Source organism: Aeromonas sp. 97A (genome assembly GCF_051919185.1).
In the GTDB taxonomy this organism is placed as follows: Bacteria; Pseudomonadota; Gammaproteobacteria; order Enterobacterales; family Aeromonadaceae; genus Aeromonas; species Aeromonas veronii.
The window spans coordinates 3,122,501-3,178,784 of the sequence record NZ_JBQBFF010000001.1 but is presented as its reverse complement, the minus strand read 5'-3'; the positions used below and the strand labels follow the sequence as shown (position 1 = coordinate 3,178,784).

Below are 56,284 nucleotides of genomic sequence, written 5' to 3'. Positions count from 1 at the left end.
TCGGCTCCGGGCGATCGCTCCAGTTCAGGTCGATAGGGTTCTGCTCGACGCGGATCAGCTCGATACCGCGGTCGGCCAGCACGGCCTTGGCGTTCTTGTACCAGGTCAGGCTGTGCAGACGGGCATCGAAGCCGACCCGGGAGCCTGACGGCAGCTGTTCGGCCAGCCACTGCACATGAGGATTTTCAATGAGGTGGAGGAATTCGAACAGTTCGGCGGGGGTTTGCATCCGCGCCTGCACCGTATAGCGACCATCGACAAAGAGGGCAGCCCGCTGGGCCATGATGATGGCAACGCCGGCAGAGCCGTTGAAACCGGTGATCCAGTCAAGCCGCTCGGCATAGGCGGGGATGTACTCGCCGAGGTGCTCATCATCGTGGGGGACGATAAAGGCGTCCAACTCCTGCATGGCCAGCTCGGCCCTGACTTGGGCGACGCGGGTTTCAATTATCTCGAAATTATTCATGTCGTTAGTGCCAGATGGTTGCTATATGAGTGTTCAGTTTTTATGGTCGCTGGCCAGGATCCGCTTGATCGACTGACCTGCTGCTTCGATATGCTGCCTGAGCAGCACCACCGCCTCGTGTTTGCGCCGGGCGCGACACAGTTCCAGCAATTGGGCGTGTTCACGCTCCGCCTTGTCCACCCCGTCGCTGGCAAAGAGCAGCTCGAAGCGGACATAGCGGTCACAGCTCAGATTGATCTGGGCGATCAGTTCAAGTGCCTGGGGGCGACCGGCTGCCTGATAGAGGGTGGCGTGAAAGCTGTGGTTCAACTCGGCCCAATGTTCGATCTGGGTGCCTGACTCCAGGGCGTGATCAAACTGGGCGAGGATCGCCTCCGCTTGTGCGAAGGTGGCTTCCGTCATCTTGTCGACGGCGTGAAACAGGGTATCGGCTTCCAGCAGCGCTCGCAAATAAAAGAGCTCTTCGATGGCCGAGGCGTCCAGCATGGTGACCACGGCGCCGCGATGGGCTTCGAACTTCACCAACCCCTGCGCTTCCAATTGCATCAGGGCTTCGCGTACCGGGATGCGGCTCACGGCCAGCTCCTTGGCGATGGCATCCTGACGCAAGGGGGCGCCAGCGGGGAACTCCCCACGGAGGATCCGGCCACGGAGGTTTTCCATCACCATCTGGGTTCGGGTCTTGTAGGGTGGGGTCATGGTCGGGTCACGATTGGGCGTTACAGAATTGTATATTGTATAAAGTTTGGCTGAATCTAACCTGTCACAATGGGCAAAGGCAAGGTTTTGCCCCCTTTAACGGGGCCGATGGCGGCGTTCGGGGCTCCACAAAAACAAAAATGCCGGTCAGCGTGGCTGACCGGCATGATGTCACTGATACGCAGCGAGCCTGTTACAGCTGCGGGCCTGCCGCAACCAGACGTTTGCCTTCGTCGTTATCGGTGAAGCGCTCGAAGTTCTTGATGAAACGGCCTGCCAGATCGACGGCCTTGGCATCCCACTCGGCTTTGTCGGCGTAAGTGTCGCGCGGGTCGAGGATCGCCGGGTTCACATCGTGCAGCGCGGTCGGGATCTCCAGATTGAAGATCGGCAGCACCTTGGTCTCGGCTTTCTCGATGGAGCCATCCAGGATGGCGTCGATGATGGCGCGGGTATCCTTGATGGAGATGCGCTTGCCGGTGCCGTTCCAGCCGGTGTTGACCAGATAGGCCTCTGCACCTGCCGCTTCCATCCGTTTTACCAGCTCCTGACCGTACTTGGTCGGGTGCAGGGAGAGGAAGGCTGCGCCGAAGCAGGAGGAGAAGGTCGGAGTCGGCTCTGTGATGCCGCGCTCGGTACCGGCCAGTTTGGCGGTGAAGCCAGACAGGAAGTGGTACTTGGTCTGCTCCTTGGTCAGTTTGGAGACCGGAGGCAGCACGCCGAAGGCGTCGGCAGTCAGGAAGATCACCTTGGTGGCGTGACCAGCCTTGGAGACCGGCTTGACGATGTTGTCGATGTGATAGATGGGGTAGGAGACGCGGGTGTTCTCGGTCTTGGAGCCATCATCGAAGTCGATGGTGCCATCGGCAGCAACGGTCACGTTCTCCAGCAGCGCATCGCGACGGATGGCGTGGTAGATGTCCGGCTCGGCCTCTTCGGAGAGCTTGATGGTCTTGGCGTAGCAGCCCCCTTCGAAGTTGAACACGCCGTGGTCATCCCAGCCGTGCTCGTCATCGCCGATCAGCTGACGCTTGGGATCGGTGGAGAGGGTGGTCTTGCCGGTGCCGGAGAGGCCGAAGAAGATGGCGACGTCGCCGTCCTGACCCACGTTGGCGGAGCAGTGCATGGAGGCAATGCCGCGCAGGGGCAGGAAGTAGTTCATCATGGAGAACATGCCCTTCTTCATCTCGCCACCGTACCAGGTGCCACCGATGAGCTGCATCTTCTCGGTCATGTTGAAGGCAACAAAGTTCTCGGAGTTGAGACCCTGCTCCTTCCAGTTCGGGTTGGTGCACTTGGCACCGTTCATCACCACGAAGTCAGGCTTGAAGGTTTTCAGCTCTTCATCGCTCGGACGGATGAACATGTTTTTCACGAAGTGTGCCTGCCAGGCCACCTCGGTGATGATGCGCACGGCCAGGCGGGTATCCGGGTTGGCACCGCAGAAACCGTCGACTACAAACAGGCGCTTGCCGGAGAGTTGTTTGGTGACCAGCCCTTTCAGATGTGACCACACTTCCGGGGTAATGGCTTTGTTATCGTTTTTACCCTGGTCAGACCACCACACAGTATCCTGGGTAGTGGCATCTTTGACGATATATTTATCTTTCGGGGAGCGACCGGTGAAGATACCGGTGTTTACGTTGACGGCGCCCAGCTCGGTCACCACACCGCGCTCGAATCCTTCCAGGTCAGGGCGTGTCTCTTCCGCGAAAAGCTGCTCGTAAGAGGGGTTGCGAACGATTTCTTGGCTGTTTTTGATGCCGTACTGGTCCAGTCCTAATTGTTGGGCCAGGGTGGGTTCTGCCACGATTGTCATTGTATTCTCCTGGGTTCAGAGGTTGGTAGGGTTCTATCTGACGGTCATCCTATCACTTAGGTGGTAGAGTTTAGCGATCGCCATCAAACTTTATAAAATAGGGTGTTTTTTTGTTATTAAAGTTAAAGGCGGGTTTTGCCCGCCTTTAATTAGTGTAACTGGTTTGCATCATTGCCGGGAGCCCTGCTGAACAGGGTTTCGACATCGATCCCATTAAATTGGTACTGGGCGCCGCAATAATCACAGTGCATGTCGATCTTGCCGAGCTCCTGCACCATCTCCATGACCTCTTCCTTTTCTATCTGCAACAGGGCTCCTTCGCAGCGCTCGCGGGAGCAGGTGCAACGGAACTCGACCGCCTGCGGATCGAACACCCGCACCTTGTCCTGATGGTAGAGACGGTAGAGGATCTCTTCTGCCTGCAGGCCGAACAGCTCTTCATCCTTGATGGTGCTGGTGAGCTGGGTCAGGTGATCGAAATCGTTGCTGTGATCCTCGCTCTGGGCGGGCAGCTCCTGCAGCATGATGCCAGCAGCGCGCGGCGCACCTTCGTGGTAGCCGGTGCGGATCCACAGCTTGGTGGCCAGCTGTTCGGAGCGGGCAAAGTAGTGCTCCAGGCAGCCCGCCAGGGTATCGGCGTCCAGCGCGATGATGCCCTGATAGCGCTCGCCCTGCTCCGGGGTGATGGTGATGATCAGTTGGCCGTTGCCAATCAGGCTCTGCAGCTTGCCATCGCTCGGCAGCTCGCCTTCATAGCGGGCCACGCCGCGCAGCTGCTGGTTGTTGTCACCGTTGATCACGGCCAGGCGCACCGGGCCATCGCCCTGCAGCTGTACGGTAATGGAGCCTTCAAACTTGAGGGTGGCGGTCAGCAGGCTGGTGGCGACCAGCAGCTCGCCCAGCAGTTTTTGCACCTGCACCGGGTAGTTCTGGGCTTCCACCACGTGGCGGTAGGTGTGATCCAGCTGGACCAGCTCGCCACGCACTTCGTACTCTTCAAACAGATAGCGATACAGCAGATCTTGGTTGCTCATCATGTATTCCTGGCTTTTCGGTGAGGTAAATCGGGCGGGCTGGGGTTGATGCCAGCCCGGTATCAAATCGGGGTCGGTCAGTACTGTTTGACCTTGAGCAACTGGCGTCGCTCCTGCTTGTCGGGGCGGCGCTCGGGGCTGGGGGCAAACTGGCTGTTAAAGCGGCGCGCCTCGTTGTTCTCGGCCCGTTTTTTCAGGCTCTCGGCGGTCTCTTCATAGAGCTGCTGGGCCAGCGGGGCCGATTTGCGCTGCTCGCTCAAGGCCAGCACCCGCACTTCGCGTTCATCCTGCCCCTGCCAGAAGCGGATCAGTGCACCCACTTCCACCTGTTTGCCCGGTTTGCTGCGCTGACCATTGTAGTGCACCTTGCCCCCGTCTATCTGATCCCGCGCAATGGAGCGGGTCTTGTAGAAACGGGCCGCCCACAACCACTTGTCGAGACGAACCTCGAGGGCACTTTCTGCATGATTGGGCATGAACAGGCTCCATAACGGGGAAAAGAGGTGGTCGATTATACCAGAGCACGGGGTCGGGATAGAAACCGGGCAGCCGCCGCGCGGGGCGCAAACCATGTCAAGGTGATGCAACATATGGGCAGTTTGCTGATTCACAAGGGAAAGCCGCTGCTTTATCGGGTATTCATGGGGCAGGGAGGGGCCTTCATACCGCGCATATAACACTGCCGCCCCGGTTGGGGGCGGCAGCGTTCACATCCGTTGACCACGGCTCAGTCAGAAGTGATCGTGCTGATCCGGCTTCTTCTGGTCGTGGGGGCCTTCGCTGTGGGCGATGGCGGTGCGGATGAGATCAACCCCGGCGCGGATAATCAGCACCCCCATGTTGACCAGCTTGACGCAGACCCACATGAAGGTGATGAGCAGGATCAGCTTGAGCACGGTCTGGAACGCTTCCAGGAAGTTCTGCTCCAACTGGGCGGTCAGGCCGTTGGCGCTGGTCATCAGCCAGGTGTAGACCTCGCGCACGAACGGGATGCGGCTTGGCATCTCCAGTACATCCAGTGCGGCAGGGAGCGCCTGGAAGATGACGATGCTGCCGAACAGGATCAAAATGACACCGATGGCGATGCCGAGGAAAAAGCCGAACTGTCTCATGGAGGGCTCCAGCGTTTGCTGCATGAAATTGAAGATAGCCGCCAATAGTAGGGAGTGCCCTGCTTCATCGCAATCTTCCGTGCACCGCCAGCGTGGCGGGAGCCGCGGCGATCCGGCCGCTACCGTTGCCCAACTATCTGATTTCTGGGAGGCTTGTCGCCATTGTGCATAGGGAAAGCAAATTGATGTCGAGAACCCTCTTTTTACTCTTGCTGGCACTGTTTGCCGCTTTGCCAGCCCTGAGCGCCGAACCGGCGGCACCGACGGCGGCAGTCTGCGCCATCCGCCATCAGGATCAACTGCTGCTGGTGCAGGATCGCATCTCCTCCCGCTACAGCCTGAGTGGCGGTTACATAGATGGCGACGAGCGCCCCGAGCAGGCGGCGCTGCGCGAGCTGTATGAAGAGACCGGCCTGCGGGGGGAGGTGGTGCAGGAGTTGGGCCGCTGGCAGCGGGCGCTTATCTTCGCTTGCCGCACGCTGGAACCGATTGTCGCGCAGCAAGGCGCCGCGTTTGTCTCCATCCTGAAGGCCCCCAATCTGGGGGGAGAGATCCTTAACGCCCGGCTGATCGCCATCGACCTGCTTCCCCGTGAGCAGCGCCGTTTCCCGGATCAGCTCGACTGGCTGCAATCCCGACTGGATAAGGTGCCCGAGAGCGAGGTGCGCTGGCAGGCCGATTTCGTGGCGCAGGGCAGTGCGCTGCATCAGGCCGAGATCCCGCTGATGCAGCGGCTGCAGCAGTGGCTAGGGCCCGATGTCTGGTGGCTGTCGGTCAGCAATCTGTTTGGTTCAGGCGGCTTTCAGCTTGCCCTGATACCTTTGCTGCTCCCGCTGCTGGGGTGGCCGCGGCTGCGCCAGCTGCTCTTTGCCATGCTCTGGCTCGGGTTGCTGGTGCAGGCAAGCAAGGAGGGGATCGGCTGGCCGCGTCCCTTCCATCTGCAACCTCTGCTCGCGATTCACAGCGCTCAGGGCTTTGGCATGCCGAGCGGCCACACCGCCTCGGCCCTGCTGTTCTGGGGGGCGCTGCTTGGCTGGCTCTGGCCTGCCCGGCGCGGGCTGGCCTACTCGCTGGCCTTGCTGCTGGCGCTCACCACCGGTCTGGCGCGGGTCTGGCTCGGGGTGCACTTTATCTCCGATGTGGCGGCGGGGCTGCTGATAGGCGCCTTGCTGCTGGCGGTTCGCCCCTACTGGCGGCTGGATCAGCGTTCATCCGTTTGGGGCTTGCTGATCGCTGCAGCACTGGTTTGCGCGGGCCTGAGCCAGTCGGCCCATCTGGCCGGGATCGGGCTGGCGGCCCTCGGGCTCTGGGTTGGCGGTTTGCTTACCCTGACCCGCGGCGGTTATCCCCCCATTGTGACCGGCGCGGTCACACTGGCGGGGGGCGCGGTGATAGGGGCTGGGCTCTGGGCGCTGCCGCTGCTGACCAGCAGTTCGCTGGCCATACTGCTTGGTCAGTTTGTGCTCTTTTTCGGGCTGGGGCTCTGGTTGAGCGCTGGCCTCTGGTGGATACTCTCTTTCTTGAAATGCGACACACGACCCAAGGGCAACGGCTCTGACAAGGGAACTCTATGAATGTGAAAAAAGTGGATTTGGCCAAGATAACCCTGGGGGTGCTGTTTCTCAGCATCCTGATTATCTCCTGTTTCTTGGTGTTGCAGCCCTTCCTGCCTGCGCTGGTGTGGGCCACCATGATCACCATCGCCACCTGGCCGCTGATGCTGATGGTGCAGCGCCTGTTGTGGGGCAAGCGCACCCTGGCGGCCCTCTTTATGACGCTGGTGCTGCTGTTGATGTTTGTCATCCCGCTCTTTATGACGCTGGCCAATGTGGCGGAGAAGGCGCCCATGCTGATCGAGCTGGGTACCCATATCAGCCAGTCACCGCCGCCGGAGCTGCTCTGGTTGCAACAGATCCCGCTGGTGGGCGACAAGCTCTATGACTTCTGGCAGCAAATTCTGGCGAGTGGTGGTCAGGTGCTGTTTGCCAAGCTGGCTCCCTACTTTGGCCAGACCGCCCGCTGGTTGGCCTCTCAGGCCGGTAATCTTGGCTTGCTGTTCGTCCACTTCCTGCTGACGGTCGGTATCTGCGGTGTGCTCTATCACTCCGGTGAAGTGGTGGCGACCGGCATTCGCCGCTTCGCCCACCGGCTGGCGGGTCAGCGTGGTGACAATGCCACCGTGCTCGCTTCACAGGCGATCCGTGCCGTGGCGATGGGGGTGGTGGTGACCGCGCTGGTGCAATCCTCGGTGGCCGGTGTCGGCCTGCTGATTGCCGGTATCCCTTATGCCATGGTGCTGGTGGTGGTGATGTTCCTGCTGATCGTCGCCCAGATCGGCCCCTTCCCGGTGCTGCTGGCCTGTATCGGCTACCTCTACTGGAGCGGCGACACCACCTGGGGCACCTTCCTGCTGGTGTGGTCACTGATTGCGGGCACCATGGACAACTTCCTGCGCCCCTTCCTGATCAAGCGGGGCGCCGACCTGCCGCTCATTCTCATTCTGGTGGGGGTAATCGGTGGCTTGCTGACCATGGGGATCATCGGTCTCTTTATCGGCCCCGTGGTGCTGGCGGTGGGCTACACCCTGCTGGATGCCTGGATCAAGGAAGATGACCAACCTGCGGCCGCCGCGGTGGAACCGCCCAAGGCCCAATAATGATTCAGTAAAAGACGATTCAGTAAAAGACGATTCGGTAACAAGATGAATCAGTCACCATCGCTGATGCCAGGAGCCGCCCATAAGGGCAGCTCTTTGCTTTATTACCGTATTACCGTCCCATGTAGGTTCGATTAGCGAAGCGTAATCGGACGATCGAGATGCCGCTGTTCCGGTATTTCCGTGAATCAGCGGCATCTGGCAGAGGGGAAATATGGATGGCCGTTATCGCGGGGGAATTGCTTTACGCGAATGTCCGATTACGCCTTACGGCTAATCGAACCTACGGGCTCATTGGGACTCGGAACATCATGTATTGACAATCTATTTTTAGGTGATTGTTATATTTTTATTCAACTTTTTTCTGAGACCCTACGTACCGATTAAGTCCAATCCCTTTGATTTTTGACCGTCCGCTATCTGAGCGGAAGAAAGGTCCTGCACCGAAGTCAAATATAAAGCCTTGGTTTTCTTTTATCTTTAACTCTCCAACGTTAGCTCGTTGCATTAGTCTGCGTAAAAGGCGTTTTTCTCTTGAAGTTGGCTCTTCTTGTATTTTACTATCGTATTTATTTACCCAGTCTTCTTCAAAAAACTTTTCTATTTCTGGATATATAAGAACAAAGGCAGGCCGTACGCCGTCAAACTCGCAAAAGGTATATGTGTATGATTGCATTACACAATCAAGAAGTTTCTTAACACTTTCCTTGCTTTGAGGGTCTTTAACTTCTACCCCAACAGCCTCTACATCAAAACCTAAATCTAACGCTTTTTGTTTGGGACGTAGTAATAAATCCAATCTCAAAGGACGGTCATCAAGGGGCCAGCTGCCTGAGACCTCTTCTTTGACTTCGAAGTATTCGCTTAAGAAGTTTTTTAAATATTTACGGGCCTTATCTTCTCTTTCTTGACTCATAATGCCTCAAAAGTATAGTGAGTTTGCCTCAGCGGTGCGCACCTTTGGAACGTCCGCTGGAGGCATTTGTTATGTGCTTTACTGTAAAATTGAGTACGGCCCTTATGTAGCCCGATAAAGTAGGTTTAGTTATTAACCAGTCGGCTATTGCTGGTGATACTTTGTAATAGACATTAACAAATATTCTACCAGCAACATTTTTTAATAATGAGTTATCTCGATATTTTCGCAGCTCTCTTACTTGGTAGCACGAAGGATCACCATAAACAGCTGTAGCAATAAAACACTTACTAAAAGTTTTTACTGTTGCAGCACAATAGGGGCAAACCGACTTTTCTGGGCTACCTCGATAAGTAATCAGTCTAGGAACAATTTTTTTACCACAACTTGGGCAGTTGATTCTGTCATCGGCAGGCCGAATGTTTTGCGAGGGTGCTTTCGCAGTAATTGTGATATTGATTGCTCTTGGGCCTTTATTACCGGACATTGACTCAAACTGAACCGAATCGCCATTTGATGGCAGCAATGCGCCATTGATGCTCTGAACATTGAAGTAATGATCTTCTCCGTCTTCAGACGTAATGAAGCCGTAACCCTTCTCTGAACTGAACCATTTTACAGTACCTTGCACGACATATCCTTTTTCATATTACACATAAAAATAACTAGATGGAGGGCGGTACTAATCCATTAATAGGCCTTCCATATAACACTGCTTCGTCCTGCTTTCCGCGAAAAAGTTATTTTAAATCACAACATCGCCGCCAATCTTAGGGGCTGAACGCATTCACACAACATTTCCCTTTGGCTCTTGTTTTTCGCTGCTGAGCAAAAATACACTTCTGGAGCGGCAATGGAAAGCGCCAGTCAGCTTCAACTTCTTGAATAGCTCGGGAATGTGATCGAGGTGACACCCATATGGCGTAGTGGGTCAAGATGCGGAATGGCGGCTGGTTCAGAGGCTTGTGGTCAACAGAAATGGATGGAAACAAATAACCCGGGGCGTGGCAACGCCCCGGGTTATCGGTGGGTAGGAGAGGGTCAGGCGGGCGGGTTGGTGAAGGGTGATGCAGTGAATGCCGCCACCACCGGTAGCCTTGTCGCCAGATTCGGGGGCGAACCCGACCAAGAGCAAGACGGGCTTTCCACCCTCTGAGGCAGGTCACTGAATCGGGGGCGCTGGCGTGGTTAAATGGTCGGCTCACATCTTGCCGGATATTGCTGTGACCATGCCATCTGACCTTCAGCAGCTGCTCGCTTGGCCTGACTATCTGCAGGCATCCTGGCTGCGCTGCGCCCACCAGACCAGTGCCACCCTCTGGCATCCGCCCCACAGCGCCAAGGGGCAGACCTTGCAGAGCCTGCGCCAGCGCAAGCGCGACCTGCTCACCACCGGCGAGATGGCCCTCGAAGATCTCTACGAATTTATGGAGGGGCGCCCCTGCGCCCTGCTGCTCACCGACGAGAGCGGCTGCCTGCTGGCCCAGACCGGCCACCCCGACACCCTGCGCGAGCTGGCGGCGCTGGGGTTTGGCCCCGGCGCCTTCTTCAGCGAGGGGCGCATCGGCACCAATGCCATCAATCTGGCGGCGCTGGAGGGCGTGCCGCTCTGCGTCAGCGGCCCCCAGCACTTCAACCAGACCCTCCACCCGTGGCACAGCTGCGCCAGCCCGGTCTACAACAGCAATGGCCGTCAGGTCGCCATCATTGCTTTGATCTGCAAGGTGGAGGAGGCGAGCGCCGGCGATCTGGCGCTCACCGTCAGCGCCGGGCGCGAGCTGGCCCATCTGCTGCAGATGGAGACACTGATGCAGGAGTCCCAGCACCACTTGAGCGAACTTTACGCCCTGCTCGATGGCATGGATGACGGTGTGCTGGCCTGGGATCCGCAGGGCCGACTGCGCTATCTCAACGCGCTGGCGGCACAACGGCTGCGGCTCGATCCCGCGCTCTGTCTCGGCCAACCGCTGGAGCAGCATCTGCTGTTGCCGCAGCGGTTGCAACTGGCCATCAGGGGGCAGACGCCACTGAGCCATGTGGAGGTAACGCTGGAGCGGCTCGGCGCTCAGGAGGGGGAGTTCATCAATGCGCTGGTGAGCCTCAAGCCGCTGCCGGGGCCGGAAGGAGTCAGCTTTATCGCCTTGCTGCACCCGGTCGATCGGCTGCGGGCCATTCACCAGCTGCGCCAGACGGTGCCCGAGTTGTCGGCACTGGTGGGGGAATCGAGCGCCATGCGCAAGCTGCTGCGCTACGCCCGGCAAGCGGCCCAGAGTCAGGGGCCGATCCTGCTGCGCGGCGAGGAGGAGGTGGGCAAGGCCCAGTTGGCGGAGGCGATCCACTTTGGCAGCGAGCGGGCCGCCGGGCCGCTTATTACCCTCAATTGCAAGGCGCTGCCGAGCGAGCGGATGGCGCTGGAGCTGATGGGCTCCGACGAGGCGGGGCAGGAGCGGGCGGGCAAGTTCGAGCTGGCCCACGGTGGCACCCTGGTGCTGGAGCAGGTGGAGTGCCTCTCTGCCCCCATGCAGGCGGCGCTGCTGCAACTGCTCAAGACCGGCCGCATCCAACGCTTCGATTCGGCCCGCATCCTGCCGCTCAAGGTGCGGATTATTGCCACCAGCAGCGCCCCTGGAACAACTGGTGCAGGAGGGGCTGTTTGGCCGCCAGCTGCTCTATGCCTTGCAGGCGTGCGAGCTGTGGCTGCCGGGGCTGCGGGAGCGCGCGGCCGATCTGCCGGGCCTGATCAGCCAGCAGCTAGGGGCGCAGGGGCGCGAGCCGGTACGCCAGTTCAGTCCGGCGGCCCTCGATTGTCTGCTCGCCTATCCTTGGCCCGGCAATCTGGGGGAGCTGCGCAGCGCCGTCGAGCATGCCCTGCTTCACGCCGGTCAGGGGCCGATCCCGCCGGAGGCGCTGCCTGCCGCCATTCGGCACGGCTATCAGCAGGTGGCGGACGAGGTGGTGGGGCAACCGCTGCTCACCCTGGCGGAGCTGGAGCGGCAAGCCATCTTGCGCTGCGCTCACGCCTGCAAGGGGCAGGTGAGCCAGATGGCCCAGCATCTGGGTATCAGCCGCACCACCCTGTGGCGACGACTCAAGCTGCTCGAGATCGATCCCGCCGACTATCATGGCTGATGGCTATTGAGGCCGTTGCAAACCGGCCCGTAGAAAACGAAAAGGCCCCGCAGTTGCGGGGCCGTGTTATATGGAAGGGTCAGTCGTAGCGCGGTTACAGCCCCAGCTGGTGGGCAGTGACGATGGCCGCCAGCACATCCTCGGCGGTGACCTTGAACGGCATATTGTGGATGGTTTCGCCCTCGGCGGTGGAGGCTTTGGCCACCTCCATCAGGCGCGCCATATCCAGCTCCTTGACCCCCATCATATGCAGGTTGGTCGGCAGGCCCACCGAGCGGCAGAAGGCCAGTACGGTTTCGATCTCCGCCATCGGCGCATTCTCCAGCACCAGCTGCACCAGGGTACCGAACGCCACTTTCTCACCGTGGTAGAGGTGGTGACACTCGGCCAGCTGGGTCAGGCCGTTGTGGATGGCGTGGGCGGCGGCCAGCCCGCTGCTCTCGAAGCCGATACCGCTCAGGTAGGTGTTGGCCTCGATGATGTTCTCCACCGCCTTGGTGCAGAGCCCCTGCTCCACCGACAGCTTGGCCTTGTAGCCATCGGCCAGCAGGGTCTTGTAGCAGAGCTCGGCGATGGCCTGCGCCGCCAGCGTGGAGGCGCCACCTGCCATGGTCTGGCAACCGGAGACCTTGTTGGCGCGCGCTTCGAAGTAGGTGGAGAGCGCATCCCCCATGCCGGAGACCAGCAGCCGCACCGGCGCGCGGGAGACCACGCCGGTATCCATGATGACCATGTTGGGGTTGGTCGGGATCATCAGGTATTCGCTGAACTGCCCTTCCGGGGTGTATATGACCGCCAGCGCGCTGGTGGGGGCATCGGTGGAGGCGATGGTGGGCACTATGACCACCGGCACCTTCTGGTAGAAGGCGACCGACTTGGCGGTATCCAGCGTTTTGCCGCCGCCGATGCCGATGATGACGTCAAACGGGGTCTGCTTGCAGCGGGCCAGCAGGCGGTCGATCTCGGGGCGGGAGCATTCGCCGTTGAAGCAGTCGAACTCCGGCTTGATCCCCGCGCCGTGGAAGCTGGTAGCCACGGTATCGCCCACCAGCTTGGTGACGAAGGCGTCAGCCAGAATAAGCGGCTTGCTGCCGAGCGCTTTCACGTAGTTGCCGATATTGGCGAGGGCCCCGTTGCCTTGTACGTATTTGCTGGGGCTGATGATGATGCGGTCCATATTTTATCCCTCTCTCTTTATGAATTAAGAATCGGGGCGAAGGGGCGGCAGTGCCGGGGACTCCTTCGTCTTGAATGAAGCTGCACAGGCTCAGCGAGCGAGTGCAGCCCCTTGAAAACAGTGGCGTGCGGCGTCAGTCGCCGAAACGCTCGTCGGCCAGCTGCTGAAAGCAGGCCAGTGCGGCGGTGGCATCCTCGCCGCGCGCCAGCAGGGTGAGCTGGTCGCCCTGACGCACGTTGAGCATGGCGAGCCGGGTCAGGCTGCGGGGGTTGGCCTCTTTGTCCCCCTTTTGCAGCTTGAGTTCAGCGGCAAAGGGCTTGAGGGCGGCCACCAGTCGGGCTGCGGGGCGCACATGCAGGCCGTGGGGGTTATCGACCACCACCTCGCAGCGCAGCCAGCCGTCGTCGGCAACGGGGGCTGTCTCAACGGCGGTCTGCGCCGCGCTGGCAGGCAGCATCGCCTGTTTCGGGCCCAGCGCGCCGAGCGCCTCGGCGGCTACCTCGTCCAGCGTCAGGCCGGAACCGGCCGCCACCACAGCGGCCAGAGTGCCCTCGACCAGCGGGGCGGGGCAGAGCCGCACCCGTGCGCTCAACTCCGGGGGCAGCAGTTCGAGGGCGGTCTCGGCGCTGAGCAGGGCGCTGCCCAAGTCCATCAGCACCAGAACGCCGCTGCCGTCGTCCGCTTCTTCAATCGCACTCATCACGGCGATGGCATCGGTGCCGATGGGGTGGTCGGGGTCATCGACCCCGGCCGCCAGCAGCAGGCGGGCCGGGCTGCCGAGCTGGTCGGCCAGCGCTTTCAAGCCGGCTGCCAGCATGGCGCTGTGAGAGACAACTACGATTCCGATCATGTCACAACCTCGCTCTGTCACGCAGGGCGGTCAGCAGCAGCAGGGTCGAGGTGGCCCCGGCATCCTGATGGCCGATGCTGCGTTCGCCAAGGTAGCTGGCGCGCCCCTTGCGGGCCTGCATCTGGATGGTGGCCTCGGTACCGGCCGCAGCGGCTGCCACCGCCTTGTCCAGCGCCTCGTTGAGGGGCAGCTCTTGTTGCTGCGCCTGTTGCAGGGCGGCCAGTGCCGGCCACCAGGCATCGCACATGGTCTTGTCGCCCGGCTCGGCACGGCCGCGGGAGACGATCCCCTCCACCCCGTCACTGAGCATTTTGCACAGCTGGCTGAGGCTCAGGCTCTGGCAGGCGTCACTGCTGGCCGCGGCCCGGATAAAAAAGGTGCCGTAGAGCGGGCCGCTGGCACCGCCGACCGAGGAGAGCAGGGTCATGCCGGTGGTTTTCAGTACCTGCCCGATATCCTTGTCTGCCACTGCGGGTAGCTTCTCGGCCACCTTGGCGAAGCCGCGCTGCATGTTGAGGCCGTGGTCGCCGTCGCCGATGTCGGTATCCAGCGCGGTGAGGTAGTCACGCTGCTCGGTAAAGATGTGTTCGCAGTCGAGCAGCCAGTTGACGATTTGGTGTTTGCTTAGCATGGCTATCGGCACTCCTTAGCAGCCGCGACGCAGGGCGGGGGTGTGAACGGGGGCATCCCACAGGGTCATCAGCTCATCATCCACCTTGAGCAAGGTGATGGAGATGCCAGTCATGTCGAGGGAGGTGCAGTAGGGGCCAATGAGGTTGCGCACCAGATGGATGCCCGCCTCTTCGCACAGGGTGGCAAGGCGACCATAGACGCCATAGAGCTCGGAGATGGGGGTGCCGCCCAGGCTGTTGACCAGTGCGATAACCCGATCGCCCGCATTCAGCGGTTCGATAAAGGTGTGCTCCTCCTGCCAGCTGCCGCTGGTGCGATCCCAGTGGCGCAGGGTACGGCCATAGGGGGTGTTGTCCGCCAGCTCGCTGAACATGTCGTCCACCAGGGTATTGAGGTCGGTGAAGGGGCGACGTTCGATGCCCGGTTCGCCGTGGATGCCGACGCCGAACTCCAGCTCGTTGTCCGCCAGAGTGAAGGAGGGCTTGCCAGCAGCAGGCACGGTGCAGGCATGCATGGCCACGCCTATGGTGCGGCTCTGGTTGTTGATGCGGCGGGCCAGCGCCTCGCAGCGCGCCAGATCGTAGCCCGCCTCGGCGGCGGCACCGACCAGCTTCTCGCACAGCACGGTAGTGGCAACCCCACGGCGACCGGCGGTGTAGAGGCTGTCTTTGACCGCCACGTCGTCATCGATCAGGGCGAAGCCCACTTTTACGCCGTCGCCGTGCAGCAGCTCGACCGCGGTCTCGAAGTTGAGCACGTCACCGGTGTAGTTCTTCACCAGAAACAGCACGCCCGCGCCGCCATCAACGGCCTGACCGCACTCGTACATCTGATCCGGGGTCGGGGAGGTAAAGATCTCGCCGGGGCAGGCGCCATCCAGCATCCCTTTGCCCACCAGACCACCGTGCATCGGCTCGTGGCCGCTGCCACCGCCGGAGACCAGCGCCACCTTGCCCATCACGGGGGAGTCGGCGCGGGTGATGTAGTGGGGTTCGATACGTACCTTGAGCTCCGGGTGGGCGGCTGCCATCCCCATCAGTTGTTCACGGACCACGGCATCGACGGCATTGATCAGTTTCTTCATGGCTCACTCCTTGGCTTGCCACCGCTCGGGTGGGCAAATGGTTGATGGAGCCAGTCTAACGACAGAAAGAGGGATAAAAATGACGGCCTGTTTGGTTCGGATTTGAAACAGCAGAAGGGGATTCGGTGTTTCAATCTGAAACGGCGCAGGGCAAGCGGGCGGGAAACTGTTAGCTGACTCACAGCCATGAAAAAAGGCCCCGCAGGGCCCTTGGCTATAACCGGAATATGTGGGCGGGTTAGATTGCCCAGCCACCGGCGTAGAAGATCACCAGCGCCAGGGCGATGATGACGGTGCCGACGTTCAGCTTCTTCCACTCGGCAGCGAAGATGCGGCCAACGACCAGCGCCACGAAGCCCAGCATGATGCCGGTCACGATGTTGCAGGTCAGCACGATAAAGACGGCGCACAGCATGCCGGAGAGGGCATCGACCGAGTCGCTGAAGTCCAGCTTGGTGACGTTGCCCAGCATCAGCAGACCGACGTACATCAGGGCCGGTGCGGTGGCATAAGCCGGTACCAGATAGCTCAGCGGGGAGAGGAAGATCATCAGCAGGAACAGCACGCCGACCAACGCGGCGGTCAGACCGGTTTTGCCACCTGCTGCGGTGCCTGCGGCAGATTCGATGTAGACGGCAGCCGGAGCACCGCCAACGGCGCCTGCCACCATGCTGCTGACGGAGTCGGCAGTCAGGGCCTTGCCGCCGCTGATGATGTGGCCACGTTCGTTGATGAGGCCCGCCTGACCGGCCACGGCACGGATGGTGCCGGTGGCGTCAAATACGGCTGTCATCACCAGCGCCAGCACGGTCGGAATCACCACCGGATTGAGGGCGCCCAGCAGATCCATGCTGCCTACCAGAGAGCCCTTCTCGCCAGTCAGGCTCGGCATGGCGAAGAAGCCCTGCCAGGTCACTTTCGGGTCGAAGATAAGGCCGAGGATGGAGATGGCGATAATCACCATCAGGATGCCGCCCGGCACCTTGCGACGCTCGAGACCGAAGATGGCGGCCAGACCCAGCACCGTCATGATGACCGGGAAGGCGGTCACTTCACCCAGTTGCACCGGCAGACCGGCCCCTTCGTTCTTGATCACCATGCCGACGCCGTTGGTGGCGATCAGCAGCAGGAACAGACCGATACCGATACCGGTACCGTGAGCGATACCGGAGGGGAGGTTATCCAGGATCCACTGGCGTACGCCGGTGACGCTGATCAGGGTGAACAGCACCCCCATCAGGAAGATGGCGCCCAGGGCAACCGGAATGCTCAGTCCCTGACCCAGTACCAGACTGAAGGCGGTAAAGGCGGTGAGGGAGATGGCGCAACCGATGGCCATCGGCAGCTTGGCCCACAGCCCCATCAGCAGGGAGCCGAAGGCGGCGATCAAACAGGTGGCGACAAACACCGGGCCCTGCTCAAAGCCGGCAGCACCCAGCATGTTCGGCACCACTATGATGCTGTAGACCATCGCCAGGAAGGTGGTCAGCCCCGCGACCAGCTCCTGACGCACGCTGCTGCCGCGCGCAGAAATGGAAAAATAAGAGTCCAGAAAGCCGCCAGTCCCTGTTTGAGCGGCCATATCTTGCTTTGCCATAACTAATCCTGAAAGTGTGAAGGAAATCGTTTGCGTTGGTGGCGCGCAAAATAGCAAGAATTCGCGGCAAATACAGCGGATAACCTGACTTTTTCGTCACTATTTTACATTTTGAGTCCATTCGGAGCTCATTCTAAGACTCAAGCGGTGAGAGCGTGTAAGGGAGGGATCAAGTGGTCGGGGGAGGGGAGATCAGTGAGGAAAAAGCGGGGAAAAACAAAAAACCCGCCGAAGCGGGTTTTTTTAAATTCTTGCAGAGCTGTCAGCAGTTGGCATGAGCCATCAGCAGCATGCTCCGGCTTGAATTACAGACCAACTACGTTGGCAGCAGCCGGGCCTTTCTGGCCTTGCTCGATGGTGAACTCAACGCGCTGACCTTCGTCCAGGGTTTTGAAGCTGGTGGACTGGATAGCGGAGAAGTGTACGAACACGTCTTTGCTGCCGTCAGCCGGGGAGATGAAACCAAAACCTTTCTCAGCGTTGAAGAACTTAACGGTACCAGTCATTTTGTTAGACATAATAATTTCCTTAAATAGTGTTGAATGCCACCTAAATGGCAATTTTTGATTTTTCGTCAGCAATACGTATGGGGAGCACTAAAGAAGGAGAATTATTTGATAAGAATTATCCTAGGATAACGCTTATGCTAATCACTGCTTTACTAAAATGACTGCCTAACATAATCAGGTCTGAACTGCCGAACCATCGAGAAAGATTAAAACACGCTCTCATTTTTAAAGCAAACTTTATCTCGATATTAATGTTTTGTAACAGCCAAAAATATCATTTTTTATAGTAAACATGATGCATTTCAACGGTATAGAAAAATCAGTGCAGACTCATATCACCCTGTGGCAAGCCAGATTCGGCTTTTTTGTCCTGACTATGTAGCCAGTTCTGGCAAAAGATATGAGAAAAAATGAAAAGGTGGCGATAGATGGGGATTGTCAGTTGTCGTTCTCTCTAACTCACAATGTAAATCACTTCTTTGCTGCTGCGATTAGCTTCTGGGCTGCAAATCAATGGCGGCGCCAAATCTGGCGCATCGAGCATCGCCCAGACATGCAAACGCCCGCTGGCACCAAGTGCCAGCGGGCGTTTTGCAAGAAGGGATCAGCGCTTGCTGCGAAACTTGTTGCTGACCGAATCAATCCAGCTGAAGGTTTCCGGCAGTACCTGGTTCTTGGCTCGCTCTTTGGCTTTCTCGCGAGCCAGCTTGGAGGCAGCCTTGGCCGCTTCGGCGCGGTCGGCCACAATTTTCAGGCGACCCTCTTCGCGGATCTTGTTCCGCTCTCCGTTGGTCAGCTGGTGGTCTGCATTGGCTTGTGCCTTTTGCAATAACAAGGCTATCTCGGCTTTTTCGGCCTCGGTCAGATCTTTCATTTCCAGCTTTTTCACGGCGCGCTCCTGCGGCAGGGTGGTTAGACACCCTAACACAGTTGTGCCGATCACTTCTTATGCAATCGGCTTTTCGGCAGTAAAAATGCGGGTTTGTGCCAACTTTCCGTTATTTCGCTGCCACTTTCCCGCCTGTTTGCCACATTTCAATTTATGGCGAGCGGTGAGGGCAGCTCTTGCTCCTCCGGCTCGACGTGGATCAGCACGATGGCGTGGGGCAACTGCGCCATGATGGCGTGCTCGATGCGATCACAGATATCGTGGGCTTCGCCGATGCTCATCTCCGGGGGCAGGGTGAGGTGGAAGTCGATATGGCGGCGGCGTCCGGCACGACGGCTGCGCAGATCGTGAAAACCGCTGGCGGCAGGGCAGCATTCGGTGATGATGCGGCTGGTCATCGCCAGCTCTTCCGGGCTCATGCTCTGGTCGATCAGCGGCTGGAAGGCCTCGTTGAGCATGCTGATCGCCTCTCTGACAATAAAGATGGCGACCGCAATGGCGACCAGCGGGTCGAGGATGGCGAGTGAATGGCCGAACAGACCGGCCAGCCAGATCCCGCCAAGACCAACTGCGACCCCGGCGGAGGTGAGCACGTCCGCCTTGAGATGGAGCGCATCTGCCGCCAATGCAACTGACTCTTCTTCCCGGGCCACCTTGTAGAGGTAGGCAGAGACGCCGCTGTTGACCAGCGCCGAGATCACCATCACCAGCACGCCCCAGCCTATGCTTTCAATCGGGCTGGGGGTGAGCAGCTTGTCGACGGCTTCGAAGATGATCCAGCCTGCGGCCAGCAAGATAAGCAGTGCTTCGATGACACCGGAGACATTTTCAATCTTGTCGTGACCATAGGGGTGGCTCTCATCGGGCGGGAGATCGGACTTTTTCACCGCGAACAGGGCGATCAGGGCCGCCACCAGATCCATGGCGGAGTGGATCGCCTCCGAGATGATACTGACCGAGCCGCTGGCGAACCCGGCTACCATTTTCATGATGATCAGACTGATATTGGAGCAGACCGACACCATGGCGGCTCTGGTTTTTCTGTTCATGTACAGCTTCCTGAATAAAAACGGATATTTCGGTGCGGCGCGCATTATATCCGGCTGACCGGAAATAACCTATTCGGTGTTGTAACCTGATGTTTCTGATGATATTGCGAATGCTTATTAAAATGGTGGCCGCTTGAACGGCAATAAATAATGAGAGGGATTTATATTTATCCGTGAAAATATCTAGGTAACGATGACTTAATATAAGCGTGACAACATTTAATAATGCGAATTACTCTTTTTTGGTCTTTCCTGTCGAGGTTGTTTGGCCTCTGCGCTCAGGGGACGGAGACCGGCATTTTTTGGACGAGAATGAGGCTGGATCCGGATGCCGCTGGAGGGTATGCTGGGTCTGGTGATGGTCTTGCACCATCCCACCAAGCGTACTGAAGTTGATGATTCGGATGGCATGCTGGCTCCCTCTGGGAACCAACTGTCTGGGTAACATTTTTGGAGTTTGATGATGAGTAACAAAGAACATCACAACGGCAAAGATGCCAAGAAAAAACCGCAGATGTCACTGAAAGAGAAACGCGAAGCCAAACGTCAGAAAGCAGAACTGAAAAACGGCAGCGCAATGAAGTAACGCTCCCCTACTGCTGTTCCTTCGGAGCCAGTACAAAGCCAGCCCTTACCGGCTGGCTTTTATGTTTGTGGCTCACGGCGTGGCGCCGTAAGCCGCGAAAATCTGGTGATAACGACCATCCTGACGCATCGCCTCAAGGCGCTTATCAAACAGATTGCGGGCATCGGCCGTTCGGAAGGCAAAGTGATAGACGGTGGGCGGGAAGAGGTCTGCTTGCCTGACCTGATTGCGCTCGTAGTGCTCGCCTGCCTGAGCGGTGGCAATCAGCTGGTCGAGGTAGTAGTAGAACACCCGCTCCTCCAGTACGACTGCATCTACCCTGCCGCGCATTAGCTGATGTACCTGCACCTGCTGCTTGGCTACCTCCTCATAGTGGGGATTCTGGTTGGCCATGGTGGCGAACGCGCCCCCCAGAATGATCCTTGCCCGTTGAAAAGCGGTGACCCGTTTTGAATGCAGGTCGTCCAGAGTACTGATGTGGGTGCTGCGCAGGGTGAAGATCCGGTTATGGAAGGTGATAACGGGCTGGGTCAGAACGTGAGGATCAACCATACCGGGTCTGACGTTGATGATGGCATCCAGCTTTCCTGACTCGAACAGGCGGAAGGTACGCTCCAGTGGCAGAAATTCAAAGCTGGGCTCATAGCCGCTGCCAGCGAACGCCTCTTTCAGCAGATCCAGCTCGATGCCGCGATTCTCGCCTTCGATGACATAAGGGGGGATGGCAAAGCTGACCCCGACCTTGAGTGGCTTTGCCTGCAACTGGCCGGAGAGCATGCTGGTCAGCATTAGCAATATAGGGGTGAGCAGTTTCATTGCACTTTTCACAAGGCGCTCCTGTGGAGAATATCCATCACTGTAGGGGAGGCAACCAAAAAGCGTCATATCCCTTTCGGGGCTGAGTGCATAAAAAAAGACCCTGAGTTATCAGGGCCTTTTCAATATTCTGTTCTTAGGATGGTAATACATGTAAAAAATCGCTGCTGAGTGAGTGACTGAGTGAGTGGCAATGAATTTTTTACTATATATTTCAATGCATAACACCTTTTCTTACACTTCTGGTTGCTCACCTTAAAATGACACTTTTTAAAGATATGTAAGAAAAGGTATGAAAATGCGTGTTCATACCTGTTTATTCTTACACTTTTTGGTTGTCCTCACCAGAACCCTCACCACATGAGCCTTACCAGCTCAAAAGAGAGAACCACGCACCGAGTTGCTGAGTGACCTTCTCGCAAAGCTGTTCGCACCCGTCCCGGTAAACAGACGAAGCTTTTGCTGAGCTGAGTGAGAGTTGGGCGGGTGACCTAGTGGCATATGGACGCCAGATCCGGGAGCGGGTACAGCAGTGGACAGGGCTGACGGTCGGTGTTGGTATCGGCCCCACTAAAACCCTAGCCAAACTCGCCAACTATGCCGCAAAAAAATGGCCCGCCACCGGAGGGGTGGTCGATCTGCGCGATGAAACACGCCGCGCCAAACTGATGGCGATCACCCCGGTAGACGAGGTCTGGGGAATTGGTCGCAAACTCACCACCAAGCTGTCAGCTCAGGGCATCAACACCGTGGCTGATCTGGTAGCGGCTGATGCTAAGAGTCTTCGGCACCGTTACGGGGTCGTTGTCGAGCGCACGGTGCAGGAGCTGTGCGGGATCCCCTGCGCCGAGCTGGAGCAACTGGCACAGGCCAAGCAACAGATAATTTGCAGCCGATCCTTTGGGGAGCGCATCACCGCCTTCGGCCCCATGCGGGAGGCTCTCGCTGGCTACATGGAGCGGGCAGCTGAGAAACTCAGGACAGAGGGCATGTGCTGCCGCCATGTCACAGTATTCATTCGTTCGAGCCCGTTTGCGGAGCGGGAAACACATTATGCCAACCAGATCTCCATGCTGTTGCCGATACCCACAGCCGACACCCGTGAGTTGCTAGCCCAGATCGAGCCGCTGCTGAGCAGGATCTGGTTGGATGATGTTCGCTATATGAAGGGCGGCGTCATGCTGGCGGACTTCTCCCCGAAAGGCATGCAGCAAGGGGGTCTATTCGGCAGCGAACAGCAGGATCCCCGTAGCGATGCACTCATGCAGGTGATCGATAGGATTAACCAGGGGCGGTTGGGAAAGGTCTACTTTGCATCCCGAGGCCGAGATACCAGCGAATGGATGATGAAACGCGAACAACTCAGCCCCCGCTATACCACCAGTATCAAAGGGATCCCGGTGGTGAAGGCATGAGCACAACCATGAAAGTTAACCTCCTCTCCTAGCTACAAACCACTATCAATGCGTTGCAAACTTCTGGTGGTCAATCCGCAACATGAGCAGGTATCTTACTTAGCGGTATCACCGTTTATTTTCACGTAGCTTAAAGAGAAGATCTAACTTTTCATCCTCATCAAGTTGCTCAAATAGACAAACCAATTCCGCACTAAGATCATCTTCGCAAAAAAAATAACTCAGCGGCTTTCCCAGTACATTGGCAAGTTTTCGCATTGTATCAATGTCTGGAACGTGGCGACCTCTCTCATAGTGATTCATGCGACCACTAGCAGAACTATCATCCATACCGGCCCTTACCCCAAGCTCCTTTTGGGATATACCTGCTTTTTTACGCGCCTGCTTGAGTCTCTCTGGGAATGGGTTTTTGTACAATGTTTGTTCATCACAAAGTTCTCATATGTATAGATTGTCTAAGTTTCACCTGTCTCTGTATACTTAGCAATCCTAAGTGTTGTGGTTGTGGAAATTTTATGCAGAATAAAAATGTTTACAAAATCAGTAACAAGTTTTATCAAGTTTTACTCAAAATGACTGGTCTAAAAATAAGCAGGAAAGAGCTGATACGATTGGCTATGGAGGTCAATGACTTGGCTGTGTATCAGGCATCAGGCTTGGTTGACCGCCATGTATATAGCTTGAAAAAACAGGATGCAGTGAAAGCTAATGGGCCAAAAAATAATCGGCATTATATTTTTTCAGATGATCTTCTGGGCAGTTTACAAGCATCAATCAAAGGCGATAATTATGATCTAGCAAGTGAGTTGAGGTCTCTGGAAGAAGAGCTTCTGTTGACTCGTTATGAGTTACAAGCCTACCGCGAGATACTTGAAAAACTACCTCAAGAGAAGCAAAAAATTACTTGTTTGCATAAAAATGCATCAGAAAAAATCTACCGGTTGAATGGGAAAATTAGAGCGGTAAGTCAATTGGTGATGATGTAATTAAAAGGTATAAATGAAAGAGGCGTTTTATCGAAAAGAAGCATACCTGAGTCGGCCATAGCGCAAGAAGCGATGCCGCCAACGGAAGGCGGTGGCCAATAGATACTGTGTTCCTAGGCGGCTTATTGATTTGAACAAATTATGTGCATTTTGTGCTGAGCTACTAATGAAAATACCTGCTGTTACGGCTCAACGATAAGGATGACCCGATGCAGAATCTTGTATTGAGGAAAGCAACGCATGAAGATATGGACGACATACTGCGTTTGCAAATTCCCGTGTTCAAGGGAGAGCAGGGGATCCCTGACGAATTGATCCCTATTCCAGCTGAAAAATCGCCACAATGGTGGTGTGCAATTATGAACTCCACAATTGTTGGTGCCGTTGCAGCCTGGAAATAATGCGATGAAACTCATTGGGGGCGATTTGCAACAATGCAAAATTTCAGAGGGTATCAAATAGGTTCTAGCTTGGCTCGGTTTTCACTGCACGAACTTTTCGCACAATCTGTAGATGAAATCCATATGGATGCAAGAGATATCATCGTTAAGACCTTAAACCGAATGGGTGGCTTAGTTGTGGGAGACTCAATGCCATTTTATCGAGGGACGGTGACACCCATGATATTAACCAGAAGTGGTTTAATATTTAATAGATAAAATACTGACGATACATGTATATATTTGAAAACACTATCCATAACTATAAATTAGAGTTGACACATAGATAGCATCATTTATTACCATCCTCAATGGGTGTATGCTTTTTTTCATCTAACTGTGCAGAAAATCCAAATATTAATGATTTCAGCCCGAAATGGAAGGCCATTTCAGCAGAGGTTCTCGCCTGAATATTAAATGCCTCTTGTAATAATGGTGGTGCAGCGTCTATCACATGATTATTTTCTATCTGGTTTGTTGCTTGCTCCTCTAATACTGCACCCAACGTAAAATGGCTGATAGATTGCAGAATGAAAAGAGCCTCCTCGACCGAAAACCCTGCATCGCATAGACAGCGTAGTTGCGCCTCTGCTTGTTCAAACTGGGGGGGCGTAGGAGAGGTCCCTATATGCAATCGGGCTCCATCACGATGGACCAGTAATGCTTTACGGAAACTCAGAGCATTTTCCTGGAGAAACTGCTGCCAACTCTCAGTCGGTAACGGTGCTGAACGGGTGTGATGCTTCGCCAGTATTGCCTCTGAAAGCATGTTCATAAGAGTCTGCTTGTTGCGCACGTGCCAATACAGAGTCGGTTGCTCAATTTTTAGGGACTGCGCCAGCTTACGCGTAGTCAAGCCCTCTAGCCCTTCGCTGTCCAGCAGGGTGAGCGCCATTGAAATTACGTCGTCCAAGCTTAGTCGTGCCATCACTATCTCCTTTTGCTGTTGACAATCTATCACTGATAGAGTTATTTTTCAAACCCTATCATCGATAGAGAACGTTAACTATGAACCGCACTGTGATGATGGCACTGGTCATCATTTTTTTAGATGCTATGGGGATTGGCATAATTATGCCTGTCTTGCCGGCGTTATTACGGGAGTTTGTTGGAAAGGCTAATGTTGCAGAGAACTACGGTGTTTTATTGGCGCTGTATGCAATGATGCAAGTGATTTTTGCCCCTCTTCTCGGCCGCTGGTCAGATCGCATAGGTCGTCGCCCTGTATTGTTACTTTCACTTTTAGGTGCAACACTGGACTACGCATTAATGGCAACAGCCAGCGTAGTGTGGGTGTTGTATTTGGGACGCTTAATTGCTGGTATTACCGGTGCGACTGGAGCTGTTGCAGCCTCAACAATTGCCGATGTCACACCTGAGGAATCCAGGACACATTGGTTTGGTATGATGGGTGCCTGTTTTGGTGGCGGTATGATTGCTGGACCAGTCATTGGTGGTTTTGCCGGTCAACTTTCGGTACAGGCACCGTTTATGTTCGCTGCTGCTATTAACGGGCTGGCATTTCTGGTCTCCCTATTCATTTTACATGAGACCCATAATGCTAATCAGGTTAGTGACGAGTTAAAGAATGAAACAATCAATGAAACCACATCCTCCATACGCGAGATGATCTCCCCATTATCGGGATTGTTAGTTGTCTTTTTCATCATTCAATTGATTGGCCAAATCCCCGCAACATTATGGGTTTTATTCGGAGAAGAGCGCTTCGCATGGGATGGCGTAATGGTCGGTGTTTCATTGGCTGTGTTCGGGCTGACACACGCACTGTTTCAAGGACTTGCTGCTGGTTTTATCGCTAAACATTTGGGAGAACGGAAAGCTATAGCGGTTGGCATTTTGGCTGACGGTTGTGGCCTATTTTTATTGGCGGTCATTACACAAAGCTGGATGGTTTGGCCGGTTTTGCTGTTACTAGCTTGTGGTGGCATCACACTTCCCGCCTTGCAGGGAATTATATCTGTTCGTGTCGGTCAGGTAGCACAGGGACAATTACAAGGGGTGCTGACCAGTTTGACCCACCTGACAGGTGTAATCGGTCCACTTGTTTTTGCATTTTTGTATAGTGCAACCCGCGAAACGTGGAATGGATGGGTATGGATAATTGGCTGCGGATTATATGTAGTTGCATTGATTATACTGAGGTTTTTCCATCCAGGTAGGGTAATCCACCCGATAAATAAGAGCGATGTACAGCAGAGAATTTGAGCAACAATGCTGTACAGCACCGTAAATTCTGGCGCCCTACTCGGTGGATAGAGGTGAGCTGGTAGGTGGGTCTGGGATTGCGATCCATTAATCATCCTTTGGCAGCAACCGAGATAGGCCCACTTGAGCCGGTAGTTCCCCGATGACCTCAATCTTCCAACCCGTCATATTGGCCCGACACATGTGATAATGGTGCGCGATGTTGGCCTGCGCTTGCAAGGCGTGACGGGCTTTATCTAGTGCCTCAGTTGCATTGATGCCAATGCGGTTTAGCAGGAGTTCAACGCGGGTCTCCAGTTGCCTGCGTTCATGGGGGGAGAGTACCCCGGCCATTACCTTTGGCGCTACGTAAAGGCGGGCGTCGTCTTGCGAAATAGTCTTCAAGACACCGCGAGCGTACTCATTGGCGAGAGTGACCTCCTGGGCCATGTATTTGTGCATGAGGTGACCCTCTTCGAGGCGCATGATCACCTCGTTGACGTTGTAGTGACTGTGTTCCTCCAGATAGTCACGGACAAGGAGCTTATGGGCCAGCGCGATGACATCAGCCCGCTCGATATCGTTAGTGAGCCGAAGGCGTAATTCGGTTGCGCTGGCTAATTTGCCCATCGCGGCAGAAAGCAGACGACCACGTTGCGCCTGACCGGGGGACTCATCGCGACCGATAACTCCGGTTGGCAGGAATTTATCGGCTATCTCGCGGCTGACGGTGACGCGAATGCGGCTATTTTCCACGGTGAGGGTTTGATGCTTCATGTTACTGCTCCTGAGTCTGTCCGATGCCCGCGCCCACGGGGCCATGCCTATCATAATTGCGAGAGGCCTTTCGTGGGTAATTACACTGACTTGACCACTTACTTTGCACCCAGCCTTTTTAGAGAAGGTTCTTATGGCTGGATTTGCATCAGTGGTTAGGGGTGACGGCCATTGCCGACCTTGGGATAGATGGGCGTAATGATGACCAGCATCCAGGGCCAGGGAAGCAGTTACTCTATTCAAGAGAGGAAAACTTCTTTACGGGTCTGGCGGCGTTTGCTGTTGAACTCGTAATCAGCGAAGGTCAATTGATGACTCACGTTGGAGTTCGTTCTTGGTACAAAAGAGACTCTGGTGGTACTATGTCAAGGCCTTGTAAGGTATTGATTTTTAAGGTTCTAGCCCTTCCGATCGCTCAGCTACGGGCACATCTTGCTACGCAAGAGCACGGAATAAGCCGTGGACAACGCTGCGCGTTGACGCACCGCTTATCTCCGCTTGTACCCGTAGTCGCTCCCCAAGGGAATCAATCTCCTCTCATTTCTTCAACAGATCACGCAGATAGCTGTTCCGGTTATGGGCATTGCTGGGCGCTTTGGTGATGGCTGCAAACTCAGCTGTGCTGCCCACGATATGGACCTCATGCTCGGCCCTGGTTATTGCGGTATAGAGCCAGGCCCTGTCAACGATCCTCCCCTTTTGCAGCGCGATGATGATGCGTGGGAACTGCGAACCCTGAGCTTTATGGAGTGTGATGCAGTAGCCCAGCCTCATACAGTCCAGCAGGGATTGGGTGACATACACGCTCTCGCCTGTGTCCAGTTCAACCACTCCGTAGTCATCTCCAGCCCCGACAGCGCGAGTTAGCGTTCCGAGCGAGCCATTTTGAATGCCTTTCTCGTAATTGTTCTGAGTGAAGAGGATCACATCTCCTTGGCGCAAATCGTTGCGGCGGTAGGTTTCGCCATACATCTCAAATATCATCCGAGCACCATCAGGGTTGACGGCCTCCTGAATAAGATTATTGATCTCCGCCACCATAGCGGTGGTCGCACCTACCACTCGGCTGTTCTCGGGGGATTGCTGATATAACTCGGCACAGACTTGGGCGATCCTCTCTTTGGATGTTTCGTGGAAATAGACGTTACCCATGCTCAAGTGCTCCGGTATGAGACCTTGATTGACCTGCATAGAGTATTCAGGAATGCCTGTGGCTCCCTTCTGGCGTTTAACGATGTCCAGGGTCACGTTCGCAATGGCCTGTGATGCAACGATATCGGCTAGCACCTTGCCACATCCTATCGGAGGTAGCTGGTTTGGGTCACCCGTGAATATGATCCGCACGGCGGGGTGCAGATGGTTGGTGAGCCGATACATGGTGGGCAGGTCGATCATGGATGCTTCATCGATCACTAACAGATGATTGGGAGACCCATCAGATGGCTCTATGGGCTCGTGCCGCAATAAGGCGGCAATAGTCATAGTCTTAAAGCCTATCGACTCATGTAGGCGCATTGCAGCGCGTCCAGACAGGGCGACAGCATGCACCTCAAAGCCCATTTTGCCATAGGCCCGCAGTGCAGTTCTGAGCACTGTGGTTTTGCCAGTTCCTGCGCCCCCCGTGATGCAACTCACCGCATTGTCTAGCGCGGTGAGCACCGCTTCATTTTGCATCGCGGTCAATTCATAGGGCAGCTCATTAACCGCAGCGAGAAACGCAGCATTGGTGGACTCGTCGTAACGATTTTGCTGTTTAGCAAGTTTCAACAGCCGCTTGGCAACAACAGTCTCCATCAGCAATTGTGCGGTAGGGTGATAGGTGCCTGCTTCATGGTTCAGCACATACTGGGCTTGGTGGTAACCGGCCTTGAATGCTTGTGCTGCCAACTCGCCGTCACCAAGCAATTTGGTCAGCAGGGGGCGAAGCCTGGCCTGCGTGGTGTAGGTGTGGCCTTTTTCCACTTCCGCGTGGATGGCGAACTCTAGGGCGGCACTCAGTCTCTTCGGATCTTTTAGTTCTACCTCAAACTTCGTTTGAGAAAGGGTATCCACTTCTTCAAACTCCATTCCGAAGCCGACCAACAAGTAGGGATTATCTTTGATTGCTTCAACGGATCCTTCGCCATGGAACTTCAATAGGCGCTGCTGAATGGACGAGGGGATCCGACACTCTGCCATCCAATTGCAGTGGCTCAGATTTTTGTATTTTGCATAGCCGTTGAACAGGGCATTAATAGATACATCACTCAGAATACCCTTGAGGCGCTCTCTGGACTCTGGTGTGTCGGTGCGCAGGGTGGTGTGAAATTGCTCACCGAGTAGTTGCCATAACGCCCTGGCTTTACCGAGGCCAATTCCCTTGAAATCAGGCTCCTTGGCAATGAACTGGATCAGCTGCTCACCTGTCTCTGGCAGGGTGCATATTACGTGCTCAGGTGATTCATAGGTGTGTTGCCGCATAACAACGTCACCAACCTCAACCCTCTCAATGAGGGGCTTTCCATGGACTGTCCATTGCTGGCCCTGTGACGGTTGTGCCGGAAGGGTGTCAGGCCGCGCCTTAATGGTCACATAGTATTTGCCGTCCCTAATCTGGCTGGTGTCGCCATGGAGTGGGATACCAGAGAAGATCACGTAGCCGGATGAGCTATATGGGATACTGGTGACACGAATTTGCTCGGAATGCAGGGATTGGATCATCGTGGCAAGATCCCCATTTCAGCCAATGTCTCAGATAGCTCACCAAAGCGCTCAAGTTTGGTTTTTAGTTCTTTGAGTTGCGCTTTCAGCTCAATGTTTTCCTGCTCCAATGTCGATACACGTTTCGCATCGAGTTGGCGTCGATGAGCCGTAGGGTCATAAGTCTTAGGGTTATCGGAACTGGCTTTGGCCTGAGCGGTTAACGGTGGCAGCACCCCTTGTGTTCTTAAACCGTCCTCTAATTGTTGTAATTGTCTGCGCAGCTCAGGATTCTGGGCCAAGGCAGAGCGGCCACAGCCAATGGCCTTGGCGATTTCACCTCGGCTGAGATTGCCTCTGTGAATTATCTGCCGGTAGCTCTCGTCAGTTTGTGTTGCCGTCCATAGCTCAAACGTCCTGACGAACTCCTTGGCTTTCTCCGCACAGCTCCCCATCATTGACCTCCTGTTCGGCGTTTAACTTCTATAAGCGGCTTTCCAAGCATATCCTGTAATTTTTTTAGATCGGCACTATCTGTTGGGAAGTTATCAATTGATGTCATTCTGACACCATGCATGTAAGCATTATATTGCCATACTATGAAACGCTGTTTGTATGCATCATTCAAACTATTTAATCTGGCCAATTCATTCTCTAAAAGAGCAACCTTTTTTATAAGATACTCAAGCGTTACATCACGCTCTTTGGTAGGCTCAGGTTGAGAAAAAAGTTCTTTTAAAAATGTCTTTCTTCGCGAGTATGCATCTTGAATATCTTTGTAAGAGGATAATGATTGACGTTGGACGCCACCTTTAACATCAATCATTATGGCAACTTTTTTACAGAGCAAGTCCCAAGTTAACTTTCCTTCCCAAGTATTAATTAGACCTAGTATATTAGGCAGATTTTTTTCTGTGATAACTATTTTAGGCATAACAAATCACCCATAATATTAAAAGCTTTAGAATCGATAGAGTCAGGCGATTGAACTTCAATATTAAGTCCCTTCTCTAAAAGAACAACCTTGGCTGGCGATGGATCATATACATCAGGAATACGAATGGGGGTGCCATCAAGAACATTTTCATCCTCTAATAGCCGGATCTTTGTTCTAATATGAGCAAGTCGCCAACCGTGTGAGCTAACCCAGCGGTCAGCACCAAAGGCCCCCATTTTATGGCTTTGCTGTGCTTTTTCGAGTTGAGCTGCCACTTGAACTTCTCGTACTTTCAACAGCTCCAATGAGCTACGGAAGCCTTTGATACAGACCAATTCTTTGCAGGTTTCACAGTCACCGTTTCGCTGACATGGAATCATGGCAAAATCATGCTCACACACGCCTAGCTCTGTTACTATCGCTGCACCAGTAAGGTTCTTTCCGATTTCCTCGAAACTAATTGGAAGGTTACATTTTATTTTGTCCAACGTGTTTGCATTTTCAGGGATAGTAATAACTGCAATTGCATTGGACTTTTCTTCTTCTGTGCGATGATCATAGCTGGCATTATCAGCAACTCTTGCTCTCCCTGCCCAGTTTGCAAGCGTCAATTCATCCATCCCACCCCGTTCAGCTTTGGTACTTAGCCAATGCCTAGCTTGATGGGATGTTATATCGGGTTGTGAGCCATCCTCTCGTAATATGTTATGTTTCTTCCAAAGGAGGCCTCCTTTTCTGGCCTCAGACCTAGAAATCCTTGCATTAATTATGTTCACCGTAGGTAAAACAAACGAGTGTTGAATAACATCATGTTCCGCATGTAACTCACGGTCTCTATATAGTAACAAAGCCTCTGAGGCCTTAACTTTTTTTGCGTTATCAACAAAAGGCCAGTTAACCAATTTACTGATATACGCCATACTCCCATTGTTATCTGGATGCGTTTCTGCATACATCGCTGCCTCCCGTGCAGGCATGCTAATTTTTTTCAATCGTTCGATAGCTTCCAAAGCTACATCTTGCATGACAGTAGGAACCCATTTAATCCCTTCGTTGCCATTTTTGGCAGGCACCCAACGTATTCCAAGTTTAAGTTCTCCACTGCGATTCTCCTCCCATACAGTACAATCTATAGGCAATGAGAATAACTCAGAGCATCGGGATGGCGCTTGCATGAGCAATGCTATTACAGAAGTAAAATATTCTGCTTCAATACCTAATGAAGGCGCGTCATGAAATAACTTAGCAAATAACATCATATCCTCTTCTGAGGGCAATTTATTTTTACGATGTTCTTTTCCATTCTCATCAAGTTGAATAATTAAATCTTTTACTTTTTGATATGGATTTGACCACCCAGGAAGACTCGGTGTTATAAAATTGTCACGGCAGAAATTAAGAAGAAGCTCCATTTGATAGCCCGCTTTATTTCGACCTGCCAGATTTGATATGCGTCTATTAAAGATATCGCCTAGCCTTTCTAAAACTAGGCCATCGAGCATCAGAATATCTGCTTTATGTTTTGATTGAATCAATGCTTCTTCAAGTATTCGAATAGCTTCGAAATGTCTGTGAAGATTTGTTATGGGTTTTAATGCGTAAATGTAGCGAATGTATGCTTTTGCAAAATCAATAAATGGTGCACCTAGGGGAGAGAAACTATAGGAAGTTGATGGCTCTAAATTTGTGGAGAAACGGGCAACAACACGGCGAGTATTGTGAAAAGTGTGCCATAAATTATGATCCCAGCAATCTTCACCGAAAACAGTTAATTTGTTTTTGCTACTTTGAATGAACTTTTCTAGGTTCGCTTCTGAATTCAGTTCTATCGCAGGCTTAAAATGAAAAATGTTACTGTCCACTGATTATCCTCATGCTCGTTGTTGTTTCAGTTCAAAGCATTTCTGCACAACCCATTCAACTGCTAAAATTAGCCTATCTTTTGTTGCCGCGTACTCTTCACTTTTTGTCGTTTTCAACCTTACCTCTTTCTCCGCATATAGATGGGATAAGAATTTCTCGTGAGGAGCATCTAATAATGGTCTGAATTTTTCACAAGTGTAACAACTTTCATACCCCTTAATGCAAAAGTCATTGGTGCCGCATGCTCCTACGATATCGTTATCCTTGTTTGGTATGCGAGCAGCAAGGTCATGTCCTCGCTCACCCTGCTCTAAGTCAACGATAATGCGACCTAGGAATGCATTAGCAAAGGGAGCCAGTTGTTTACCAATAGCCTTGTCAATATAGGTCACGGTATCTGCGGTATTTTCTGTATAGACCTTAACATTTTGTGTATCGTTGTGATCCAATGCCTCCGCTATGATCAACGGCCCCAAACCTTTTCGACCAAGGTTTGTTCCTCTTGTATGACGAAACCGCCGAGCCGTTATATGAATATAGTCTCCTGTTCTTTCAGAAATAGCTTTTTGTTTTCTTTGGAAATTTTTTAGCAGGTGATTTCTTAGATCTATTGATGACATATTGAAAATGTCAGTTTCTAATAACTCATCAGTCAATGATGTTCTTTGCGCCGCTAACTCAAAAACCATTTCCCAATCAATAAATAATGGGATTTTTGTTGCTTGAGAAGCAGTCAATTTTATTGAGAATTTTGATTCAAACTTCTTTGTTTCATCTCTAATTAAATTACGCAACGTTAGATAGAGCTCTTCCGTAATTGGAAATTTTTTAAAAGAGAAACGGAACCCACCACCGCGCTGCTTTGCTCTCGGTATATTGAGGTAAAAATTTGTCACATTCTTACTGTGATCATGTTCTTTAAATAAATCGGCAGCCTTTATTTGTCGTAACTGTGTGGGGCGTCTAGCTGTAGCTTGCAATAAGCTCACATATGCATAGCATTGAAATGAGATATAGTTATCCCTGAATAAGCGAATAAGTTCATGATTTAATGCAAGTACCTCATTGTTAGTAAAGGCACCTGTTTCAGGGCAACGATTAGCAACAGATACTCCTTTCTTGTTTCCTGATAGAGTTAGTATTTCTAGTGTTTTCACCATCTCTGTTGTTACACCATAATAGCCATATTCATTCCAGCTAACAAGAAAGCCACGGAGTGAACCTAAGTACCATTCATGACTTTTATCAAGCATTGCTCGCCAATTGAGTAATACATCCTCATCTAGTTTTTTGAATCTAGTGTCTCGCAATAGTCGTTGGAAGCGTAGATACATATTGGATGTATGGTGTGCTGATTGTTCTTCAGCATAGGTTGCTAGTGTTTTTTTAAATCCATCTAGCAGTTTTGGTTCCATAGATAAAACATCCGGCATGAATGCAATGCTGACATCTTTATTCAACATCCAGCGCTCTGAGTGAAAATCAAAGCTGTAACCATCTTTTGATACTAATTTTTTTGAGCTAAACCTTGATGGGAAATCGTCATTTTCTTCCTCAATGTAATCATATTTATTCATTTGTACCCTCTATTCTTTGAGATTCAATAAGTTGTCTCTGTAGTTCTTCTTGCTCTTCGAGTACGAGCTTGTTTGTTTTTTTGCGAATATGACGTTCAACATATGGTTTGGCAGAACTTTCTGATGTGTGCCCCATTTGATGCATTCGGCTTTTTGCTTCTTCACTAGGTGAAATAAACGTACGGTTGTTGTTCGGGTCTTTAGATAGAACATTGTTCTTGTCAATTATTTCTGAGAACCACTGGTTCCAGTTATGCCTAAAATAATGTGGGTGTATTGATTTGAACCGCTCATCTACAGATTTCATTGTTGGCACGATGATACTATCAAATGTACTGGTCGAGATTGGCAGTCCTTGCGTTTTTCCCTTCCTATGTGTAACAAACAAATATGGATGCTTGTTCGCGTTAGGAGTCTTTGCTCGTATATTTATGATGTAGTCATCAATGAGGGCCGCAGTTTCATCTCTAATTCGCAACATTCTTTCTTTCGTTTTTGCTACAGGCTGATTTTTGCGAGGATCATATATGTCATCATGGTGACGTTTTACCCATATGAATTTATTTGGCCCGTGAAGCATTAAAAAATTCGATTCAATAGATAGTGAGAGTAACTCACCTCTCCGTATGCCTAGTTCTTTTAAAAGTAAAAACATAAGATGATTTCGTTTTTTTGTCGAAGCATGTTTGAATGGATTCTTTGGATGGTCGAATTGTGCCACAGCCATAAATTCCTCAATTAATCCATCAGGCAAATCTTTACCATCCAGTTTGTCTACAACATTCTTACCTTTGCCTTTAGGGCGAACATCCAGTATGCGCTTATTCATACTGTTAATTTCTGTGAGTAGTTTAGTGCTATTACAGTTCTGTACAGCTACTCTAGCAATGAAATCTAAATAACTTGCAATAGCTGTCACACGATTGTAAATGTTATTACGTCCCACTGTGGGGGTGACACTGATTAGTCTTGGGGTGTTAAATAAATCAATGACCTTATCTCTGGTTTTTTTGCTTTTAGCTAAGCCTTTGAAATGAGAAATATCATGACTGAGATGTTCTCTGATGTTGTCAATGTCAGTGTCGCTAAGAAACTTACCTTTCTGAAACTCAGAGAACAGGTCTCTGTGTTTATTTTCTTCCCATTGAAGAAACCACTTTAATGCACCTAGGCGATTTGAAATGGTATTCACCGACAAGCTGCTACGAAGTTTTGTTGTCACCCAGAGGGTTGCAAGAAAATGAGGCATACCATCATTGCCCATTAAGACTGGATAACGTTCACCATTTGCAAAAATCAATCTATCTAGCTTGTACACTGTGCATCCTAATCTTACATTTTCCTCATACATAAAGTTATAGTGCTGAAAATCGCGATGGCAAGTGAAATGCAAAAATAAAAAAACCCAGCATTTCTGCTGGGTTGCTTTGCACTCAAGATGGTGAAAGTGATTTATTCTTACACTTTCATCTTTTACAAGATCTAGAACGGGATATCGTCGTCGAAATCCATCGGCGGCTCGTTATATACCGGCGGCGCAGATTGCGGCTGCTGGGCAGGACGGCCATAACCGCCTTGCGGCTGCATGTTCTGCTGCGGAGCCGGTGCCGGGCGCTGCTGATTCATCGGCTGCTGGGCGGGCATGCTCTGCTGTGGCTGACCCCAGTTACCCTGGGATTGGCCACCCATGTTCTGGCCCATACCCTGACCGCCTTGCGGACGACCACCCAGCATCTGCATCACGCCAGTGAAGCTGTCGACCAGCACTTCAGTGGTGTAGCGCTCCTGGCCGCTCTGATCCTGCCATTTGCGGGTCTGCAGTTTGCCTTCCACATAGACTTGGGAGCCCTTCTTCAGGTACTCGCCAGCCACTTCGGCCAACTTGCCCATGAAGACGACGCGATGCCATTCGGTACGCTCTTTCTGCTCACCGGTCTGCTTGTCGCGCCAGGTTTCGGAGGTAGCCAGAGTAATGTTGGTCACAGCACCGCCACTCGGCATGTAGCGTACTTCCGGGTCTTGCCCGAGGTTACCGATCAGAATGACTTTATTGATGCCTCGACTGGCCATAATCTCTCTTCCACCTTATTTACCGGCCAGGTCGAAACCTGGTCCAACACGACTAGATACCTGATTAGTTGCTGTGTGCGGGGCGCAATGTCCCGCAGACGCATGTGACGGTCATAGTAACAGTTGCGAAGCGGATTGGCAGCATCCTTAACCTGCTTGATGTGCCAAAGGTAACTGTTGGCTCCTGCTGCAGTGATGGTCGGGTTGCAGCTGTTTCCGGCGCGTCCGGCATCACATTTCTGCCATATATTCCTGTTATGCTGGCCGATTGGCGAATTGGCGTAGGTTTTTAAATCGACTAAAAACATATGGTTACGATATTTATGAGATCCATTCTCATACTTTTTTAATATTGTGCTCCCATACCTCCTTGGTAGACTCAGTCGGCCAGATTAGGTGGTTTACAGGTTCAAGGAAGAGCACACAATGAAAGCCGCATGCCCGATCGCACTGGTCACTGAAAATAATGTGCAGGCCAGCACATTTGCTGCATACCTCATCTCTCATTTGAGCCGTCCCGTCCAGCTAATCCACGAGATTAATCAGCTAGATAACCAGTGTGACGGCACGCTGTTTCTCATCGATCTCGACTATATCCGCTCTGGCCAGTCACTGGGCTGGAACCGGGCGATCTCCGAACGCTTTGGCATGGCGACCACCGTGCTGCTCAATGCTCCCACTGCGACGGATCGCGACCTGTTGCTGATGTGGCCGCAGATCTGCGGTCTGTTTTTCCGTCAGGATCCGCTCGACCGGCTGGTTGCCGGGTTGCAGAAAATCCTGTTGGGCGAGTACTGGATGCCGCGCCACCTGCTGTGCGAGCTGGTCGAATACTATCGCCAGGGCAACAGTTATCTGCTGCGTAACGACACCCTGCTGACCGCCAGAGAGCAGGAGATCATCCGTTATCTGATGACGGGCGCCTCCAATGTCGAGATCGCCGACAGCCTGTTTGTCAGCGAGCACACCGTCAAATCCCACCTCTATAACGTCTTTAAAAAGCTGAATGTGAAGAACCGGATCCAGGCGGTGAGCTGGGCCAAAGAGTATCTCGATGCTCCGGACTCTCACTGATGAAAGCGCTCTCTGTGGCGTGTTGCCTCGCGCTGCTCTGGGGCTGCACGACCGTTGTGGCGGGCGAGGCCGATGCACCGCTGGAGTCGGTGCAGCCGGAGCAGGAGAGTGATCGGCTGGATGTGGATGGTCTGGTACTGGATCGCACCTTTACCCGTTTCGGTCAGGGCTTTTATAACGAATTTACCCGGTTGCGCAGTGATGAAGACCCGGATGCCAGAGAAAATCTGACGATTCATGAGCGCCCGACAGCCCGCTGGGGCAGCCTGATCTGGATCACCCATAACCGGAAGGTGATTTTTAAAACCGCGCTCTCTCCCGGCCGCAATCAGCAGGAGCAGAGCGCCAAACTGGCTTGGTCACAGGTCAGGCAGACCCTCGAACAGCAGAAGATCGCGACCCTGTTCATGGATACCTTCGATTTGGAACATGATGAACTATAAGGATATTTCTCATGCGTGCCCGGTTATGGCTAGTTGCAGCACTGATAGCGCCAGCGCTCCATGCGTCGGAGCTTGTCTATCGCCCCGTCAACCCCAGCTTTGGGGGTAACCCTCTCAACAGCAGTCATCTGCTTGGCACCGCCAATGCGCAGAATGATTACAAGGATCCCGCCAGTGGCAGCGGTAGCAGCGGCACCTCGGCGCTGGATCGCCTGACCTCCAACCTGCAATCCCGCCTGATCAGCCAGCTGCTGGCCGATATCGGCAAGGATGGCAGCCAGAGTGGCAGTCTGGTGACCGATGATTTTGCCATCAATGTGGTGGATGAAGATGGCACTCTGGTGGTTTCGATCACCGACCGGGTGACCAACCAGACCACCATGATCGAAGTGAATGGCCTGATTGCCGACTGAGGGCGCGATGAAACGACAACTGTTATTGATAGTGCCCCTGCTTGCGCTGGCTGGCTGTGCGACCCATATCGGCTCGCCCGTTGCCGATGAGAAGGCAACCCTGATGCCGCGATCCGTCTCTTACAAGGAGCTGATCAGTCTGCCCAAGCCAAAAGGGAAAATTGTCGCGGCCGTCTACGATTTTCGCGATCAGACCGGTCAGTACCTGCCAGCACCGGCATCCAACTTCTCCACGGCGGTCACCCAGGGCGGGGTGGCCATGCTGAGCACGGCCTTGTGGGATTCCCAATGGTTTGTGCCGCTGGAGCGGGAAGGGCTGCAGAACCTGCTGACCGAGCGCAAGATTGTGCGGGCGGCCCAGAACAAGCCCAACGTTCCCGGCAACAATGCCAATCAACTGCCCTCGCTAGTTGCCGCCAACATCCTGATCGAGGGGGGGATCGTCGCCTATGACAGCAATGTACGAACCGGCGGGGCGGGGGCCAAGTATTTTGGCATCGGCGCCAGCGGGGAGTATCGGGTCGATCAGGTGACGGTCAATCTGCGCGCCGTCGATATCCGTTCAGGCCGGATCCTGAACAGTGTCACCACCTCCAAGACCGTATTGTCGCAACAGGTGCAGGCCGGGGTATTCCGTTTCGTCGAGTACAAGCGCCTGCTGGAGGCCGAGGCCGGTTTCAGCACCAATGAACCGGTACAGATGTGTGTCATGTCGGCTATCGAGTCCGGGGTGATCCGGCTAATAGCCAATGGCGTGCGGGACAATCTGTGGCAACTGGCTGACCAGCGGGATATCGACAATCCGATCCTGCAGGAGTACCTGCAAGACAATGCCCCGCTGCTTTGAGTTTTCCCGCTCGCGCAATGCCCTCCCTGGTGGAGGGCATTTTTTTGGCCTCCATCGAATACGAATTAAGACTTTCTGCTCAGCGACAGGGCGGCGCTTTTCATCCTCGAATCAGCGGAGTGCCTGATAGGCCGCCTCTGGTCTGACAGGGATACTGTGGGCGTTTTCCAACAAGGCGATGGCGCGATGAAACACCTGTTGAGTACTCTCTTTTTTCTGCTGATATCGGGCGCCCCGCAACTCGCCGCAGAGCCTGCCGTCTTCGACGAGCTGGCGATGGCAAGCGAGCTGGATTCCGGTCTGCAGAACGATGGTAATCAGGCGCTGTTGTGGCAACTCGGTAGCGAGCAGCAACTGCATCTCACCCAGCAAGGGGAGCTGAATCAGGCGCGTCTGCTGCAACAGGGGTGGGCCAATGAGTTGGCACTCTCCCAGGTGGGAGATGAGAACTGGGTCAATGGCGCGCAACTGGGCGAGGGCAATAGCGCCGAGCTCTATCAGGCGGGCATCAATAACCGGATTTGGCTGCTGCAACAAGGCAGCGGCAATGAAGCCTGGATCAGTCAGCAAGGGGCAGACAATCAGGCCCGGGCGATCCAGCTGGGTGATGGCAATCAGGCCAGCATCGAGCAGAACGGAATCGGATTAACGGCCACCGTCATCCAGATGGGGGCCAATCAGCAAGTAAATGTCGTTCAAACCAACTGAGCCTAGGCTCAACCATTAGCACGAGAGGGAAATCATGTTTAAACGTACCATCATTGCCTCGGCAGTTCTTCTGGCGACCAGCACCGCTTGGGCGGCATCTACTGGCAACCAGGCTACGGTGAACCAGGCCCAGAGCGGCAATATCGCCACCATTAACCAGGTGGTGGGAAGCGTCGATAACAAGGCTAACATCGATCAAGCTGGTAACAACAACACAGCTGTTACCACTCAAAAGAATACCGGCCAGTCAGATGCCGATACTCGGCAGGTAGGTGACAGTAACGAGGGTTACATCTTGCAACAAGGTGACACTAACCTCTCCAAAGCCTCCATCGATACAAAGGGGAACGACAACTTTGCTGATGTGATTCAGCAATTTGAGAATGGCGGTGCGGTTGCCGGGGTTGTGCAGGATGGGGATCGCAACGACGCCAAGATCAAGCAAGATAATGGTGACTTAGCTGACTCCAGGATCACTCAAATCTCGGATGGTAATCGGGCTGTCATTAATAACCAGATATCCGATTTCGCTCGGGCGAGTGTACAGCAGCTAGAAGGGGGGGCTCACCAGGCTGACGTGACCCAGACAGCGGCTGATGGAGCCAACGCCGAAGTGGTACAACGTGGAGAGAGCAATATCACCAAGGTGCTGCAGGCAACCGGTAACTATGACTATGCACCGGCGGAAGGAACATCTGCAGTGGTGACTCAGAGTGGTTCTTTGAACAATGCAGACGTCACTCAATACGATAGTGCCAACGTAGCGACTGTTGAGCAAAGTGGAACCGGCGGTAAGGTGGTGACCCTGCAACAAGGATCTGATGCCGGGGAGGGCAACCACCTGCTGGCAAAACAGAGTGGTAGCAGCGAGTTTGCTGAGTTGAAACAAGATGGTAATCGCAACCGTATTGAGACCGACCAGCAAGGTACTGGCAATGATGCCTTGATCAACCAGACAGGTGATGACAACAAGGCCGTGGTCAATCAGTTAGCCAGCAGTACCGATGGTGCGGTCACCATTGATCAGGTAGGCAATGACAACTATGCCAATGCAGTGCAACAAGCAGGCAGCGGCAATACCATCGATATCGACCAGAACGGAACTGGCAACCAGGTTGCATCTGCTCGTGATGGTGAAGGCAAAGGCGCATGGACCTGGGGCTCGGACAACGAGCTGGTCGTTGCTCAGAAAGGTACTGACAACTGGGCTTATGCCGATGCGTCTCACTCTGAGTCTGTGGTCAAAGTGAGCCAGGATGGTGAGCTGAACAATGCCAAGGTTGAGTCCTACTTGGGTAGCGAGAACAAACTCACCGTGACCCAGAACGGCGCTGAGCACGAGGCTAATGTCTACGTCAATGCTGGGGTTGGTGGGGGGCGCAACACCGTTGATGTGGTGCAAAACGAAAGCTTCAATACTGCCAATGTGACCGTATTGGGCAGCGATAACCATGCCTATGTCTATCAGGGTTCTGGTAGCAACTGATGGTCATCTCCGGATTCAGGGGCCTGCGGGCCCCTCTTTTGTTGGTGCTGCTCTGTGGGTTGATGCTGGTTTATCGCGTTCCTTCACCAGTAACTGCAAGGGAAACCGAGATAGAACCCGATCCGTCGATCCGCTTGTCCCTCAATATGGTGCAGAGCGAACAGGGGCTGTCACTTGCACCGACGCTGCTCAGCAAGCGCGACTTGACGGCGAGTGTCAGGTTGCTGGTGCGCAGCGAAGGGGCAGCCGGGAGCACGACTCAGCGCCAGAGCCGTAATCTGTCGCTGCAGGCTGGAGTGGTCATGGCGGTTGGCAAAATAGGGCTGGGTTTGCGTTGCCCCTATCGGGTCGAGGTCACCGCCCGGATATGGCAAAACGAGCGGCTGCTGGTGGAGAAAAAGGAGCAGATGGCGTGCGCCGGATGATGCGCATTTCCTCTCATGACTGTCTATTCATCCAGTAGTCTCTATGCCATACTGACTCGCTCAGGTTTCTGTATCGAGCGTGCAACAAGATGGAAAAGATCGTGGTCCGGGGTGCTCGCACCCACAACCTCAAGAACATCAATCTGACCCTGCCCCGCGACAAGCTGATCGTGGTCACCGGCCTCTCCGGCTCGGGCAAGTCCTCTCTGGCGTTCGATACCCTCTATGCCGAGGGGCAGCGCCGCTATGTGGAGTCGCTCTCCGCTTATGCCCGCCAGTTCCTCTCCCTGATGGAGAAGCCGGACGTCGACCATATCGAGGGGCTCTCGCCCGCCATCTCCATCGAGCAGAAGTCCACTTCCCATAACCCGCGCTCGACCGTCGGCACCATCACCGAGATCTACGACTACCTGCGTCTGCTGTTCGCCCGGGTCGGTGAGCCGCGTTGCCCGACCCACGCCATTCCGCTCGCCGCCCAGACCATCAGTCAGATGGTGGATCAGGTGCTGGCCCAGCCGGAGGGGAGCAAGCTGATGCTGCTGGCCCCGGTGGTGCGCGATCGCAAGGGGGAACACACCAAGCTGCTGGAGAATCTGGCGGCTCAGGGCTATATCCGTGCCCGCATCGATGGCGAGGTGTGCGATCTATCTGATCCTCCGACTCTGGAGTTGCACAAGAAGCACGCCATCGAGGTGGTGGTGGATCGCTTCAAGGTGCGCGAGGATCTAGCCTTGCGTTTGGCCGAGTCGTTCGAGACGGCGCTGACCCTCTCCGGTGGCATCGTACTGGTGGTGCCGATGGACGGCGAGGAGGGGGTTGCCCCCATGACCTTTTCCGCCAACTTCGCCTGCCCGGAGTGCGGCTACTCCATGTCGGAGCTGGAGCCGCGTATCTTCTCCTTCAATAACCCGGCCGGTGCCTGCCCGACCTGCGACGGCCTCGGGGTGCAGCAATATTTCGATCCCGCCAAGGTGATCGGCGATCCGGCCATCAGTCTGGCCAATGGCGCTATCCGCGGCTGGGACAAGCGCAGCTTCTACTACTTCCAGATGCTCAAATCCCTCTCCGAGCACTACAAGTTCGATCTGGAGACGCCGTGGGAGGATCTGCCGCCGAAGACTCAAGAGGTGATCCTGCGCGGCTCGGGTCGTACCGAGATCGAGTTCCGCTACATGAACGATCGCGGTGACGTGGTGGTACGCAAGCACCCGTTCGAGGGGATCCTGCACAACATGGAGCGGCGCTACCGGGAAACCGAGTCCAACTCGGTGCGTGAAGAGCTCTCCAAATACATCGCCAACAAGTCTTGCACCAGCTGCGGTGGCAGCCGACTGCGGGAGGAGGCGCGCCACGTCTTCGTCGACAACCGCAACCTGCCAGCCATCGCCGAGCAGTCCATCGGCGATGCGTTGGCTTTCTTCGAAGGGCTGAACCTCACCGGCCAGCGTGCCCAGATCGCCGAGAAGATCTTGAAAGAGATCGTCGAGCGGCTCGGTTTCCTGGTGAACGTGGGTCTCAACTATCTGAGTCTATCCCGCAGTGCCGAGACCCTCTCCGGCGGCGAGGCGCAGCGGATCCGGCTGGCCAGCCAGATCGGTGCAGGTCTGGTAGGTGTCATGTATGTGCTGGACGAGCCCTCCATCGGCCTGCACCAACGCGACAATGAACGGTTGCTCAAGACTCTCACTCACCTGCGAGATCTCGGCAACACGGTGATCGTGGTGGAGCACGACGAGGATGCCATTCGCCTCGCCGACCATGTGCTCGATATCGGCCCGGGGGCCGGAGTACACGGCGGTGCCATCGTCGCCCAGGGCACGCCGGAAGAGATCATTGCCAATCCCGAGTCGCTGACCGGTGACTACCTCTCCGGTCGCAAGCAGATCGCCATTCCCGCCGAGCGCACGCCGCTTACCGGCAAGTGGTTGAAACTCAAGGGGGCGAGCGGCAACAACCTGCGCAACGTCAACCTGGATCTGCCGATCGGGGTGATGACCTGCGTTACTGGCGTCTCCGGCTCCGGTAAGTCGACCCTGATCAACGACACATTGTTCCGCATTGCTCACCGCGAGCTCAACAAGGCGACCGAATCCACCCCGGCGCCCTATCGCAGCGTGGAAGGGCTGGAGCACCTGGACAAGGTGGTGGATATCGACCAGAGCCCCATCGGCCGCACCCCGCGCTCCAACCCGGCCACCTATACCGGCCTGTTTACGCCGATTCGTGAGTTACTCTCCGGCACCCAGGAGGCCCGCTCGCGCGGCTACCAGCCGGGCCGCTTCTCTTTCAACGTGAAGGGGGGGCGCTGCGAGGCGTGTCAGGGGGATGGCGTTATCAAGGTGGAGATGCACTTCCTGCCGGACGTCTACGTGCCGTGCGACGTCTGCAAGGGCAAGCGCTACAACCGCGAGACGCTGGAGGTGAAGTACAAGGGCAAGAACATCCACGAAATCCTCGAGATGACGGTGGAAGATGCCCGCGAGTTCTTCGATCCGGTGCCGGCGGTGGCGCGCAAGCTGCAGACCCTGATGGATGTGGGCCTCTCCTATATCCGCCTTGGCCAGTCGGCCACCACTCTGTCGGGCGGCGAGGCGCAGCGGGTCAAGCTGGCGCGCGAGCTCTCCAAGCGGGATACCGGTCAGACCCTCTATATTCTGGATGAGCCGACTACCGGCCTGCACTTCCACGACATCCAGCAGTTGCTCAAGGTGCTGCACCAGCTGCGGGATCGCGGCAACACCATCGTCATCATCGAGCACAACCTTGATGTGGTAAAAACTGCCGACTGGATCGTCGATTTGGGACCGGAGGGAGGCGCCGGTGGTGGTCGCATTCTGGTGACGGGGACGCCGGAGGAGATTTGCGCCAATAAAGAGTCTCATACAGCTCGTTTTTTGCGGCCACTATTGGCGCGATAAGCCGTTATAATCGAGGGGCCTTTGGCCCCTTTTTGTTATAAAAATCGGGAGAATAGGGGGAAGCTCGTCAAGTGTGGGCAGGCTTGGCATCTCAGCATCATGGTAATGGATATATCGGGTTATGGCTCAGGCTCCGCGCACGATTGATCATCAGTTGGCTTACTCCATGTTCCCCATCTGGCTGGGGGCGATCCTGCTATTGCTGGTCCTGCTGGCGTGGGCCCAAATCCCGGCTGCCAGCCGGATTGAAGAGCAGCGAATGAAGGAGCATCTGCTGCGCGTGACCAAGGCGGTGCAGGCGGATGTGGCTGCTCTGGATGCATTCAGTCGGGATTGGGGCATCTGGGATGACAGTCACCGTTTTATGGACAACAAAAGCAGGGCGTACATCGAATCCAATCTGTTCAGTGATATGCCGATGCGGGATTTTAGTCTCAACCTGATGAGCTTCATGGATCTCACCGGCTACGAAATCTGGACGCGCACCCTGCTACCCGATGCGCCGGGGATTAATCCGGATCAGTTTCCCTACTTCCTTGATGAACTGAAAAAGCAGTTAAGGGCGCGCTCGGTGGCGCACGGGGGCATCAATCTGCACGGGATCCGTGCTTCCCGGTGGGGGCCGCTGATGTACTCGTGGCAGCCGATCAGAAACAGTGACGAGTCGGCACCGTTCAACGGTTTCTTGTTGGTTGTACGTTGGCTCGACAAGGCCTACCTCGAGCAAGTATCGGAGCGTACCGCGCTGCCGCTGGCGATCTCCCACGCCAATCTGGATGTCACCGCTACCTTCAAACCACTGAAACCGCAAATAACGTATCGCCTGATCGACCTTGGGCTCACCCGGCTCAGGGGAGAGGTGCGACTGCTCAACAGCGATAACCAGCCGGTGCTGACTCTGGTGATTGAGGAGGAGAGAAAGATCTTGAGTGGCGTCATGGAGGGGGCTCTCTGGACCTTTATTGGTATGCTGTTTATCAGTTTTATCTGCGTCATGATCGCCATGTATCGGCTCAACAGCATTGTGCTCACCCCGTTGCAGCAGCTGGTATCGGCGCTGCAACGCTTTGGCGATCGGCCGGATGCCACCTTGATCCCCTATATCGACAGCAGCGCCGAGATGGCGACCCTGAGTGGCAAGTTCAGGGAGATGGCCAGCAAGGTTAGTCAGCAACATGATGATTTGTTGGAAAAATCCAGCCAGATGGAGATGGCTGCATTCACCGATCCCTTGACCCGTTGCTTCAATCGTCGCTATCTCGATGGCTGGTTGCAGGCCAACCGGGCCAAACCTTGTCTGTTATTGCTGCTGGATCTGGATCATTTCAAGCGGATCAATGACCGCCTTGGCCATGACATCGGGGATCTGGTGCTGAAACAGTTGGCGGATCTGCTGCGCAAGGTGGTGACAGGAGAGCGCGAGCCTATCATCCGGCTGGGCGGGGAGGAGTTCTTGTTGCTGTTGCAGGTGGATGACGAGCAAGAGTTGGCGCTGCGGGTCGAATATCTGCGCCAGCGTGTCGCTCAGCACCGCTTTGGCAAAGAGGATGCGCCACTCTGGTTGACGGTGTCGCTGGGGTTCTGCCGCTATCCGTTGCACCCGGAGTACCCGGATTCATTCTGGAGTCATAGCTTCAAACTGGCGGACATGGCGCTGTACCAGGCCAAAGTCGGCGGGCGAAATCGGTGGTGTGGCTACGCTGGTCCCCTCTCTGCGGAGGGAATGGGCCAGACTCCGGAGCAGCTTGCTGAAGGGGGGAATATCACCCTGCTGCACTCTGTCAACCCGGATTAACCCTGCCGTACCAATACCAGATAGGCCAGGGCGACAATAAAACCGAGCAGGATAAAGAGAAAGGATCCGATTCCCCACACGGCCGCGAGAAAGGCCCCCACCTTTTGCCATTTCGACTCATTTTTCATAAATAAACCATTACTTCCCAGTAACTTGTATGGCGCAAAAAATACGCTGATTTGCCCATGTTAACAACAATTAATAGCCACTCTGCCGCGCAATAAGATGTGGTTTGTTTGCCCCTTTTGGCGCTGGATGCGGGTAGTTACAACCTGTCCAAACAGGCATTTCGGCTTGTTGTCTGGGGGCTCAACGAGATTGGGATGGCGCGCAAAGATGTCACACCAATCGATTTATTTCTGTGCAACCTTTGCTCCAAGTCAATAACTTTGCATTTACAAGGGCATATAGTCAGCGGGCTTACAGCATCAAATGAAAACAAAAAAAGGGATTACGTGATGAAAAAATTACTTCCTCTGATGATTGCCGCTGCAGTGACCTCTCCTTTCGCCATGGCCCATCAGGCTGGTGATATTCTGGTTCGTGGTGGTTTGGCATTTGTATCGCCGCAGGAAAGCAGCACGCCTGTAGAGCTGGAAATTAATGACAACATGCAATTGGGATTGACTCTCTCTTACATGATTACTGATAACTGGGGTGTCGAATTGCTGGCTGCAACCCCTTTCTCTCATTCAGTCAAACTGGGTGGCTCTGAAGTTGCCAAGATCAAGCATTTGCCGCCGACTCTGATGGGTCAGTACTATTTTGGCGATGCTCAAAGCAAGGTTCGCCCGTATGTCGGTATTGGCGTGAACTACACCACCTTCTTTGATGAAGAGGGTCGTGGTGCACTGTCAGGAACCGATGTCAAAGTCGATGACTCCTGGGGTGTTGCCGGACAAGTTGGTATCGATATGGCGATCACTGATCGCTGGTTTGTCAACGGTTCAGCCTGGATCATGGATATCGATACCGATGTGCATACAGCGATTGGCACCATTAATACCAAGGTCGACCCGATGGCCTTTATGGTGGGTGTTGGCTACCGCTTCTAATGATTCTGACTGCGGTTCTGAACGGATCGCGGAAGATAGCAAAGTACGTCTCTTTCAGCCCGGCTTGTGCCGGGCTTTTTTCGTATGGCTGATTTTGTCTGTACTGTGATCCAACCCGATACAAATCAATTAAATACCTGCCGCTTTATTTCAGTTATTCGCCACCCCTGCCGATAGTGACTATGTTCACTTTACCTTCCCCCAATGAGTGAGGATGTCTCCATGGGCTTATCTATCGTGCAGCGGATCATCGCCGGATTCGTGTTGATGCTGCTGTTGCTGATCCTGCTTGGTGTGATCAGTACCTTTAAAATCAAGGGTATAAATGACGGCCTCTCTGCCGTATCTGACCGTGCAACCCCGCTGGTCGTGGCTGTCGCAGGTCTCAAGGGGGCATTGCAGGATAGTAACCGCTGGGTGCTGGTCTACCGCACCAGTGAAGATGCCGCCCAGTTGCCGCAGCTGGCCAATCAGTTCAAGGAGCAGCAGAACCGCTTCGCCCAGCTGAGTCAGGAGATGGGTAAATTTACCGACGTAGCGGATGCTCGTGCCCGCTTCCAGCAGGTCGAGAGTGCTACCACCCAATTTTATGGCTTGGCGGATCAGGTGTTGGCACAGCATCGACAGTGGGTTAGTGCACTGGAGCAGCGCCACAAGCTGGAGATGGAATTTATCCGCCTTGAGGATACCTACCAGTGGGCGGCGGATCTGCTGCTGCAACAGACAGCCAGCAAACGCTCCATGCGCAACAAGGCGGAGCTTATTACCTCGGGTATCGCCCGCGATCTGAAGAATATCCGCCGTGCCGATGCCAAAACCGACCTGAACGAGCTGGAAAAGGTGTTGAGCAAGGATATCGAGATGGCCCGCAAGCGGTTGGAGCGGGTGCTGGTGCCCGATGATGTGAAAGCGCGCTTTGTCTCCAATCTGGATCGGATGCAGGAGCTGGCGCTCGGCGCTCAGGGCTTGCTGGCAACCATGCGTCAGGCTCAGCAACTGGCGCTGTCGCTGGCCACGCAAAATCAGGAGCTGGATGCCAGTCTGGTCAACAGCCTCAATTTGCTCGATGAGATGGGCAAGTCCGCCGGTGCCATCGCCAGCGACAGCCGGATCAACGCCGATGCAGCGGTCAGCAGTGCCAGCTTCTGGATCCTGGTGGTTGCCGCGATGTCGGCCGCTGCGGCGCTGGTGATCGGTTATACCACGGCGCGCAGCATTCAGCGCCCGTTGCAGATGATCAACAAGGAGCTCGATTACATGGCGGCCGGCGACATGACCCGCCGCATCAACTACCGCAGCAGTTGCGAATTTGGCAGCCTCTCTCGCTCCATCGATACGCTGGCGGGCAAGACTGGTGAGCTGCTCTCTCAAATCAATGCAGGCTCTCGCCATCTGGTGGATGAGGCGAGCCGCGCCGCCGAGATCAGCGAACGGGCCATGTCCCGGGTACAGGAGCAGAAGAGCCAGACCGATCAGGTGGCCGCCGCCATTACCGAGCTGGAAGTGAGCGCCACCGAGGTGGCCCGCTCTACCGATGGCACCAAGCGGGAAGTGGATCTGGCCGATGAAGAGGCGCGCAATGGTCGCCAGAAAGTGGCCACCACTCGCCGGATCACCGAGCAGCTGGCTGGCGCCATGGAAGAGGCGGTCGGGATCACCTACAAACTTGGGGAATTCAGTAACAACATCGGCAGCATTCTCGATGTGATCCGCAGTATTGCCGAGCAGACCAACCTGCTGGCGTTGAACGCCGCCATCGAAGCGGCCCGTGCTGGTGATGCAGGTCGTGGTTTTGCGGTGGTGGCCGATGAGGTGCGGGCGCTGGCCAATCGCACCCAGACTTCGACCGAAGAGATCCAGGGGATGATTGAGAACCTGCAGAGCTCCAGCAAGCATGTGGTTGAAGTGATGGGGCGCAGCCAGGAGCAGACCCAGAGCTGTGTCGAGCAGACCCGCGAGATGGATGTGGCGCTGCAATCCATTGCCGAGCGGATGGGGGCCATCAAGTCGATGGCGGATCAGGTGGCCCATGCCGCTCAGGAGCAGATCTCCGTCAGTCAGGGGGTCGCTCGTCATATCGCCGGTATTGCCGATGTGGCATACGAGACAGAGCGGGAGGCGCGGGAATCCGCCAGCAGCAGCGAAGTGCTGGCCGACCTGGTCGCCAAACAGCAGCAATTGATCGCACATTTCAAGGTCTAGGAGGGCTTATGTCTAAAAAGTGGATTGGAGCCCTGAGTCTCCTGTTGTGTGGCCAGCTGATGGCCAGCGAGCTGGTGATTGAAAGCTGGCGAACCGATGACAAGGCGTTGTGGGAGCAGAAAATCATCCCGGCCTTTGAAGCGGCGCATCCCGGCATCAAGGTGAGTTTTCATCCGGTGCAGAACGTCAACTACATGCCCACTCTCTGGGAGAGCCTGAAAGGCGGTAAGGCGGGGGATCTCATTACCTGTCGTCCGTTTGATGACTCGCTCGCCCTGTTCAAGGCGGGCCATCTGGCCGAGCTGACCGAAATGGCAGGGATGGAGAACTTCCCGAGTTTTGCCCAGTCACCCTGGCAGACCGACTCCGGTGCCCAGACCTTCTGTGTGCCGATGGCCTCGGTGATCCATGGCTTCTTCTATAACAAGAAGATCTTCAGTGAGTTGGGGCTCACCTTGCCGCAAACCCGCGATCAGTTCTTCGCCGTGCTGGACAAGATCAAGGCCGACGGGCGCTATGTGCCGCTGGCTATGAGCGGTTCCGAGAGCTGGGTTGCCTCCGAACTGGGGTTCCAGAACATAGGCCCCAACTACTGGAAGGGAGAGGACGGCCGTCTGGCACTGATCGGCGGGCAGGAGCGGTTGGACAACCCCCAATATGTGAAGGTGTTCGACGAGCTGGCCCGCTGGCGTTCCTACCTCGGTGAAGGTGGCGAGAGCCGCGATTATGCGACCAGCAACGAGCTGTTCACCTCGGGCAAGGCCGCCTTCTACGTGGCGGGCTCCTGGGAGATTGCCCCCTTCACCGGCAAGGTCGATTTTGGCGTCATGCGCCCGCCGGTGGCCAAACAGGGTGATGGCTGTTTCTTTACCGATCACACCGATATCGGTATGGGGATGAACCCGGCCAGCAAGAACAAAGAGGGGGCAATGGCTTTTCTGCAGTGGCTGACGACGCCGCAATTTGCCGAGCTCTATACCAACTCGCTGCCGGGATTCTTCTCACTCTCCAACCACTTCTTCGATGTCACCAATCCGGCGGCCAAAGAGATGATGGAGTGGCGCGATCAGTGTGACTCGACCATTCGGGTGGCGACCCAGATCCTCTCCCGTGGTACGCCCAAGTTGGGGGATGAACTGGCCGAGGTGAGTCAGGCGGTGCTGCTTGGCAAGATGGAGCCTAAAGCTGCCGCGGATCGACTGGAAAGTGGCTTGAAGGGCTGGTATGCCCCTCATCAGGGCAACAAGGCCAAGAGCGCGGATTGTCAGTGTGATTCGGTTGCCCCTGCCCCTGCTTCAGTGCCGACGACTGAGCTGTCCGCAGCCCCCGCGACCAGTGAAACATCGGCCGTGGTGTCACCTGCTGTGACTCCCGCAGAACCCGCATCAGCGGCTGCTGCCCCATTACCGGCGCCGTCGGATGAGGTGGAGCAGGCGCTCTCCAACGAGCTGGAAGCGCCACAGCAGCCACAGCAATAGGCCATCGACATCAATAAAAACGGGAGGCATCAGCCTCCCGTTTTTTTATGGCTCGTGGCCAGCATGTATCGCTTTATTGTGCTTCGTGGGGCCAGCGGCAGAGGCTGCCGATGCGGGCTACCGGGGCAAACCCCAGAGAGCGGTAAATGCGCTGGGCATGGTAGTGCTCGTCAGCCACTATGATCAGCTGTTTGGCGCGGGACAATCCTGCGCGAGCCACTTGACTCAGCAGCTGGCGGCATAACCCCTGGTTGCGCCACGCATGGTGCGTGCGTACCAACTGGAAGCGCCCAAGTGTGCCGCAAAAGAAGAGGCCACAGCTGGCGACCAGTTGTTCCTCTTTCCAGATCCCCCACCAGTCCCCGAGACCATCGGCAATCATGGCCTGATAGAGCGCCTGGCGGGATCGCAGATAGGGGAGATAGCTCTGTTCCGAGTGTCCCTCATCCCGTTCATTGAGTTCGAAGTCGAGCCACTCAGGCCAATCAGCAGTAGTGAAAGTACGAGCGTCAACCTTGTCCATGTCACTGTGAGGAGGTGGGCTGCTCTGCTCATCCAGCGCCAGCACCACGCACTCCATATATTGGTATCCGGTTGCGACAAAACCGGCGATCCGGCTGTTTTGCCCAGCTGCCAGTGGCCATTGGAAGGTGCGGTGGCGCACTCGAGGATCTTGACCGATCAACTGATCGAATGCGGCTTCCAGCCAGCCTTTGTCACGGTCGCTGGGTGGGTTGGGGAGCAGCAGGTAGTTGCCGAAGTAGTAGTCGGGAGCATCCGGCGTGCGAACCGCCCAGAACTGATCGTGCTGAACAACCTCGCCCTGATAGCGATCGAACAGCAAGTCGGTGGCAAAGCCGGGGTGGGTATCCATGATGGTGCTCCTGCAAAGACTCATTCTGTTATCGGCAGGAGTGGGAAATAGATGAAAAGGGGCCGGAGAAACCTCCGGCCAAACAATCACACGCAGATTCAGAACGTCCAGGACGATCTGCCCCCATCATAACTCGACTGGGGCAATTTTGGGATGGGCACTTTTCGGTTACGTACCGTTAATTTTGTAAATATGAAGTTCGTCAGATCGGATGTGAGGTAAATCCCTGTTGACTTTGTGTCGTTTTGCTCATAAATATAAAGACGTTTAGACGTCCAAACATCCGTTTTGACGTAGGCAGATGGATTGCAGGACAGGGAGAAGAGCAGATGGGATTTCACAGTGCACGTCAGGTTGAGGCGCTCAACCAGAGCTTGGCAGATTTGAATGGCGATATATCGGTCAGTTTCGAGTTTTTTCCGCCCAACAGTGAAGGGATGGAGAATACCCTCTGGCAGTCCATCGAACGGCTGAAAGTGCTGGAACCCAAGTTCGTCTCTGTTACTTATGGCGCCAACTCCGGTACCCGTGATCGCACCCACAAGGTGATTAAGGACATCAAGGAGCGGACAGGCCTGATTGCGGCGCCGCACCTGACCTGTATCGATGCCAGCCGCGACGAGCTGCGCACCATCGCCCGCGACTACTGGAACAGCGGTATTCGTCATATCGTGGCTCTGCGCGGTGACTTGCCGCAGGGGCTGGAGAAACCGGATATGTATGCCACCGATCTGGTTGCCCTGCTCAAGTCAGAGGCGGACTTCGATATCTCGGTTGCCGCCTATCCAGAAGGTCACCCGGATGCCAAGAGTGCGCAATCCGACCTGCTCAATCTCAAGCGCAAGATTGATGCCGGTGCCAACCGCGCCATCACTCAGTTCTTCTTCGATGTGGAAACGTATTTGCGCTTTCGGGATCGCTGCGCCGCTATCGGCATCGATGCTGAAATCGTGCCGGGGATCCTGCCGGTCTCCAACTATCAGACCCTGGCCAAGTTTGCCGGTTTTACCAACGTGAAGATCCCGCGTTGGATGCATCAGCGTTTCGAGGGGCTGGATAACGATCAGATGACCCGCAATCTGGTGGGGGCGAGCATCGCCATCGATCAGGTGCGCGTGCTGAGTCAGGAAGGAGTGAAGGATTTCCACTTCTATACCCTGAACCGCTCCGAGCTGACCTATGCCATCTGCCATACCTTGGGGGTTCGTCCCAAGGGTTGACCGGTGGTCACCGCGATAAAAGCAAAAAGCCAATGAGTTGCTCATTGGCTTTTTCGTTATGGCCGATTATCAAGGTCTGGTCGGGGCGATCTCTTTTGGCTCAAGATCGATAACCGCATTACCGGCAGCCCCCGGATACTGGCGATAGACCTGATCCTGCTCCAGTGTGTAGAAGGTATCCAGATAGTCGTCGTTATTGGTCATCCAGGAGTCGGGTAGCGCCTTGACGATGCGACCGCCGAGATCGAGGAAGGGCAGGGCTTCTGGCACGCCACCCGCAGTAAAGCCGAGTTTGAGGGCTTCAATCAGCAGAGCGCTCAGCTCCTTGTAGTTGACGTTGTCATCCTGCTCCATCATCACCACATCGACGGCACCCCAGCGATAGCGATCCCAGTAAACCAGGATCTGGTTGGGGGTGTAGTTTGTGTTGTCATAGTCGAGGTAGGGCATGTCGACAATATCGACCACTGGTTCATTCCGGCTGGGATTGACCCCTGCGACCACCGCATACACTTCGGCTGCGCCGAGCAGCCAGGGCTCCTGATCATCCTTCAGTCTGATCTTTTTCAGGATACTGGTCTTGAGTGGCACCGTGCTGGCCGCCACTCGCGGAGCGCTTTGCAGATCCGCATCGGCCAGCGCTTTGCGCATTACCTTCAAGCCTGCGTTTTTGGCTTTGACGGGATCGGCTTCGACTACCAGAACCGGCCGGGCCGGTGCCTTGTCCACATCCAGATAGACGGGATTGCCAGCGCTGTCGAACGCTTCAATGGCGCTCCAGCTCTTCTCATCTCCACTTGGAACATAGGCGACCAGCGGTTCGACCCCCTGTTGCAGTGCGGCGGCCTGATCGGTGTTGGCCAGCCGCAACTGCATCAGTTGCTTGACCTCGCCATCCAGTCCTTGTCGGCTGATGGCCGCCTGGTTGGCATCGGTCGCCTGCCGCTTAAGGCGCGGGCTGGCCTTCTGCAGCAGGTTGGGAAGCGGGCTCTGGTATTGCTGATTGCTCAGTAGGGGCAGCAGGTTTTTCTGCTGAAGTGCGAGCTGGCGAGCCAGCTCTCGATCCGTATCGGCAGCCTGGACGCTCGTAGCACCCAGTATGGCCAGTAGTAACAAGACAGCCTGATTTTTCATTTTTATACTCCGTTGCATGGAACCTGACAGGGCACCATGTCCGGGAAGATTGGTGCCCTGACGCCACTAGAAGGAAATTAGTTTCACTTGTGAATCATTTTATGTGGATAGTGTGCAGAGGTTCACGGTTTGAGGTTCAATTGATTCCTTTGTCGATATGATTGGAACTGATAGATAGCCAGACCAATCAGCAGACCCCAGCAGGCTGCCGCGATGCCGAACAGGCTGATCCCGGACGCGGTAATGATAAAGGTGAGCAGCGCAGCTTCTCGCGCTTCATCCTGCTGCAAGGCAGAGTGCAGGCTGCTGCCGATGGTGCCTAGCAGGGCCAATCCGGCGATGCAGGTGACAAGGGCTGCCGGAAAGGCGCTAAACAGGGCCGCGACGGTCGCGCCGAAGCAGCCGGTCACAAGATAAAAGCAACCCGCCCAAATCGCAGCAGGCCAGCGGCGCTTGGTATCCGGGTCGACCTCTTTGCCCATGCAGATGGCGGCAGTGATGGCGGCCAGATTGAAGGCATAGCCGCCAAAAGGGGCGAGCAACAGGCCGGTCAGGCCGGTCCAGCTGATCAGCGAGGAGGTAGCAGGCTGATAGCCATGGGCTCGCAAGATGGCAATCCCCGGCATGTTTTGCGATGTCATGGTGACAATGAACAACGGCAGCGCGATACCAAACAGAGCATCAAGGGAGAAGGCTGGCCATGTCCAGACCGGGCTGGCGAGTTGCCAGTGAAGGGTGTCCATTTGCAAATCCCCCCGCACGCTGCAGATCAGCATCCCCACTCCCAGTACCAGCACCATGGTATAGCGGGGCCAGAGATGACGACCCAGCAGGAAGGCCAGCAGCAGGGTGCTAAGCAGCAAGGGATCTTGCGGGGCGACCTTGAACAGATCCAGCCCGAATTTGAGCAGCACGCCAGCCAGCATGGCGGCGGCCAGTGGAGCCGGGATATGTTTCATCAAACGGTCGAACCAGCCGCTGATGCCACACAGAGTGATCAGCAGGGACGAGATCACAAAAGCGCCGATGGCTTCCGCCAGAGTGAAGTTGCCCAGTGTGGTGATCAGCAGTGCTGCGCCCGGTGTGGACCAAGCGGTTAGTATGGGTATGCGGTAATAGAGAGAGAGGCCGATGCAGCTCACCCCCATGCCGATCCCCAGCGTCCAGAGCCAGGAGGCGACTTGAGCAGTATCAGTACCTGCTGCTGTGGCGGCCTGGATGATCAGGATGACGGAGCTGGTGTAGCCGACCATCACGGCGATAAATCCTGCGACCAGATGGGGGAGTGCGAAGGGCATGACTCTTCCTCTTGGCGTTGTGACGCGCTGTGCGTTATTACGTACAATACTGCTTTGACTATATCGCTGTGCGCTATAGCGTACAAGGCGCATCGTGCAAGAGTAATAAAGAGGCAGTTATGCAAGAGATGAGCCAGCATCTGGCTGCTCGACTGAAGGGGCTGCGCAGCGAGCGCGGCTGGAGCCTGGATGCCGCCGCGCGCGAAACGGGCGTCAGCAAGGCGATGCTGGGGCAGATTGAGCGGGGAGAGTCCAGCCCGACAGTGGCGACGCTGTGGAAGATAGCCACCGGTTTTCGAGTCTCATTTTCCAGTTTTATTGAGCCCACACCCGCTGCGCAGGCAGAGGTGCTCTATCGCACCGCCGATGCCATTCGCCAGCAGCCAGCGGGAGAGGGCATGCAAGTGGCACCGCTCTTCCCTTATGAAAACCGGTTTGGTTTCGAGTTGCTTGAGCTGACCCTGTTGCCGGGTTACCAGCGTGAGTCCGAGCCCCATGAGCCGGGAGTGACCGAGCATGTCATCGTCATCAGCGGCATGATGGAGGTGCTGGTGGAAGGGGAGTGGCGCTCACTGGTGCAAGGGGAGGCTGTGCGTTTTGCTGCCGATCGCCCCCATGGTTATCGCAATCTGGGCATAGCCCCGGCGATCTTCCACAACTTGATCCACTATCCGGTGGCAACACCCTGAACATGTTCCGCAGTCATCAACCCGGTCGACCATCTGCTCTGGGGCGGATCAGTATCGGGGTATAGACCCAGACAAACAGACCATAGGCCGCGATCCAGGCAAGCGCGCTGAGGTTCCAGCCATGCAGGGTATAAGCAGGCCAGAGCAGGGGAATCACCACCCGCATTGTGGCGGCGGCGATAACCAGTGCGAATGCGCCAGTGATCCTGCGTCCTACCTGCAAGGCCCGACCGCTATGGCCGAGGGAGACTCGCG

At 54.9% G+C, this 56,284-nt stretch carries 53 protein-coding genes and 3 pseudogenes (2 of these 56 cut by a window edge); 23 read left to right on the top strand and 33 right to left on the bottom strand.

Annotated elements, in window-relative coordinates:
- The 6 genes from ACTG27_RS14355 to ACTG27_RS14330 form a co-directional block, all read right to left on the bottom strand.
- On the bottom strand, positions 1-466 hold the beginning of the coding sequence (locus tag ACTG27_RS14355) for an aminopeptidase P family protein (protein ID WP_439979862.1). The gene continues 1,337 nt to the left of window position 1, outside the view; only the first 466 of its 1,803 coding nucleotides appear in the window; the start codon lies at positions 464-466; its stop codon lies off the left edge, out of view.
- Between the two features lie 33 nt (positions 467-499).
- Positions 500-1,165, bottom strand: coding sequence for a GntR family transcriptional regulator (locus ACTG27_RS14350; protein WP_439979861.1), 666 nt, complete (start codon positions 1,163-1,165; stop codon positions 500-502).
- A gap of 193 nt (positions 1,166-1,358) precedes the next feature.
- Complete coding sequence (gene pckA / locus ACTG27_RS14345; RefSeq protein WP_005340139.1) at positions 1,359-2,984, bottom strand: phosphoenolpyruvate carboxykinase (ATP); 1,626 nt, start codon at positions 2,982-2,984, stop codon at positions 1,359-1,361.
- Between the two features lie 149 nt (positions 2,985-3,133).
- Positions 3,134-4,018: an Hsp33 family molecular chaperone HslO gene (gene hslO, locus ACTG27_RS14340; protein ID WP_005340140.1), complete on the bottom strand. Its 885-nt coding sequence runs from the start codon at positions 4,016-4,018 to the stop codon at positions 3,134-3,136.
- Positions 4,019-4,095: 77 nt separating this feature from the next.
- The gene (hslR, locus tag ACTG27_RS14335) at positions 4,096-4,494 is read right to left on the bottom strand and encodes a ribosome-associated heat shock protein Hsp15 (RefSeq protein WP_439979860.1); all 399 of its coding nucleotides are present in this window, start codon (positions 4,492-4,494) and stop codon (positions 4,096-4,098) included.
- Between the two features lie 255 nt (positions 4,495-4,749).
- Positions 4,750-5,130 carry a hypothetical protein gene (locus ACTG27_RS14330; protein WP_005340143.1) on the bottom strand — a complete coding sequence of 127 codons (381 nt, stop codon included), beginning with the start codon at positions 5,128-5,130 and terminating at the stop codon, positions 4,750-4,752.
- 185 nt (positions 5,131-5,315) lie between these two features.
- Here ACTG27_RS14330 and ACTG27_RS14325 point away from each other — a divergent pair, with 185 nt between their 5' ends.
- The gene (locus ACTG27_RS14325; protein WP_439979859.1) at positions 5,316-6,704 is read left to right on the top strand and encodes a bifunctional NUDIX hydrolase/phosphatase PAP2 family protein; all 1,389 of its coding nucleotides are present in this window, start codon (positions 5,316-5,318) and stop codon (positions 6,702-6,704) included.
- Positions 6,701-7,786: an AI-2E family transporter YdiK gene (ydiK, locus tag ACTG27_RS14320; protein WP_047437873.1), complete on the top strand. Its 1,086-nt coding sequence runs from the start codon at positions 6,701-6,703 to the stop codon at positions 7,784-7,786. The genes ACTG27_RS14325 and ydiK overlap by 4 nt, the downstream gene beginning before the upstream one ends.
- A 349-nt stretch (positions 7,787-8,135) precedes the next feature.
- Here the strand turns inward: ydiK and ACTG27_RS14315 are convergent, their stop codons facing one another.
- Both ACTG27_RS14315 and ACTG27_RS14310 read right to left on the bottom strand, forming a co-directional pair.
- Positions 8,136-8,702: a hypothetical protein gene (locus ACTG27_RS14315; protein ID WP_335873690.1), complete on the bottom strand. Its 567-nt coding sequence runs from the start codon at positions 8,700-8,702 to the stop codon at positions 8,136-8,138.
- A 28-nt stretch (positions 8,703-8,730) separates the two neighbouring features.
- Complete coding sequence (locus ACTG27_RS14310; protein ID WP_439979858.1) at positions 8,731-9,333, bottom strand: cold shock domain-containing protein; 603 nt, start codon at positions 9,331-9,333, stop codon at positions 8,731-8,733.
- A gap of 598 nt (positions 9,334-9,931) precedes the next feature.
- Here ACTG27_RS14310 and dhaR point away from each other — a divergent pair.
- Positions 9,932-11,831, top strand: a pseudogene (gene dhaR, locus ACTG27_RS14305) (dihydroxyacetone kinase operon transcriptional regulator DhaR).
- Positions 11,832-11,925: 94 nt separating this feature from the next.
- On the opposite strand, the gene ACTG27_RS14300 reads toward dhaR, so the two are convergent.
- From ACTG27_RS14300 to ACTG27_RS14265, 8 genes are all read right to left on the bottom strand, one after another.
- Positions 11,926-13,008: a glycerol dehydrogenase gene (locus tag ACTG27_RS14300; protein WP_439979857.1), complete on the bottom strand. Its 1,083-nt coding sequence runs from the start codon at positions 13,006-13,008 to the stop codon at positions 11,926-11,928.
- A gap of 133 nt (positions 13,009-13,141) precedes the next feature.
- On the bottom strand, positions 13,142-13,858 hold the full coding sequence (gene dhaM / locus ACTG27_RS14295; protein ID WP_439979856.1) for a dihydroxyacetone kinase phosphoryl donor subunit DhaM: 717 nt from the start codon (positions 13,856-13,858) through the stop codon (positions 13,142-13,144).
- A 1-nt stretch (position 13,859) separates the two neighbouring features.
- On the bottom strand, positions 13,860-14,489 hold the full coding sequence (gene dhaL / locus ACTG27_RS14290) for a dihydroxyacetone kinase subunit DhaL (protein ID WP_005341571.1): 630 nt from the start codon (positions 14,487-14,489) through the stop codon (positions 13,860-13,862).
- A 15-nt stretch (positions 14,490-14,504) separates the two neighbouring features.
- Positions 14,505-15,575 (bottom strand): dihydroxyacetone kinase subunit DhaK, encoded by a 1,071-nt coding sequence (gene dhaK / locus ACTG27_RS14285; protein WP_040067692.1) that lies wholly within the window; start codon positions 15,573-15,575, stop codon positions 14,505-14,507.
- A gap of 238 nt (positions 15,576-15,813) precedes the next feature.
- Positions 15,814-17,172, bottom strand: a complete 1,359-nt coding sequence (locus ACTG27_RS14280) for an NCS2 family permease (protein WP_005340164.1) — start codon at positions 17,170-17,172, stop codon at positions 15,814-15,816.
- Between the two features lie 305 nt (positions 17,173-17,477).
- Positions 17,478-17,690 carry a transcription antiterminator/RNA stability regulator CspE gene (cspE, locus tag ACTG27_RS14275; protein WP_005316548.1) on the bottom strand — a complete coding sequence of 71 codons (213 nt, stop codon included), beginning with the start codon at positions 17,688-17,690 and terminating at the stop codon, positions 17,478-17,480.
- Between the two features lie 595 nt (positions 17,691-18,285).
- Positions 18,286-18,570, bottom strand: coding sequence for a DUF3811 domain-containing protein (gene yjbD, locus ACTG27_RS14270; RefSeq protein WP_005340165.1), 285 nt, complete (start codon positions 18,568-18,570; stop codon positions 18,286-18,288).
- Between the two features lie 146 nt (positions 18,571-18,716).
- A complete protein-coding gene (locus ACTG27_RS14265; RefSeq protein ID WP_323931006.1) occupies positions 18,717-19,619 on the bottom strand; it encodes a cation diffusion facilitator family transporter in 903 nt (300 codons plus the stop codon).
- Between the two features lie 460 nt (positions 19,620-20,079).
- On the opposite strand from ACTG27_RS14265, the gene ACTG27_RS14260 reads away from it, so the two are divergent.
- Positions 20,080-20,205, top strand: a complete 126-nt coding sequence (locus tag ACTG27_RS14260; RefSeq protein ID WP_019445191.1) for a hypothetical protein — start codon at positions 20,080-20,082, stop codon at positions 20,203-20,205.
- A gap of 72 nt (positions 20,206-20,277) precedes the next feature.
- Here the strand turns inward: ACTG27_RS14260 and ACTG27_RS14255 are convergent, their stop codons facing one another.
- On the bottom strand, positions 20,278-21,021 hold the full coding sequence (locus tag ACTG27_RS14255) for a substrate-binding periplasmic protein (protein ID WP_429107203.1): 744 nt from the start codon (positions 21,019-21,021) through the stop codon (positions 20,278-20,280).
- A gap of 461 nt (positions 21,022-21,482) precedes the next feature.
- Here ACTG27_RS14255 and ACTG27_RS14250 point away from each other — a divergent pair.
- Together ACTG27_RS14250 and ACTG27_RS14245 are read left to right on the top strand one after the other, a co-directional pair.
- Positions 21,483-21,605, top strand: a pseudogene (locus ACTG27_RS14250) (Y-family DNA polymerase); the annotation flags it as partial.
- Between the two features lie 84 nt (positions 21,606-21,689).
- The gene (locus tag ACTG27_RS14245; RefSeq protein ID WP_113725460.1) at positions 21,690-22,436 is read left to right on the top strand and encodes a DinB/UmuC family translesion DNA polymerase; all 747 of its coding nucleotides are present in this window, start codon (positions 21,690-21,692) and stop codon (positions 22,434-22,436) included.
- 108 nt (positions 22,437-22,544) lie between these two features.
- Here the strand turns inward: ACTG27_RS14245 and ACTG27_RS14240 are convergent, their stop codons facing one another.
- Positions 22,545-22,853 carry a helix-turn-helix domain-containing protein gene (locus tag ACTG27_RS14240; RefSeq protein ID WP_047440196.1) on the bottom strand — a complete coding sequence of 103 codons (309 nt, stop codon included), beginning with the start codon at positions 22,851-22,853 and terminating at the stop codon, positions 22,545-22,547.
- A 98-nt stretch (positions 22,854-22,951) separates the two neighbouring features.
- Here ACTG27_RS14240 and ACTG27_RS14235 point away from each other — a divergent pair, with 98 nt between their 5' ends.
- Both ACTG27_RS14235 and ACTG27_RS14230 read left to right on the top strand, forming a co-directional pair.
- Positions 22,952-23,422, top strand: a complete 471-nt coding sequence (locus tag ACTG27_RS14235) for a hypothetical protein (RefSeq protein ID WP_017780886.1) — start codon at positions 22,952-22,954, stop codon at positions 23,420-23,422.
- A 209-nt stretch (positions 23,423-23,631) separates the two neighbouring features.
- Entirely contained in the window at positions 23,632-23,823 is a 192-nt protein-coding gene (locus tag ACTG27_RS14230; protein WP_017780887.1) for a hypothetical protein, read from the top strand.
- A 331-nt stretch (positions 23,824-24,154) separates the two neighbouring features.
- Here the strand turns inward: ACTG27_RS14230 and tetR are convergent, their stop codons facing one another.
- Complete coding sequence (tetR, locus tag ACTG27_RS14225; protein WP_017780888.1) at positions 24,155-24,790, bottom strand: tetracycline resistance transcriptional repressor TetR; 636 nt, start codon at positions 24,788-24,790, stop codon at positions 24,155-24,157.
- A gap of 80 nt (positions 24,791-24,870) precedes the next feature.
- Between tetR and tet(E) the strand changes: the two genes are divergently transcribed.
- Positions 24,871-26,088, top strand: a complete 1,218-nt coding sequence (gene tet(E), locus ACTG27_RS14220; protein WP_017780889.1) for a tetracycline efflux MFS transporter Tet(E) — start codon at positions 24,871-24,873, stop codon at positions 26,086-26,088.
- 87 nt (positions 26,089-26,175) lie between these two features.
- Here tet(E) and ACTG27_RS14215 read toward each other — a convergent pair whose 3' ends face one another.
- From ACTG27_RS14215 to ACTG27_RS14175, 9 genes and pseudogenes are all read right to left on the bottom strand, one after another.
- Positions 26,176-26,844 carry a hypothetical protein gene (locus tag ACTG27_RS14215; RefSeq protein WP_017780890.1) on the bottom strand — a complete coding sequence of 223 codons (669 nt, stop codon included), beginning with the start codon at positions 26,842-26,844 and terminating at the stop codon, positions 26,176-26,178.
- A gap of 158 nt (positions 26,845-27,002) precedes the next feature.
- Positions 27,003-27,164: pseudogene (locus tag ACTG27_RS14210) on the bottom strand (IS5/IS1182 family transposase); the annotation flags it as partial.
- Between the two features lie 217 nt (positions 27,165-27,381).
- Positions 27,382-29,544 carry an AAA family ATPase gene (locus tag ACTG27_RS14205; RefSeq protein WP_069785361.1) on the bottom strand — a complete coding sequence of 721 codons (2,163 nt, stop codon included), beginning with the start codon at positions 29,542-29,544 and terminating at the stop codon, positions 27,382-27,384.
- The gene (locus tag ACTG27_RS14200) at positions 29,541-29,981 is read right to left on the bottom strand and encodes a VPA1267 family protein (protein WP_017780892.1); all 441 of its coding nucleotides are present in this window, start codon (positions 29,979-29,981) and stop codon (positions 29,541-29,543) included. Before ACTG27_RS14200 ends, ACTG27_RS14205 begins: the two co-directional genes overlap by 4 nt.
- On the bottom strand, positions 29,978-30,457 hold the full coding sequence (locus ACTG27_RS14195) for a hypothetical protein (protein WP_021140823.1): 480 nt from the start codon (positions 30,455-30,457) through the stop codon (positions 29,978-29,980). The genes ACTG27_RS14200 and ACTG27_RS14195 overlap by 4 nt, the downstream gene beginning before the upstream one ends.
- A complete protein-coding gene (locus ACTG27_RS14190) occupies positions 30,445-32,322 on the bottom strand; it encodes an integrase (RefSeq protein ID WP_034524358.1) in 1,878 nt (625 codons plus the stop codon). The genes ACTG27_RS14195 and ACTG27_RS14190 overlap by 13 nt, the downstream gene beginning before the upstream one ends.
- A 9-nt stretch (positions 32,323-32,331) precedes the next feature.
- Positions 32,332-33,900, bottom strand: a complete 1,569-nt coding sequence (locus tag ACTG27_RS14185) for a site-specific integrase (RefSeq protein WP_174218922.1) — start codon at positions 33,898-33,900, stop codon at positions 32,332-32,334.
- The gene (locus tag ACTG27_RS14180) at positions 33,893-35,218 is read right to left on the bottom strand and encodes a site-specific integrase (protein ID WP_201937467.1); all 1,326 of its coding nucleotides are present in this window, start codon (positions 35,216-35,218) and stop codon (positions 33,893-33,895) included. Before ACTG27_RS14180 ends, ACTG27_RS14185 begins: the two co-directional genes overlap by 8 nt.
- Positions 35,219-35,382: 164 nt before the next feature.
- Positions 35,383-35,970, bottom strand: a complete 588-nt coding sequence (locus tag ACTG27_RS14175) for a single-stranded DNA-binding protein (RefSeq protein ID WP_005340181.1) — start codon at positions 35,968-35,970, stop codon at positions 35,383-35,385.
- 426 nt (positions 35,971-36,396) lie between these two features.
- On the opposite strand from ACTG27_RS14175, the gene ACTG27_RS14170 reads away from it, so the two are divergent.
- From ACTG27_RS14170 to ACTG27_RS14130, 9 genes are all read left to right on the top strand, one after another.
- On the top strand, positions 36,397-37,044 hold the full coding sequence (locus ACTG27_RS14170) for a LuxR C-terminal-related transcriptional regulator (RefSeq protein WP_042080923.1): 648 nt from the start codon (positions 36,397-36,399) through the stop codon (positions 37,042-37,044).
- Positions 37,044-37,487 carry a curli production assembly/transport protein CsgE gene (locus ACTG27_RS14165; RefSeq protein WP_127008717.1) on the top strand — a complete coding sequence of 148 codons (444 nt, stop codon included), beginning with the start codon at positions 37,044-37,046 and terminating at the stop codon, positions 37,485-37,487. Before ACTG27_RS14170 ends, ACTG27_RS14165 begins: the two co-directional genes overlap by 1 nt.
- Positions 37,488-37,498: 11 nt before the next feature.
- Complete coding sequence (locus ACTG27_RS14160) at positions 37,499-37,900, top strand: curli assembly protein CsgF (protein ID WP_042063493.1); 402 nt, start codon at positions 37,499-37,501, stop codon at positions 37,898-37,900.
- 7 nt (positions 37,901-37,907) lie between these two features.
- Positions 37,908-38,747, top strand: a complete 840-nt coding sequence (locus tag ACTG27_RS14155) for a CsgG/HfaB family protein (protein WP_005355003.1) — start codon at positions 37,908-37,910, stop codon at positions 38,745-38,747.
- 186 nt (positions 38,748-38,933) lie between these two features.
- Positions 38,934-39,455, top strand: a complete 522-nt coding sequence (locus ACTG27_RS14150; RefSeq protein WP_439979855.1) for a curlin — start codon at positions 38,934-38,936, stop codon at positions 39,453-39,455.
- A gap of 34 nt (positions 39,456-39,489) precedes the next feature.
- The gene (locus tag ACTG27_RS14145) at positions 39,490-40,941 is read left to right on the top strand and encodes a curlin (protein WP_439979854.1); all 1,452 of its coding nucleotides are present in this window, start codon (positions 39,490-39,492) and stop codon (positions 40,939-40,941) included.
- Positions 40,941-41,366 (top strand): curli-like amyloid fiber formation chaperone CsgH, encoded by a 426-nt coding sequence (gene csgH, locus ACTG27_RS14140; RefSeq protein ID WP_439979853.1) that lies wholly within the window; start codon positions 40,941-40,943, stop codon positions 41,364-41,366. The genes ACTG27_RS14145 and csgH overlap by 1 nt, the downstream gene beginning before the upstream one ends.
- 89 nt (positions 41,367-41,455) lie before the next feature.
- Positions 41,456-44,284, top strand: a complete 2,829-nt coding sequence (uvrA, locus tag ACTG27_RS14135) for an excinuclease ABC subunit UvrA (RefSeq protein ID WP_439979852.1) — start codon at positions 41,456-41,458, stop codon at positions 44,282-44,284.
- 121 nt (positions 44,285-44,405) lie between these two features.
- Positions 44,406-46,079 carry a sensor domain-containing diguanylate cyclase gene (locus tag ACTG27_RS14130; RefSeq protein ID WP_439979851.1) on the top strand — a complete coding sequence of 558 codons (1,674 nt, stop codon included), beginning with the start codon at positions 44,406-44,408 and terminating at the stop codon, positions 46,077-46,079.
- Here the strand turns inward: ACTG27_RS14130 and ACTG27_RS14125 are convergent.
- Positions 46,076-46,207, bottom strand: a complete 132-nt coding sequence (locus ACTG27_RS14125; RefSeq protein WP_019445201.1) for a hypothetical protein — start codon at positions 46,205-46,207, stop codon at positions 46,076-46,078. The two genes, ACTG27_RS14130 and ACTG27_RS14125, sit on opposite strands and share 4 nt — an antisense overlap.
- 330 nt (positions 46,208-46,537) lie before the next feature.
- On the opposite strand from ACTG27_RS14125, the gene ACTG27_RS14120 reads away from it, so the two are divergent.
- From ACTG27_RS14120 to ACTG27_RS14110, 3 genes are all read left to right on the top strand, one after another.
- Positions 46,538-47,134, top strand: a complete 597-nt coding sequence (locus ACTG27_RS14120) for an OmpW family outer membrane protein (protein ID WP_058054129.1) — start codon at positions 46,538-46,540, stop codon at positions 47,132-47,134.
- Between the two features lie 222 nt (positions 47,135-47,356).
- The gene (locus ACTG27_RS14115; RefSeq protein WP_257699642.1) at positions 47,357-49,336 is read left to right on the top strand and encodes a HAMP domain-containing methyl-accepting chemotaxis protein; all 1,980 of its coding nucleotides are present in this window, start codon (positions 47,357-47,359) and stop codon (positions 49,334-49,336) included.
- An 8-nt stretch (positions 49,337-49,344) separates the two neighbouring features.
- Positions 49,345-50,814 (top strand): ABC transporter substrate-binding protein, encoded by a 1,470-nt coding sequence (locus ACTG27_RS14110; protein ID WP_439979850.1) that lies wholly within the window; start codon positions 49,345-49,347, stop codon positions 50,812-50,814.
- Between the two features lie 73 nt (positions 50,815-50,887).
- Here ACTG27_RS14110 and ACTG27_RS14105 read toward each other — a convergent pair whose 3' ends face one another.
- Positions 50,888-51,688, bottom strand: coding sequence for a GNAT family N-acetyltransferase (locus ACTG27_RS14105; RefSeq protein WP_439979849.1), 801 nt, complete (start codon positions 51,686-51,688; stop codon positions 50,888-50,890).
- Between the two features lie 329 nt (positions 51,689-52,017).
- Here ACTG27_RS14105 and metF point away from each other — a divergent pair, with 329 nt between their 5' ends.
- The gene (gene metF, locus ACTG27_RS14100) at positions 52,018-52,908 is read left to right on the top strand and encodes a methylenetetrahydrofolate reductase (RefSeq protein WP_439979848.1); all 891 of its coding nucleotides are present in this window, start codon (positions 52,018-52,020) and stop codon (positions 52,906-52,908) included.
- 69 nt (positions 52,909-52,977) lie between these two features.
- Here metF and ACTG27_RS14095 read toward each other — a convergent pair whose 3' ends face one another.
- Positions 52,978-54,042 (bottom strand): DUF3103 family protein, encoded by a 1,065-nt coding sequence (locus tag ACTG27_RS14095; protein WP_439979847.1) that lies wholly within the window; start codon positions 54,040-54,042, stop codon positions 52,978-52,980.
- 122 nt (positions 54,043-54,164) lie between these two features.
- A complete protein-coding gene (locus ACTG27_RS14090; protein ID WP_439979846.1) occupies positions 54,165-55,340 on the bottom strand; it encodes a benzoate/H(+) symporter BenE family transporter in 1,176 nt (391 codons plus the stop codon).
- Positions 55,341-55,459: 119 nt separating this feature from the next.
- Here ACTG27_RS14090 and ACTG27_RS14085 point away from each other — a divergent pair, with 119 nt between their 5' ends.
- The gene (locus tag ACTG27_RS14085) at positions 55,460-56,029 is read left to right on the top strand and encodes a helix-turn-helix domain-containing protein (protein ID WP_019445207.1); all 570 of its coding nucleotides are present in this window, start codon (positions 55,460-55,462) and stop codon (positions 56,027-56,029) included.
- Positions 56,030-56,045: 16 nt separating this feature from the next.
- On the opposite strand, the gene ACTG27_RS14080 is transcribed toward ACTG27_RS14085, so the two are convergent.
- Positions 56,046-56,284, bottom strand: partial view of an NnrS family protein gene (locus tag ACTG27_RS14080; RefSeq protein WP_439979845.1) — the final stretch only. It continues 958 nt past the right edge of the window; the window shows 239 of its 1,197 coding nt (coding positions 959-1,197); its start codon lies off the right edge, out of view; its stop codon occupies positions 56,046-56,048.

Excerpts from the sequence above, each read along its gene's own strand:
- ACTG27_RS14350 (WP_439979861.1), bottom strand. The coding sequence starts at position 1,165 with ATGACCCCACCCTACAAGACCCGAACCCAGATGGTGATGGAAAACCTC.
- pckA (WP_005340139.1), bottom strand. The coding sequence starts at position 2,984 with ATGACAATCGTGGCAGAACCCACCCTGGCCCAACAATTAGGACTGGAC.
- hslO (WP_005340140.1), bottom strand. The coding sequence starts at position 4,018 with ATGAGCAACCAAGATCTGCTGTATCGCTATCTGTTTGAAGAGTACGAA.
- hslR (WP_439979860.1), bottom strand. The coding sequence starts at position 4,494 with ATGCCCAATCATGCAGAAAGTGCCCTCGAGGTTCGTCTCGACAAGTGG.
- ACTG27_RS14330 (WP_005340143.1), bottom strand. The coding sequence starts at position 5,130 with ATGAGACAGTTCGGCTTTTTCCTCGGCATCGCCATCGGTGTCATTTTG.
- ACTG27_RS14325 (WP_439979859.1), top strand. The coding sequence starts at position 5,316 with ATGTCGAGAACCCTCTTTTTACTCTTGCTGGCACTGTTTGCCGCTTTG.
- ydiK (WP_047437873.1), top strand. The coding sequence starts at position 6,701 with ATGAATGTGAAAAAAGTGGATTTGGCCAAGATAACCCTGGGGGTGCTG.
- ACTG27_RS14315 (WP_335873690.1), bottom strand. The coding sequence starts at position 8,702 with ATGAGTCAAGAAAGAGAAGATAAGGCCCGTAAATATTTAAAAAACTTC.
- ACTG27_RS14300 (WP_439979857.1), bottom strand. The coding sequence starts at position 13,008 with ATGGACCGCATCATCATCAGCCCCAGCAAATACGTACAAGGCAACGGG.
- dhaM (WP_439979856.1), bottom strand. The coding sequence starts at position 13,858 with ATGATCGGAATCGTAGTTGTCTCTCACAGCGCCATGCTGGCAGCCGGC.
- dhaL (WP_005341571.1), bottom strand. The coding sequence starts at position 14,489 with ATGCTAAGCAAACACCAAATCGTCAACTGGCTGCTCGACTGCGAACAC.
- dhaK (WP_040067692.1), bottom strand. The coding sequence starts at position 15,575 with ATGAAGAAACTGATCAATGCCGTCGATGCCGTGGTCCGTGAACAACTG.
- ACTG27_RS14280 (WP_005340164.1), bottom strand. The coding sequence starts at position 17,172 with ATGGCAAAGCAAGATATGGCCGCTCAAACAGGGACTGGCGGCTTTCTG.
- cspE (WP_005316548.1), bottom strand. The coding sequence starts at position 17,690 with ATGTCTAACAAAATGACTGGTACCGTTAAGTTCTTCAACGCTGAGAAA.
- ACTG27_RS14265 (WP_323931006.1), bottom strand. The coding sequence starts at position 19,619 with ATGAACAGAAAAACCAGAGCCGCCATGGTGTCGGTCTGCTCCAATATC.
- ACTG27_RS14260 (WP_019445191.1), top strand. The coding sequence starts at position 20,080 with ATGATGAGTAACAAAGAACATCACAACGGCAAAGATGCCAAGAAAAAA.
- ACTG27_RS14255 (WP_429107203.1), bottom strand. The coding sequence starts at position 21,021 with ATGAAACTGCTCACCCCTATATTGCTAATGCTGACCAGCATGCTCTCC.
- ACTG27_RS14245 (WP_113725460.1), top strand. The coding sequence starts at position 21,690 with ATGGCGATCACCCCGGTAGACGAGGTCTGGGGAATTGGTCGCAAACTC.
- ACTG27_RS14235 (WP_017780886.1), top strand. The coding sequence starts at position 22,952 with ATGCAGAATAAAAATGTTTACAAAATCAGTAACAAGTTTTATCAAGTT.
- ACTG27_RS14230 (WP_017780887.1), top strand. The coding sequence starts at position 23,632 with ATGCAGAATCTTGTATTGAGGAAAGCAACGCATGAAGATATGGACGAC.
- tetR (WP_017780888.1), bottom strand. The coding sequence starts at position 24,790 with ATGGCACGACTAAGCTTGGACGACGTAATTTCAATGGCGCTCACCCTG.
- ACTG27_RS14215 (WP_017780890.1), bottom strand. The coding sequence starts at position 26,844 with ATGAAGCATCAAACCCTCACCGTGGAAAATAGCCGCATTCGCGTCACC.
- ACTG27_RS14205 (WP_069785361.1), bottom strand. The coding sequence starts at position 29,544 with ATGATCCAATCCCTGCATTCCGAGCAAATTCGTGTCACCAGTATCCCA.
- ACTG27_RS14200 (WP_017780892.1), bottom strand. The coding sequence starts at position 29,981 with ATGATGGGGAGCTGTGCGGAGAAAGCCAAGGAGTTCGTCAGGACGTTT.
- ACTG27_RS14195 (WP_021140823.1), bottom strand. The coding sequence starts at position 30,457 with ATGCCTAAAATAGTTATCACAGAAAAAAATCTGCCTAATATACTAGGT.
- ACTG27_RS14185 (WP_174218922.1), bottom strand. The coding sequence starts at position 33,900 with ATGAATAAATATGATTACATTGAGGAAGAAAATGACGATTTCCCATCA.
- ACTG27_RS14175 (WP_005340181.1), bottom strand. The coding sequence starts at position 35,970 with ATGGCCAGTCGAGGCATCAATAAAGTCATTCTGATCGGTAACCTCGGG.
- ACTG27_RS14170 (WP_042080923.1), top strand. The coding sequence starts at position 36,397 with ATGAAAGCCGCATGCCCGATCGCACTGGTCACTGAAAATAATGTGCAG.
- ACTG27_RS14165 (WP_127008717.1), top strand. The coding sequence starts at position 37,044 with ATGAAAGCGCTCTCTGTGGCGTGTTGCCTCGCGCTGCTCTGGGGCTGC.
- ACTG27_RS14160 (WP_042063493.1), top strand. The coding sequence starts at position 37,499 with ATGCGTGCCCGGTTATGGCTAGTTGCAGCACTGATAGCGCCAGCGCTC.
- ACTG27_RS14155 (WP_005355003.1), top strand. The coding sequence starts at position 37,908 with ATGAAACGACAACTGTTATTGATAGTGCCCCTGCTTGCGCTGGCTGGC.
- ACTG27_RS14150 (WP_439979855.1), top strand. The coding sequence starts at position 38,934 with ATGAAACACCTGTTGAGTACTCTCTTTTTTCTGCTGATATCGGGCGCC.
- ACTG27_RS14145 (WP_439979854.1), top strand. The coding sequence starts at position 39,490 with ATGTTTAAACGTACCATCATTGCCTCGGCAGTTCTTCTGGCGACCAGC.
- csgH (WP_439979853.1), top strand. The coding sequence starts at position 40,941 with ATGGTCATCTCCGGATTCAGGGGCCTGCGGGCCCCTCTTTTGTTGGTG.
- uvrA (WP_439979852.1), top strand. The coding sequence starts at position 41,456 with ATGGAAAAGATCGTGGTCCGGGGTGCTCGCACCCACAACCTCAAGAAC.
- ACTG27_RS14130 (WP_439979851.1), top strand. The coding sequence starts at position 44,406 with ATGGCTCAGGCTCCGCGCACGATTGATCATCAGTTGGCTTACTCCATG.
- ACTG27_RS14125 (WP_019445201.1), bottom strand. The coding sequence starts at position 46,207 with ATGAAAAATGAGTCGAAATGGCAAAAGGTGGGGGCCTTTCTCGCGGCC.
- ACTG27_RS14120 (WP_058054129.1), top strand. The coding sequence starts at position 46,538 with ATGAAAAAATTACTTCCTCTGATGATTGCCGCTGCAGTGACCTCTCCT.
- ACTG27_RS14115 (WP_257699642.1), top strand. The coding sequence starts at position 47,357 with ATGGGCTTATCTATCGTGCAGCGGATCATCGCCGGATTCGTGTTGATG.
- ACTG27_RS14110 (WP_439979850.1), top strand. The coding sequence starts at position 49,345 with ATGTCTAAAAAGTGGATTGGAGCCCTGAGTCTCCTGTTGTGTGGCCAG.
- ACTG27_RS14105 (WP_439979849.1), bottom strand. The coding sequence starts at position 51,688 with ATGGATACCCACCCCGGCTTTGCCACCGACTTGCTGTTCGATCGCTAT.
- metF (WP_439979848.1), top strand. The coding sequence starts at position 52,018 with ATGGGATTTCACAGTGCACGTCAGGTTGAGGCGCTCAACCAGAGCTTG.
- ACTG27_RS14095 (WP_439979847.1), bottom strand. The coding sequence starts at position 54,042 with ATGAAAAATCAGGCTGTCTTGTTACTACTGGCCATACTGGGTGCTACG.
- ACTG27_RS14090 (WP_439979846.1), bottom strand. The coding sequence starts at position 55,340 with ATGCCCTTCGCACTCCCCCATCTGGTCGCAGGATTTATCGCCGTGATG.
- ACTG27_RS14085 (WP_019445207.1), top strand. The coding sequence starts at position 55,460 with ATGCAAGAGATGAGCCAGCATCTGGCTGCTCGACTGAAGGGGCTGCGC.